The organism is Desulfobotulus mexicanus (genome assembly GCF_006175995.1).
GTDB classification, from domain to species: domain Bacteria; phylum Desulfobacterota; class Desulfobacteria; order Desulfobacterales; family ASO4-4; genus Desulfobotulus; species Desulfobotulus mexicanus.
Map to the genome: position 1 here is coordinate 173015 of NZ_VDMB01000002.1, position 55234 is coordinate 228248.

59 protein-coding genes and 6 tRNA genes (2 of these 65 cut by a window edge) are annotated in these 55234 nt (G+C 48.4%); 25 read left to right on the forward strand and 40 right to left on the reverse strand.

Annotated features, from left to right (window positions below; genetic code table 11):
• From FIM25_RS02815 to FIM25_RS16980, 7 genes are all read right to left on the reverse strand, one after another.
• Positions 1 to 957: the 5' portion of a TolC family protein gene (locus tag FIM25_RS02815; RefSeq protein ID WP_179953111.1), read on the reverse strand. Its footprint begins 474 nt before the window's first position; the window shows 957 of its 1431 coding nt (coding positions 1-957); it begins with the start codon at positions 955 to 957; its stop codon lies off the left edge, out of view.
• Positions 958 to 1051: 94 nt separating this feature from the next.
• Positions 1052 to 1408: a hypothetical protein gene (locus FIM25_RS02820; RefSeq protein WP_139446071.1), complete on the reverse strand. Its 357-nt coding sequence runs from the start codon at positions 1406 to 1408 to the stop codon at positions 1052 to 1054.
• 3 nt (positions 1409 to 1411) lie between these two features.
• Entirely contained in the window at positions 1412 to 2272 is an 861-nt protein-coding gene (locus tag FIM25_RS02825) for an STAS domain-containing protein (RefSeq protein ID WP_179953112.1), read from the reverse strand.
• 22 nt (positions 2273 to 2294) lie between these two features.
• Complete coding sequence (locus tag FIM25_RS02830; RefSeq protein ID WP_139446075.1) at positions 2295 to 3350, reverse strand: ATP-binding protein; 1056 nt, start codon at positions 3348 to 3350, stop codon at positions 2295 to 2297.
• 11 nt (positions 3351 to 3361) lie between these two features.
• Entirely contained in the window at positions 3362 to 4306 is a 945-nt protein-coding gene (locus FIM25_RS02835) for a GGDEF domain-containing protein (protein WP_139446077.1), read from the reverse strand.
• 142 nt (positions 4307 to 4448) lie between these two features.
• Complete coding sequence (locus FIM25_RS02840; RefSeq protein ID WP_139446079.1) at positions 4449 to 4982, reverse strand: cohesin domain-containing protein; 534 nt, start codon at positions 4980 to 4982, stop codon at positions 4449 to 4451.
• 199 nt (positions 4983 to 5181) lie between these two features.
• On the reverse strand, positions 5182 to 5475 hold the full coding sequence (locus FIM25_RS16980; protein ID WP_179953113.1) for a hypothetical protein: 294 nt from the start codon (positions 5473 to 5475) through the stop codon (positions 5182 to 5184).
• A gap of 198 nt (positions 5476 to 5673) precedes the next feature.
• Here FIM25_RS16980 and FIM25_RS02845 point away from each other — a divergent pair, with 198 nt between their 5' ends.
• The 5 genes from FIM25_RS02845 to FIM25_RS02865 all read left to right on the forward strand — a co-directional run bounded on the left by FIM25_RS02845 (position 5674) and on the right by FIM25_RS02865 (position 10442).
• Positions 5674 to 6960 carry a sensor domain-containing diguanylate cyclase gene (locus FIM25_RS02845; RefSeq protein ID WP_179953114.1) on the forward strand — a complete coding sequence of 429 codons (1287 nt, stop codon included), beginning with the start codon at positions 5674 to 5676 and terminating at the stop codon, positions 6958 to 6960.
• Between the two features lie 94 nt (positions 6961 to 7054).
• The gene (locus tag FIM25_RS02850; protein ID WP_139446083.1) at positions 7055 to 7603 is read left to right on the forward strand and encodes a nitroreductase family protein; all 549 of its coding nucleotides are present in this window, start codon (positions 7055 to 7057) and stop codon (positions 7601 to 7603) included.
• A 135-nt stretch (positions 7604 to 7738) separates the two neighbouring features.
• Positions 7739 to 9670 carry an AMP-dependent synthetase/ligase gene (locus FIM25_RS02855; protein ID WP_139446085.1) on the forward strand — a complete coding sequence of 644 codons (1932 nt, stop codon included), beginning with the start codon at positions 7739 to 7741 and terminating at the stop codon, positions 9668 to 9670.
• Positions 9671 to 9679: 9 nt separating this feature from the next.
• Positions 9680 to 10162, forward strand: a complete 483-nt coding sequence (tsaA, locus tag FIM25_RS02860) for a tRNA (N6-threonylcarbamoyladenosine(37)-N6)-methyltransferase TrmO (RefSeq protein ID WP_139446087.1) — start codon at positions 9680 to 9682, stop codon at positions 10160 to 10162.
• A gap of 13 nt (positions 10163 to 10175) precedes the next feature.
• A complete protein-coding gene (locus FIM25_RS02865; RefSeq protein ID WP_139446089.1) occupies positions 10176 to 10442 on the forward strand; it encodes a hypothetical protein in 267 nt (88 codons plus the stop codon).
• A 61-nt stretch (positions 10443 to 10503) separates the two neighbouring features.
• Here FIM25_RS02865 and FIM25_RS02870 read toward each other — a convergent pair whose 3' ends face one another.
• The 3 genes from FIM25_RS02870 to FIM25_RS02880 form a co-directional block, all read right to left on the reverse strand.
• Positions 10504 to 11061, reverse strand: a complete 558-nt coding sequence (locus FIM25_RS02870) for a chalcone isomerase family protein (protein ID WP_139446091.1) — start codon at positions 11059 to 11061, stop codon at positions 10504 to 10506.
• Positions 11062 to 11189: 128 nt separating this feature from the next.
• On the reverse strand, positions 11190 to 11669 hold the full coding sequence (locus FIM25_RS02875) for a DUF2147 domain-containing protein (protein WP_139446093.1): 480 nt from the start codon (positions 11667 to 11669) through the stop codon (positions 11190 to 11192).
• Between the two features lie 164 nt (positions 11670 to 11833).
• On the reverse strand, positions 11834 to 12751 hold the full coding sequence (locus tag FIM25_RS02880; protein WP_139446094.1) for a dihydroorotate dehydrogenase: 918 nt from the start codon (positions 12749 to 12751) through the stop codon (positions 11834 to 11836).
• Positions 12752 to 12903: 152 nt separating this feature from the next.
• Between FIM25_RS02880 and FIM25_RS02885 the strand changes: the two genes are divergently transcribed.
• The 8 genes from FIM25_RS02885 to thyX all read left to right on the forward strand — a co-directional run bounded on the left by FIM25_RS02885 (position 12904) and on the right by thyX (position 19407).
• Complete coding sequence (locus FIM25_RS02885) at positions 12904 to 14205, forward strand: 3-isopropylmalate dehydratase large subunit (protein ID WP_139446337.1); 1302 nt, start codon at positions 12904 to 12906, stop codon at positions 14203 to 14205.
• Positions 14202 to 14726, forward strand: a complete 525-nt coding sequence (locus FIM25_RS02890; protein ID WP_139446096.1) for a 3-isopropylmalate dehydratase small subunit — start codon at positions 14202 to 14204, stop codon at positions 14724 to 14726. Before FIM25_RS02885 ends, FIM25_RS02890 begins: the two co-directional genes overlap by 4 nt.
• Before the next feature lie 184 nt (positions 14727 to 14910).
• On the forward strand, positions 14911 to 15312 hold the full coding sequence (locus FIM25_RS02895; protein ID WP_139446098.1) for a hypothetical protein: 402 nt from the start codon (positions 14911 to 14913) through the stop codon (positions 15310 to 15312).
• A 57-nt stretch (positions 15313 to 15369) separates the two neighbouring features.
• Positions 15370 to 16002, forward strand: coding sequence for an HAD-IA family hydrolase (locus FIM25_RS02900; protein WP_179953116.1), 633 nt, complete (start codon positions 15370 to 15372; stop codon positions 16000 to 16002).
• A gap of 14 nt (positions 16003 to 16016) precedes the next feature.
• Complete coding sequence (locus FIM25_RS02905) at positions 16017 to 16841, forward strand: rhodanese-like domain-containing protein (protein ID WP_139446102.1); 825 nt, start codon at positions 16017 to 16019, stop codon at positions 16839 to 16841.
• 9 nt (positions 16842 to 16850) lie between these two features.
• Entirely contained in the window at positions 16851 to 17114 is a 264-nt protein-coding gene (locus FIM25_RS02910) for a phosphoribosyl-ATP diphosphatase (RefSeq protein WP_139446104.1), read from the forward strand.
• A 10-nt stretch (positions 17115 to 17124) separates the two neighbouring features.
• Positions 17125 to 17973 carry an ATP phosphoribosyltransferase gene (gene hisG / locus FIM25_RS02915; RefSeq protein ID WP_139446106.1) on the forward strand — a complete coding sequence of 283 codons (849 nt, stop codon included), beginning with the start codon at positions 17125 to 17127 and terminating at the stop codon, positions 17971 to 17973.
• 12 nt (positions 17974 to 17985) lie between these two features.
• Entirely contained in the window at positions 17986 to 19407 is a 1422-nt protein-coding gene (gene thyX, locus FIM25_RS02920) for an FAD-dependent thymidylate synthase (RefSeq protein WP_139446108.1), read from the forward strand.
• On the opposite strand, the gene FIM25_RS02925 is transcribed toward thyX, so the two are convergent.
• Positions 19381 to 19599, reverse strand: coding sequence for a uracil-DNA glycosylase (locus FIM25_RS02925; protein WP_139446110.1), 219 nt, complete (start codon positions 19597 to 19599; stop codon positions 19381 to 19383). The two genes, thyX and FIM25_RS02925, sit on opposite strands and share 27 nt — an antisense overlap.
• 180 nt (positions 19600 to 19779) lie before the next feature.
• Between FIM25_RS02925 and FIM25_RS02930 the strand changes: the two genes are divergently transcribed.
• Positions 19780 to 21660: a class I adenylate cyclase gene (locus FIM25_RS02930; protein ID WP_139446112.1), complete on the forward strand. Its 1881-nt coding sequence runs from the start codon at positions 19780 to 19782 to the stop codon at positions 21658 to 21660.
• A gap of 25 nt (positions 21661 to 21685) precedes the next feature.
• Positions 21686 to 22342: a GntR family transcriptional regulator gene (locus FIM25_RS02935; RefSeq protein ID WP_139446114.1), complete on the forward strand. Its 657-nt coding sequence runs from the start codon at positions 21686 to 21688 to the stop codon at positions 22340 to 22342.
• A gap of 4 nt (positions 22343 to 22346) precedes the next feature.
• Here FIM25_RS02935 and FIM25_RS02940 read toward each other — a convergent pair.
• From FIM25_RS02940 to kdsA, 20 genes are all read right to left on the reverse strand, one after another.
• A tRNA-Glu gene (locus FIM25_RS02940) sits at positions 22347 to 22424 on the reverse strand.
• Positions 22425 to 22429: 5 nt separating this feature from the next.
• Positions 22430 to 22514: transfer RNA gene (locus FIM25_RS02945), tRNA-Tyr, on the reverse strand.
• Between the two features lie 79 nt (positions 22515 to 22593).
• Positions 22594 to 22678, reverse strand: a tRNA-Leu gene (locus tag FIM25_RS02950).
• 10 nt (positions 22679 to 22688) lie between these two features.
• Positions 22689 to 22766 (reverse strand) — tRNA-Glu (locus FIM25_RS02955).
• Between the two features lie 5 nt (positions 22767 to 22771).
• Positions 22772 to 22856 (reverse strand) — tRNA-Tyr (locus FIM25_RS02960).
• A 46-nt stretch (positions 22857 to 22902) separates the two neighbouring features.
• Positions 22903 to 22987: transfer RNA gene (locus FIM25_RS02965), tRNA-Leu, on the reverse strand.
• 12 nt (positions 22988 to 22999) lie between these two features.
• On the reverse strand, positions 23000 to 23299 hold the full coding sequence (gene secG / locus FIM25_RS02970; RefSeq protein ID WP_139446116.1) for a preprotein translocase subunit SecG: 300 nt from the start codon (positions 23297 to 23299) through the stop codon (positions 23000 to 23002).
• Positions 23296 to 24063, reverse strand: a complete 768-nt coding sequence (gene tpiA, locus FIM25_RS02975; protein ID WP_139446118.1) for a triose-phosphate isomerase — start codon at positions 24061 to 24063, stop codon at positions 23296 to 23298. Before tpiA ends, secG begins: the two co-directional genes overlap by 4 nt.
• A gap of 24 nt (positions 24064 to 24087) precedes the next feature.
• The gene (gap, locus tag FIM25_RS02980) at positions 24088 to 25095 is read right to left on the reverse strand and encodes a type I glyceraldehyde-3-phosphate dehydrogenase (protein WP_139446120.1); all 1008 of its coding nucleotides are present in this window, start codon (positions 25093 to 25095) and stop codon (positions 24088 to 24090) included.
• 23 nt (positions 25096 to 25118) lie between these two features.
• The gene (locus FIM25_RS02985) at positions 25119 to 25568 is read right to left on the reverse strand and encodes a GNAT family N-acetyltransferase (RefSeq protein ID WP_179953117.1); all 450 of its coding nucleotides are present in this window, start codon (positions 25566 to 25568) and stop codon (positions 25119 to 25121) included.
• A complete protein-coding gene (locus FIM25_RS02990) occupies positions 25552 to 25977 on the reverse strand; it encodes a PTS sugar transporter subunit IIA (RefSeq protein ID WP_139446124.1) in 426 nt (141 codons plus the stop codon). Before FIM25_RS02990 ends, FIM25_RS02985 begins: the two co-directional genes overlap by 17 nt.
• 30 nt (positions 25978 to 26007) lie before the next feature.
• A complete protein-coding gene (rapZ, locus tag FIM25_RS02995; RefSeq protein WP_139446126.1) occupies positions 26008 to 26892 on the reverse strand; it encodes an RNase adapter RapZ in 885 nt (294 codons plus the stop codon).
• A 429-nt stretch (positions 26893 to 27321) separates the two neighbouring features.
• Positions 27322 to 27780, reverse strand: coding sequence for a PTS sugar transporter subunit IIA (locus tag FIM25_RS03000; protein ID WP_139446128.1), 459 nt, complete (start codon positions 27778 to 27780; stop codon positions 27322 to 27324).
• A gap of 87 nt (positions 27781 to 27867) precedes the next feature.
• Entirely contained in the window at positions 27868 to 28437 is a 570-nt protein-coding gene (gene hpf, locus FIM25_RS03005; protein WP_139446130.1) for a ribosome hibernation-promoting factor, HPF/YfiA family, read from the reverse strand.
• A gap of 88 nt (positions 28438 to 28525) precedes the next feature.
• Positions 28526 to 29956, reverse strand: coding sequence for an RNA polymerase factor sigma-54 (gene rpoN / locus FIM25_RS03010; protein WP_139446132.1), 1431 nt, complete (start codon positions 29954 to 29956; stop codon positions 28526 to 28528).
• A gap of 1 nt (position 29957) precedes the next feature.
• The gene (lptB, locus tag FIM25_RS03015) at positions 29958 to 30680 is read right to left on the reverse strand and encodes an LPS export ABC transporter ATP-binding protein (protein WP_139446134.1); all 723 of its coding nucleotides are present in this window, start codon (positions 30678 to 30680) and stop codon (positions 29958 to 29960) included.
• 16 nt (positions 30681 to 30696) lie between these two features.
• Positions 30697 to 31590 carry an LptA/OstA family protein gene (locus FIM25_RS03020; protein ID WP_179953118.1) on the reverse strand — a complete coding sequence of 298 codons (894 nt, stop codon included), beginning with the start codon at positions 31588 to 31590 and terminating at the stop codon, positions 30697 to 30699.
• Between the two features lie 139 nt (positions 31591 to 31729).
• Positions 31730 to 32293, reverse strand: a complete 564-nt coding sequence (lptC, locus tag FIM25_RS03025) for an LPS export ABC transporter periplasmic protein LptC (RefSeq protein ID WP_139446138.1) — start codon at positions 32291 to 32293, stop codon at positions 31730 to 31732.
• A complete protein-coding gene (locus tag FIM25_RS03030) occupies positions 32290 to 32805 on the reverse strand; it encodes a KdsC family phosphatase (RefSeq protein ID WP_139446140.1) in 516 nt (171 codons plus the stop codon). The genes lptC and FIM25_RS03030 overlap by 4 nt, the downstream gene beginning before the upstream one ends.
• The gene (kdsA, locus tag FIM25_RS03035; RefSeq protein WP_246051979.1) at positions 32802 to 33581 is read right to left on the reverse strand and encodes a 3-deoxy-8-phosphooctulonate synthase; all 780 of its coding nucleotides are present in this window, start codon (positions 33579 to 33581) and stop codon (positions 32802 to 32804) included. Before kdsA ends, FIM25_RS03030 begins: the two co-directional genes overlap by 4 nt.
• Here kdsA and FIM25_RS16985 point away from each other — a divergent pair.
• The 7 genes from FIM25_RS16985 to FIM25_RS03065 all read left to right on the forward strand — a co-directional run bounded on the left by FIM25_RS16985 (position 33571) and on the right by FIM25_RS03065 (position 41252).
• A complete protein-coding gene (locus FIM25_RS16985; protein WP_179953081.1) occupies positions 33571 to 33786 on the forward strand; it encodes a hypothetical protein in 216 nt (71 codons plus the stop codon). The genes kdsA and FIM25_RS16985 overlap by 11 nt on opposite strands.
• A gap of 65 nt (positions 33787 to 33851) precedes the next feature.
• On the forward strand, positions 33852 to 35222 hold the full coding sequence (locus FIM25_RS03040) for a M23 family metallopeptidase (RefSeq protein WP_139446144.1): 1371 nt from the start codon (positions 33852 to 33854) through the stop codon (positions 35220 to 35222).
• Between the two features lie 57 nt (positions 35223 to 35279).
• On the forward strand, positions 35280 to 36452 hold the full coding sequence (locus FIM25_RS03045) for a homocysteine biosynthesis protein (RefSeq protein ID WP_139446146.1): 1173 nt from the start codon (positions 35280 to 35282) through the stop codon (positions 36450 to 36452).
• A gap of 110 nt (positions 36453 to 36562) precedes the next feature.
• Positions 36563 to 37213, forward strand: a complete 651-nt coding sequence (gene lepB, locus FIM25_RS03050; RefSeq protein ID WP_342774316.1) for a signal peptidase I — start codon at positions 36563 to 36565, stop codon at positions 37211 to 37213.
• A gap of 35 nt (positions 37214 to 37248) precedes the next feature.
• The gene (locus FIM25_RS03055; RefSeq protein WP_139446148.1) at positions 37249 to 38187 is read left to right on the forward strand and encodes an aspartate carbamoyltransferase catalytic subunit; all 939 of its coding nucleotides are present in this window, start codon (positions 37249 to 37251) and stop codon (positions 38185 to 38187) included.
• On the forward strand, positions 38171 to 39442 hold the full coding sequence (locus FIM25_RS03060; protein WP_139446150.1) for a dihydroorotase: 1272 nt from the start codon (positions 38171 to 38173) through the stop codon (positions 39440 to 39442). The genes FIM25_RS03055 and FIM25_RS03060 overlap by 17 nt, the downstream gene beginning before the upstream one ends.
• A gap of 385 nt (positions 39443 to 39827) precedes the next feature.
• Positions 39828 to 41252: a sigma-54-dependent transcriptional regulator gene (locus FIM25_RS03065; RefSeq protein ID WP_246051981.1), complete on the forward strand. Its 1425-nt coding sequence runs from the start codon at positions 39828 to 39830 to the stop codon at positions 41250 to 41252.
• A gap of 62 nt (positions 41253 to 41314) precedes the next feature.
• Here FIM25_RS03065 and FIM25_RS03070 read toward each other — a convergent pair whose 3' ends face one another.
• The 5 genes from FIM25_RS03070 to FIM25_RS03090 form a co-directional block, all read right to left on the reverse strand.
• Positions 41315 to 42076 (reverse strand): SDR family oxidoreductase, encoded by a 762-nt coding sequence (locus tag FIM25_RS03070; protein ID WP_139446154.1) that lies wholly within the window; start codon positions 42074 to 42076, stop codon positions 41315 to 41317.
• Between the two features lie 28 nt (positions 42077 to 42104).
• Positions 42105 to 43169, reverse strand: a complete 1065-nt coding sequence (locus tag FIM25_RS03075; protein WP_139446156.1) for a phosphotransferase family protein — start codon at positions 43167 to 43169, stop codon at positions 42105 to 42107.
• 480 nt (positions 43170 to 43649) lie between these two features.
• The gene (locus FIM25_RS03080; protein WP_246051983.1) at positions 43650 to 44333 is read right to left on the reverse strand and encodes a TetR/AcrR family transcriptional regulator; all 684 of its coding nucleotides are present in this window, start codon (positions 44331 to 44333) and stop codon (positions 43650 to 43652) included.
• Positions 44333 to 45526, reverse strand: a complete 1194-nt coding sequence (locus FIM25_RS03085; protein WP_139446158.1) for an acyl-CoA dehydrogenase family protein — start codon at positions 45524 to 45526, stop codon at positions 44333 to 44335. Before FIM25_RS03085 ends, FIM25_RS03080 begins: the two co-directional genes overlap by 1 nt.
• 26 nt (positions 45527 to 45552) lie before the next feature.
• Positions 45553 to 46254, reverse strand: coding sequence for a histidine phosphatase family protein (locus FIM25_RS03090; RefSeq protein WP_139446161.1), 702 nt, complete (start codon positions 46252 to 46254; stop codon positions 45553 to 45555).
• Between the two features lie 253 nt (positions 46255 to 46507).
• Between FIM25_RS03090 and FIM25_RS03095 the strand changes: the two genes are divergently transcribed.
• The 3 genes from FIM25_RS03095 (at position 46508) to FIM25_RS03105 (ending at position 48671) form a co-directional block, all read left to right on the forward strand.
• Positions 46508 to 46852 carry a flagellar brake domain-containing protein gene (locus FIM25_RS03095; protein WP_179953119.1) on the forward strand — a complete coding sequence of 115 codons (345 nt, stop codon included), beginning with the start codon at positions 46508 to 46510 and terminating at the stop codon, positions 46850 to 46852.
• Positions 46853 to 46932: 80 nt separating this feature from the next.
• Positions 46933 to 47709: an electron transfer flavoprotein subunit beta/FixA family protein gene (locus FIM25_RS03100; RefSeq protein WP_139446167.1), complete on the forward strand. Its 777-nt coding sequence runs from the start codon at positions 46933 to 46935 to the stop codon at positions 47707 to 47709.
• Positions 47706 to 48671, forward strand: a complete 966-nt coding sequence (locus FIM25_RS03105; RefSeq protein WP_139446170.1) for an electron transfer flavoprotein subunit alpha/FixB family protein — start codon at positions 47706 to 47708, stop codon at positions 48669 to 48671. The genes FIM25_RS03100 and FIM25_RS03105 overlap by 4 nt, the downstream gene beginning before the upstream one ends.
• 177 nt (positions 48672 to 48848) lie before the next feature.
• On the opposite strand, the gene FIM25_RS03110 is transcribed toward FIM25_RS03105, so the two are convergent.
• From FIM25_RS03110 to FIM25_RS03125, 4 genes are all read right to left on the reverse strand, one after another.
• Positions 48849 to 49523 carry a protein phosphatase CheZ gene (locus tag FIM25_RS03110; protein ID WP_139446172.1) on the reverse strand — a complete coding sequence of 225 codons (675 nt, stop codon included), beginning with the start codon at positions 49521 to 49523 and terminating at the stop codon, positions 48849 to 48851.
• Positions 49524 to 49636: 113 nt separating this feature from the next.
• Entirely contained in the window at positions 49637 to 50497 is an 861-nt protein-coding gene (locus FIM25_RS03115) for a GGDEF domain-containing protein (RefSeq protein ID WP_139446174.1), read from the reverse strand.
• 164 nt (positions 50498 to 50661) lie between these two features.
• On the reverse strand, positions 50662 to 54402 hold the full coding sequence (locus FIM25_RS03120) for an SIS domain-containing protein (RefSeq protein WP_139446176.1): 3741 nt from the start codon (positions 54400 to 54402) through the stop codon (positions 50662 to 50664).
• A gap of 371 nt (positions 54403 to 54773) precedes the next feature.
• Positions 54774 to 55234, reverse strand: the final stretch of a protein-coding gene (locus FIM25_RS03125) for an iron-containing alcohol dehydrogenase family protein (protein WP_139446177.1). 619 nt of this gene lie beyond the right edge of the window; only the last 461 of its 1080 coding nucleotides appear in the window; its start codon lies beyond the right edge, outside the window — the gene reads right to left on this strand; its stop codon occupies positions 54774 to 54776.

Genomic DNA, 55234 nt, shown 5'->3' on the forward strand with positions numbered 1-55234 from the left:
TGTGCCAAAAAGGAAAACATCGGGTTTATAGGCACTTTTTTCCTTCTGCATACCCGCACTGGCAAGGGCTTCCTGTTGATGGAGCTGAAGAAGCAGGGGGTTGTTTTTACGGGCTTTTTCCATAAAAACAGCCATATCCGGGATGTTCCGGTAGAAAAAAAGCGGAGACCGGGGCTTTACATCATCCTCGCAGGCAATGAGGGATTTCAGGGCTGTACGGGCAATCTGTGCATCCCGGAGGGCTTTTTTGTATTCTCTGCGGGCTTCTTCCACAGCTACCTGGGCGTGCAGCCTTTCGGCAAGGGCAATCATCCCTGTCTCTTCCAGGCGGACGGCCTGATGAAGATGCTTTTCCATTCCCTGCACAACTTCCCTGCGTACCTGAACCACGGCATCCGCCAGTCGGACACCAAAATAGAGGCGAACCAGCTCGCTGAACATCTGATGGGAAAGGGCCTCCTTTGAACTTTGGGCCAGTTGAAGCTGAACATCTGCCGCCCTGTTGGCTGCGGTGATTTTTCCACCGGTATAAACAGGCCATGAGAGGGTGAGATCGCTTTTAAGGAAATTTTGTTCCTGCAACTCATAATGCTGGGGCAGGTTTCCTGTAATGGCTGAGATCTGCTGGGGTGGAAGACCCGGATGCAGGGTGTGGATCAGCTGACCTGTCATGGAGTTCAGTGCTGCGAGTTCCACCTCCAGGGGGGCATTCATGTGGGTCCAGGATGCGGAAATCTGCAGCTGCGGATAATATAGACCTCTTGCTGTTTTCTGCTCGGCTTCTTTTTGTTCGATGCCTGAGATGGCAGCAGCCAGTCTCTGGTTTTCCGCCATCATCTGTGAAAAGGCCTTGTCAAATTCGAGGGCTTTTGCACCAAAGGGCAGAAACATCAGAAAAAGGGCTAAAAGAATCGGACCCATTTTTTGTCGGTATGTATTGTGAAAAAAATCCAACATGATCTTGGGCCTCCTGGGTAGCATCGTGAGGATGTGTTCATTTTTTTGTGGTTAGACCATATCCCCTGCTACATTAAGGCTTGCCCGCTGGCTGTCAAGGTTTTTGTATAGCTAAGGGAGGGCTTTGTGTATCAAGGGCGCAGGCAAAGGGTGGGGGGTATTTCATGTGGGAGGCAAGGCTGCATGCGGCCGTGGGCTGCATGCGGATAACTGTCATGGCAATGGCTGCTGCACTGCAGGATTTTGCCAGCAGGCAGAGCCATTCATAATAGATGGTGTCGATCACAGGCGTGCGGCTGAGATCATAGAAGATAACCCGCGTATTTTTTTTCTGGAGTTCGCCAAGGATTTCCGTAATCAGCCTGTCCGGATCCGAAGGGTCTAGGGCTGTATCCGGTTCCAGAAGAAACCGGCCCTTTTCTATGGGTGTCATGTGAATGCCCGTTACCATGGTTTATTCCGCCTGAGTCCGGCTGACCTGAAAACCTAAGGATCTGAAAGCTTCCTTGAGGCCTTCGGACAGGGTGGATTTTGTCTGGATATCTCCCATATTGATGTTCAGGTTGGCAAGGGATCTTGCAATGCAGGGCCGTATACCCGTCAGAATGGCGCGGGCTCCCATCAGTCCTGAAGCACGGATGACCTGTATAAGGTGATGCATGACCTGAGTATCGATGGTGGAAACACCGGTAAGGTCCAGAATGATCACACGGGCCCTGACTTCCTCAATGCGCTGAAGCAGCTTTTCCATAAGATCCATGGCCCTGCTGGAGTCCAGGGTGCCGATGACAGGAAGGGAAAGTACGCCGTCCCATATTTCCGTGATGGGGGTTGCCACGGCCATGAGTTCGTTCTGCTGGGCCTCCACGGCCATTTTCCTTTCAAGCTGATAGAGCCTGAAGGTATCCATGACCAGCTTGTTAAAGAAACGGATGAGATACAGGAGCATCTGACGGATTTCTTCGGAGGGTTCTACCTGTGCGAGAAGGGATTCCAGAAAAAGGTTCTGGATAAACTGGATCAGACGGAAAAAAGCTTCCGCAGAGCCTCCCCGCATCTGGATTTTTCCATGGACCTCCATCATGAGGCGACCCAGGGTCTGGTAGGCGGGGTCGGAGCCTGAAATCTCGCCTTTTTTTAAAATAGATGAAAAAAGGTCAATGAGTTCAAAGGTGTAGTCCCTGATTTCATTTTCATTGAGGTAGCGTTGGCTGGCCAGGGTCTGATCCGCAAATTCTGCAATTTTATCGGCGATGGTGCTCATGTCGATGCGGTCCAGTATTTCAGGTCCTATGGCACTGTAATTGATATCCATGCTTTTATTCCTCATTTTTGGTTTAAAATTGGTAGTTTTTGGTTCTTGTCTGCTGGTCTGTACTGTAATTTATTATAAAAAGGCTTTTGTCGTCATGGTCCCGGCCATGGATATTACCGAGTAAAAATGCCGTAAGCTGTGGGTGGCACCTCTGAAGACCGGGCAGGTTTTCCAGTGCTTCCTTCCCGTTGATGCCATCGGAGCTGCTGGTGATGAGGGCGTCTTCTGGCAATTCAAAGGAGCCAGTCCCAGGAGTTCCGCCGCCTCTGCCCAGTACACCTCCGGGAAAGCGGGGCTGGTGGATTCCCAGAGGATGGTGGCAGCGTAGTATCAGATCGCCAAGACCTGCATAGTCCACGATTCTTTTGTTTGTATTCACTCGAACGGCAAGTCCCATGGCACCGCGGCTGCCATGGAGCCTCTGGTTGAGCATGGTGAGAAGTTCTGCCGGGTCTGCTCCGGGCTCAGGTAGATTATGGAGGGCTTGGGCGGTTTCGGCGGCATTGCGTCCGTGTCCCAGTCCATCCAGATGAATCCAGTTGAGATATCTCTTGTCAGAGGCTGAAACCAGACTGTCTCCGTTGAAAATATTATCCCTGAAAGCCCTTAAAAATTGACCGGTTCGAAGGACATTGTGTAGGGGGGGCTGTTTTTTTACCGGAGGATAAAAACGAGTCCACAGGGCTGTTCCGCACCAGGATTGTATCCCCGGTGGGATCTTCCGGGTGTAGATATCAAAAACATCGGCGGCCCTATGAATGGATCCAAGTCCTCTTCCAAGGGTCTGAGCCGTGGAGAATCCATCTTGGAGCGCCCGGTCAAGGTCTGCAATCCCCGGTCCATGGTCCAGGGCAAAAAGATCCAGTGCCGGTATGGGGTGGATGTGTTCCCATATCTGCAGAATGCCGGAGCCTGAGGCAAATTTTATCTGGTTGGACATGGCTTCACTGGCGGCAATCTGTATCCGTTCCCTCTGAACCTCATTAAAACCCATGCGCATGGATACGGCACGCAGCCTTGAACGCACCATGGGTGCGCTTTCTTTTTCCTTTATAAGCTGCTGTGCTATGAGATGCATATATCTTGCCTTCAGTTTGCATGTTTCAGGTGATGCTCTTCTGTAATACCTGCCACGGAAACCTGTCCCCTTCCATTATTTTTTGCATGGTAGAGGGCCTGATCTGCTTTGTGGGCAAGGCTTTCAGGCGTATCGTTTTTTTTAAAAGCAGCGATACCTATACTGACCTTGCTGTCCATATCCGAAAGGATGGTACGGGCGATGCGTCCTGCCTGCTCTGTGTCCGCAAAAAGAAGAATGGCAAATTCATCTCCGCCTATGCGGCAGGCCAGATCCTGTCCATCCCTGATGGCGGTTCGCATGGCAAAGGCCATGGAACGGAGGACCTCATCTCCATAGGCATGGCCGAAGGTATCATTGACCTCCTTGAAGTAATCCAGATCCAGAAATATGAGGGAAAAGGACCGGAATTCATATTGGAGCTGTCGGATGGTTTTGTGGAGAAGGCGGTCATAGGCTCCCCTGTTGAAAAGCCCCGTCAGGCTGTCTGTTTCTGCTTTTTTGATGTAAAGATCCAGTTCCTTTTTTCTGTGCAGGAGCTGATGTTCAATGGTGCGGATTTCCTTCTGGGCTTCTTCCCGGGCCAGCTGCAGTTTTTTCCGGATGGTTTCATTCTGTATACGCAGAAGATCAGGATTGCTGGTCTGGCTTTTATCCTTGAAGTCCTGCTGAAATTTTTCAATTTTTTTTGATCCGGGGTGCCGGATACCGGAAATCAGCAAAAAGGTATTTTCCTGCCATGAAGCCTGAAGACAGTTATTCTCAAGGGACAGGGAGACGGTGAGGGATGTCTGTTCATAGGACAGGGCTTTTCGCAGCTCTATATTCAGCAGGGGGATTTTGATGGCTGATGAAAAAACCGGTCCCTGAAGCTTGCCTGTGGCTTCCAGTATCAGAACGGAAAGCCTTTGAATATCCGGCTCCGTAAGTATGGGAAAGGAAAAAAGAAAGGCCATGAAAACTTCCGGTATCAGAGAAAAATCATCAATGCGGATGCCATCTTATTGGCCCTTGCCGCTATGTTTTTTATTATAAACAACTGTCTCATACGATAGCAGAGCCTGAAAGTCAAAGCCCAAAAAAAGGTGTCTGGCCGGATCAGTGGCTGCCAGTGGACAGAACATTCATAAAACAGCTGATATGTGCGGTATTATCTGAATCATTATCAGAGGAAATCTGGCTGGTATGGAAAAAACGGGAACCCGCAGTATGCCAGTTTCTTATGTCCCCTTCGGGTTCACTGATCTGTATGGTGCTGCTCTGATTCTTTTTTACGGAAAAACGTAGCATGGCAAGCAGATAATCCCGATCCTTTTCCAGCATTTGATCTCTGTTACCTGTCTTGAATGTAATACGGATGCGTTGATTGCTGCCACTGTCCGTAAGTTTTTCCGTTGTGATTTCCCATCCCGGCCCCGGTGATTCAATGAAGCGGTCGTAGGAAAGGATCAGCGGATCATAGGAGAGGACAAAGGAGAAATCTTCCAGATTATTGCGAGCATCTTTAATGATAATACGGGTATCTGCCATACCGCCGCTGATACCATGGAAGGGTGTTGTAAAGAGATCACTTCCATGGCTGTAAAGGGGTGTTCCCAGAGATATGAGAAAAATAAATATCAGGTATCGCATCGGTTTTTCCTTACTGGAGAAAGTGAAAAAGGCGTTTTTATTGTCAGTGTCTGCCATACTTTCTGATATAGCACATCGGGCAGGCGGAAGGAAAACACGGAAGGGCTGTTTTTTTTGATTTTTTTCAGATCATAAGGGATGCTTTTTGATTTCATGGAAAAAGGGTGATAAGAAGACAGGCGCTTTATGAAAGCATACTCTACTTTTCGGCATGATGAATATCCCATAGTGGCAGAAAACTTTTGTTTCCTGTGAAGTAAATTTTGCTTGCAGGGGCAAAAAAATGCTCTGAACATTTCTCTGGGAAGAAGCGATGAAAGATCAACTTCCAAACCGCTTTTCTTTTCGTATTTCCGTGGCTGTATCCCTTATTTTTCTCATTCTTTTTTTTACTCTGTCCGGTTTGGGAATACATCAGCTCCATAAAGCCACCGCTGAAGTAAAAACGATGGTTTTTTCCGGCAATGGTGTTTCTGAGTTTTTCCCTCTCCATGAAGATCAAGGAACTGCTTTTGATAAAGAAGAAGGCGTAGAAATACATAGTTCTGATATTATTCATAATATGCATATGGTCGTGTTCCGGATACTGTCCGGGTTCATCTGTTTAGGAATATCGGTTTTTTTTGCTGTTTTAGCTTTTTTTCTGGAAAGATACAGGTTGCGCATGTCTCTGTTGGAGGTAAGCAGGGGAATGCAGATCATACAGCAGGGAAATTTTTCATACAGAATCCATGGCACAGTTATTTATGGAGCAGAAGATCTGAGCAGGGCATTTGATGAGATGGCCGCAACTCTGGAGCGTTCGGATAAGGCACGAAAAACCCTTGTGGAAATACAGATCAGGCATAATACCCAATGGATTCGAGAGGTTCGTCGCCGTCAGAAAGCCCTTGCTCTTCATAAGCAGCGCCTGGAAGAGAAGGTAGCGGCGCGTACCCAGGTACTGGAGTCCATCAACACAGCCCTTCGCAGCAGTGTTCGTGCCCTGGAAAGACGAACCCTTGAGATCACACAGCTTAACCGGCTGGCCGAATCTCTTCAGAATGCAAAGGATACCCGGGATGCAGCTTCTCTTGTGGTCCGGACCTGTCAGCAGATTTTTCCTTCTGACGCAGGCATTCTTGCTTTATCCGATACTAAAGGTCACATGGATTTTATTGTGGGCTGGGGACGGGACCGGCCGGATATTAAAAACTGTATGGGAGAGGCATGTCCCCGTAAAAAATCCGCAGGAGACCGTGTTTCTGTATGTGGTGCCGGTGTGGATGGCTGTGAAGAGCTGTGTATCCCTGTGAATCCCAGAGAAGGAAAAGGGGCCATGATGCGTATAAGGCTTCGACAGATGGCAGATCTTTACGGTCGTAAACAGGCTGCCCGAAGGGCCCTTGCCGGAAGTGTGGCAGGACACCTGACGGCCTGTCTGACTTCACTGCATCTGGTGGACAGGCTGCGGCGGGAGGCCGTAACAGATCCCCTTACCGGACTCTATAATAGAAGGTACATGGAAGAGACCTTTGTAAGGGAGCTTTCCCGGATGAAAAGGGACAATCTTCCCCTTTCCGTTATTCTCATGGATGTGGATGATTTTAAAATTTTTAATGACACCCATGGCCATGATATAGGTGATCTTGTTCTGCAGAACCTTGCCGGTATTTTAAAAAAAGATGTGAGAACCGAAGATGTTGCCTGTCGTTACGGAGGGGAGGAATTTTTACTGCTGCTTCCTGGTCTTTTCGCAGAAGATGGTTTGATAAGGGCGGAAACACTCCGGAAAAGGGTGGCATCTTCTCCGCTGATTATCGAAGGAAAAGAACCCCTTGCCATTACGCTTTCCCTGGGAATTGCTTCATGGCCGGATGATGCTGCAACATCCCATGAACTCATCACTGCAGCGGATAAGGCCATGTATGCGGCCAAGCTGTCCGGCAGAAACAGGGTCTGCCGTGCCGCTTCCGTGGATTTGGATTCTGGTATTTGACAAAGATTAAAAGGTATGGCCTCATGAATCAGGTTTCTCGGGGGAGAGCTTTGAGGGGAGTATTCATACCTCAACAGATAAAAGGAGGAAGAAGATGGCTGAATTTCTGGATCTTTTAAAAAACCGTCGCAGCGTACGTAAATTTCAGGATCGTATGGTTTCCGATGCGGAGCTGGAAAAAATTCTGGAAGCGGTGCAATGGTCCCAGTCATGGGCAAATACTCAGTGCTGGGAAATTATTATTGTAAAAGATGCGGATACAAGGCTGCGTCTTCAGGAGACTCTGGCACCTAAGAATCCTGCGACAAAGGCTCTGGTGGCAGCACCTGTTCTTCTGGTTCTCTGCGGGAAAAAGGCCTCCAGTGGATATTATGATGGTAAGGCTTCCACGGTTTTTGGGGACTGGATGCTCTATGACCTTGGCATTGCCACCCAGAGTCTCTGCCTGACGGCCCATGATATGGGGCTGGGTACTGTGGTAGTGGGTCTTTTTGATCATGAAAAGGCGGGGGAAATTCTAGGAGTGCCGGATTCCGTTCAGGTGGTAAGTATGATTCCTCTGGGGTATCCGGATAAAACACCTAAGGCTCCTGAACGTAAGCTCATATCTGATTTTTCCTATAATGATAGGTACGGCGCGTAGAAAATTTATCAGTCACCACCGGAAAATTCCTGTGGTGACTGATTTTTTATGGATTCTGTTAGGAGACGGACAGGGTCTTGACCGCAAACCAAACCAAAGTCAAGCCATAGCAGGCGGGTATGGAGAGCGTTGCGTATGCATCAGCAGGCAAAGAAATGGTATCTTACCCGACAGACCTTTCCTGAGCTTTTTCAGAGAAATGTTCTGCGTTTTCCGGAACGTAAGGCACAGATGTGGAGAGGGGAAAACGGTAAGGATGAGGTGGTTTGTCTTTCTTATGCTGAGCTGGGGGTGATGGTTCAGGAAATCGCTACAGGACTGCTTGCAGAGGGAATTGAGAAGGGTGACCGGGTTGCCATTGTGGCGCCGACTAGCCCGCAGTGGATGTGGGCGGATTATGCCATTTTATCCGCAGGTGCCATCAGTGTTGCAATCCATCCGGTCCTTTCAGCCTATGAGATGACAGAGCAGATCAGAGATTCAGGGGCGCGTCTTGTTTTTGTCTATGGAAAAACCGTACTGGAACGTCTGCTGGTTTCTGGGATGAAGTCTTTAAAGTCCATTGTCTGGCTGGGACCTGGTGAAAAAATACCTGAGGCTGACTTTAATTCCGGACCTTCCTTTAATATTGTCAGCCTTGAAACCTTCCGAGAAAAGGGACGGGAGTTTTTTCAGAAGTCCCCCCTTGCCTATGGTCAGCGATGGCGCAGTGTGCAGCCCGATGACGCTATGACCCTGATTTATACCTCGGGCACAACGGGGCAGGCCAAGGGAGTTCTCCACACCCATGAGTCCATGACCTGTGCCTGTATCCGTGATCTCTGCGCCCTGCCTCTTCTCACGGAAAATGACTGTCTTTTATCCTTTCTCCCCTTATCCCACAGTTATGAGCGCCAGTGTGGCCATGGCACGGCCATGTTTGCTGCCGTACCCATTGCCTATGCTCTGATATCCAGCCTTGGGAATGATATCAGGCTTTTTCAGCCCACCTACATGATGGGGGTTCCCCATACCTATACAAAGATCTATACCCGTGTTGAAGAAACCCTTAAAGGTTCTTTTCAACGATTTCTCTTCCGGAAAGCCAAAGCTGCAGGGTTGTCCTTTGTCAATGGTATTATGGATGCAAATGGCTGTGTGGATATGACAGAGGGAAAGACCCGTTCGGGGGCCGTTTTTTTTGTTTCTCTGAATCACAGAATCATGGATTTTCTGGTTTACCGGAAGCTGCGCAGGCGTTTTGGTGGGCGGCTTCGTTTTGTTTTTTCCGCTGCTGGCGCTCTTCCGGAAAGAATCTGTCGTCTTTATATGGCTATGGGCATACCTATACTGGAAGGCTACGGAGCTACGGAAACATGTAATACAGTGGCTATAAATCCCATAGAAGCAGTAAAACCCGGTTCCGCAGGAAGGTTCTGTAAGGGAGTTGAGTACCGTCTTGCCGAAGACGGAGAGCTTCTTGTGAAAGGAAAAAGTCTTTTCAAAGAATACTGGAACAATCCCATGGCCACAGAGGCGGCTTTTACTCCGGATGGTTTTTATCGTACAGGGGATGTGGTGGAAGTGCAGGAGGATGGATACCTGCGGGTAATCGACAGGACAAAAGGGTTGCTGATGCTGGCAACGGGCCACAGGGTTGCCTCTGCCAAAATTGAAACCCTTTTTTCCTTAAGTGCCTATATTGAAAAAACAGTGACCGTAGGGGATGACAGGCCCTTTCCCGTGGTGCTGGTGGTACCGGATTTCGGGGCCTTTATCCGCATGTTCCGGACTTCGGGCCTTTTGTTTGATGAGAATCTCGTCAGGCAGTTTGATGGAGGCTATGTGGTATCTCCGGAGTTTATCCAGATACCTGAAGTAGTCGCTATGGTGGAAATTGAGATTGCTTTGGTGAATGAGAAGTTGCAGGGATTCGAAAAAATCAGAAATTATCTGATTTTACATGAAAACTTCACGATGGAGGGAGGAGAGCTGACTCCTACTCTGAAGGTTCGCAGGGATGTGGTGCTTGCCCGTTATCGTGATGATATTGAAAAACTCTATGAAAAAGGCCCTGTGCTTGGCTGAGGAGTTTAGATGGAAAGTTATGCCATACCCGTTATGGGGGTGATTCATTCTTCGTTTCACAGTCTTGAGGATATGCCCATTCAGCCTGTGGGTGCTCTGGAAGTCAAGGGACATGTGACGGTGAAGCCTGATTTTCATGAAGGGTTGAAAGACCTTGAAGGGTTCAGCCATATTTATCTTATTTATGTTTTCCATGGGGCAAAACGTGAGCAGATGCGTGTTATCCCTTTTATGGATACGGAGGAAAGGGGAGTTTTTGCCACAAGATCGCCCTTAAGACCTTCACATCTGGGGCTTTCTGTGGTGGAACTTCTTTCTGTGGATGGGGGCAGGCTTGAAATTTCAGGTGTGGACGTGCTGGATGGTACTCCGCTTCTGGATATCAAACCTTATATTCCTGCCTTTGACCATCGTGAAAATGTTCGTTCCGGATGGATGCAGCATGACAGGGAAGAGGTTATTTCAATGCGTTCCGATGAACGGTTTATATGAAGGTGTGTGGAAAATGAGGTATGCTGATTCTGCTGCAGATCTGCAGATGCTGATCCATGGTTATCCGGACCTTATTCCTTCTGTCTTTCTTCGGGATGATGGGCTGGCGGCTTATTATTATGATGGTTTTTCTTTGCGGGAGTTGCGCTCCTTTTTTAATTCAGATCCGGATCAGGAACTCTGCGGACGTTTCGGGCTGGGGGCTGGGGAATGGCGGGAAGCCGTTGAAATGGCCCTTGTGGCCCGTGCAGTCCTGGAAAGGCGCAGATCTTTAAAATAAAGTTTAAAAAAGGTCTGCAGAAAATATGATCTGCAGACCTTTTATGGCTTTGGTCCTGAGATTAATTCAGCATATCCCGTTTCAGTCGGTTGTCCGCAGGTTTATCACCCAGCCAGATGGCAAAAAGCGCTTTTTTAAAGTCAAGGCCTTCAATGCTGCCTCTGGTTTCTCCATTTTTACTCATAATGACTCCGCTGGCGGGTGTGTAGGCCAGCTCAATGAGATCCCCGTCCTTGATTTCATCGTTGAAGAAACCATTGAGAGTGTCAATTTGTGGTTTGATGGGTGTAATATTCCCACCTGTGGCAGCATCAAAGCCTTCATTGATGGCATCAAGCATTCTTTCTCTTGTAATCATGCCTGATGTGATGTGAAGGCGTATGGCCATGGGAGCATCAGCATTTATGAGGGTAGTTGCATTGCTGCTTTTTTCCTTTACGTACAGAGCACCGACGTAAAGATTCATGAAAGCTCTTTTACGGATGCCTGCGCCATTCAGTATGAGGTTTTCTCCCTCCAGGATCATCGTTCCTGAAAGATCCACACCACCGACTTTCTGATTGGCCATAGCCGGGATGGCCATCAGGCATACGGCCAGAAAAACAAGAATTTTTTTCATGGAAAACTCCTTTGCTTGAACAGGTTTTTGGGTTTTGAAAACTTTGAAAATAAACATATATCATAATAATATATGCTTGTTATTCTGTAATTGTATTAAGGTGGAGCAGCCTTGGGTTGCCGCATGGATTAAGAGGATTCCGGTAAATGACTTACCCGTTCCCAATGGGTGCTCCTGCCAAAGGTAGGAATACCGATGTATCCCCGCAGCTCCAGTTTATCACCTTTCATTCTGGCCTGACCCTTGTAAATTTTACCATTTTCAGGATCATAGACCTGACCGTCTTTCCATCCGTCTCTTTCAGCAGATCTGAAACCCCAGGCAATGGTCAGTCCAAGAATGGGATTGTTTCTTTTTTTAGGATCAGGATTCAGATTATCCACAAGCTCTTCACCTTCATCATCCGTGGATTCCCTGAGCCATACAATCTGGGCAGCCCAGCTTTTATTTTCAGGCAGGGGGATGATTTCCACTATGGATTTTCCTCCTTCGGTCTTCCACAGGCCAGTGGGAGGTTCTAGGGATTGTGAAAATACGGGGGTGGATAAAAGGGTGATTAAGAAAAAGATAAAGGGGATACTGCTTCTTTGCATAAAAAACCTCCTCATCCTATTGTTGGACTGTGAATCCGTATCTGCAGGATCTGATTGAGAAACATTGTTTACAACAGGAATGGACAAATGGCAAGCAGGTATTTTGTATGAAAAGTATGAAAAATACCCACAGGCCTCTATGCATGAAAAGTTGTTTTTTGCCTAAGGGGAAGATTTTTCTATGGAAGAATCAGGCCTTTTTTCAGATCTGCAATGGAGCTGAAATTATTTTTTATCATATAAACCTTAAGGCCCCCAACAATCTCTGAGGTGACCTTCGGATTGATGAAGTTGCCCGTTCCCACGGCTACGGCACTGGCACCGGCCAGAAAAAATTCCACGGCATCCTCTGCATTCATGATCCCCCCAAGGCCGATCACCGGAATTGATACGCAGGCACTGGTTTCCCATACCATGCGGAGGGCAACGGGTTTGATGGCAGGTCCTGAAAGTCCGCCTGTTATATTGGCAAGCTTGGGTTTTCTCGTTTTTATGTCGATACCCATGCCCGTGAGGGTATTAATGAGGCTTAAGGCGTCGGCACCTGCCCCTTCAACACTGCGGGCAATCACTTTTATATCCGTTACATTGGGAGAAAGTTTTACAATGAGGGGTTTGCTGCTGACTTTGCGTACGCTTTCCGTCAGGCGGGCTGCAGCATCCGGGTCTGTGCCAAAGGCCAGACCTCCTGCTTTGACGTTGGGGCAGGAGATGTTCAGCTCCAGTGCTGCGATGTCCGGCTCCCTTTCAAGGCGCAGGGCAAGTTTTCTGTAATCCTCTTCGCTTTTTCCGTAAAGGTTGGCAATGACGGGCGTTCCATGGGTTTTAAGAAGGGGCAGCTTGTTCTTCAGAAAGGCTTCTGCGCCTATATTTTCAAGACCCACGGCATTGAGGAGGCCAGATGCGGTTTCCACCACTCTGGGTTCCGGATTTCCTGCCGAGGGTTCCAGGGAAAGACCTTTGACAATGATGGCACCGATGCGGGAAAGGTTTGTAGCTTCTGCGTATTCAAGGCCGTAACCGAAGGTTCCTGAAGCAGTGAGTACTGGGTTTTTCAGTTTCAGTCCTGCGATGTTTACACAAAGATCAGGCAGCATCTTTTTTCCTTGTTTTTGGAATGTCTGAGGATAGGGCCTTTGGAGGATAGGGCCTTGCCTTAGGCCAGCGCCTCGTTTATAGACGGAAGGGCATCTTTGTGGCAAGAGAAGATGTTTTTTTTAAAAATCAATATTATTATCAGGGAGAGGACATGGGCAAAACCATTACAGAAAAGATATTTGATGCCCACCGGGTGGATAATCCGGCAGGAGATATTCAGGTGATCCGCCTGGATGCGGTTTTCTGCCATGAGATTACAACCCCTGTGGCCATCAATGATCTCGTGGCCCGGGGCAAGGATCGGGTGTTTGATCCTTCTAAAATCAAGGCCGTGATTGATCATGTGACACCGGCCAAAGATTCCAAAACCGCAGAACAGGGCAAGATTATCCGGGACTGGGCCAGACGGCACGGCATAATGGATTTTTTTGATATTGGCCGCAACGGTGTCTGCCATGCTCTGTTTCCGGAAAAGGGGTTTGTCCGGCCGGGGTATACGGTTATTATGGGCGATTCCCATACCTGTACCCACGGAGCCTTTGGAGCCTTTGCAGCCGGTGTTGGTACCACAGACCTTGAGGTGGGGATTTTAAAGGGAGTTTGTGCCTTCAAGGCCCCACGTACTCTTAAAGTGGAGGTTACGGGCAGTCTGCCTGCCGGTGTATATGCCAAGGATGTGATCCTTGCCCTCATCGGAGAGCTGGGTGTGAATGGTGCCACCAACAAGGTCATTGAATTTACAGGTCCTGTGGTGGATGCCATGAGCATGGAGTCCCGCATGACCCTCTGCAATATGGCCATTGAAGCTGGAGGTACCTGCGGGGTCTGTTATCCCGATGCCGTGACCGTGGATTATCTCTGGCCCTTCATAGAAAAGGATTATCCTTCAAAGGAAGCTGCCCTTGCGGACTATTCTCAGTGGATTTCCGATTCGGATGCGGAATATGACGGGACCATGACCCTTGATGTTTCAGGTCTTTCTCCCATGATGACCTTCGGGTATAAGCCGGATCAGGTAAAGCCCGTTTCCGAGATGGAGGGATCGCCTGTGGATCAGGTCTATATCGGTTCCTGCACCAATGGGCGCATCGAAGATCTTCGGGTGGCGGCTGCCGTGTTGAAAGGCAGACGCATTGCGGATACGGTTCGCGGTGTTGTTTCTCCTGCCACGCCGGAAGTTTATCGCATGGCTCTGGCGGAAGGTATTATTGGAATTTTCATGGATGCGGGTTTTTGTGTGACTAATCCTACCTGCGGTGCCTGTCTTGGAATGAGCAACGGGGTGCTTGCCGAAGGTGAGGTCTGTGCTGCCACCACAAACCGGAATTTCAATGGCCGCATGGGCAAGGGGGGCATGGTGCATCTCATGAGTCCTGCAACGGCCGCAGCCACGGCTCTGACCGGGAAAATTTCTAACTCACTGCTGTACACGGGAAAGGAGGCCTGCGCATGAAATCCTTTGACGGTAAGGTGGCCTTTCTGGACCGTTCGGATATCAATACCGATGAAATTATTCCTGCCCGCTATCTTACGGAAATTACCAAAGAAGCCCTGAAGCCCTTTCTTATGGAAGATCTGAGTATGGAAGGCTTTAATCCTGCCTCAGGTTTTGCCGGGGTTTCCGTTGTTGTGAGCCGGGCAAATTTCGGGTGCGGATCTTCCCGGGAACATGCGCCATGGGCCTTTGAGGTGAACGGCATTTATCTGGTTATAGCCGAAAGCTTTGCAAGGATTTTCCGGCAGAATATGTTTAACTGCGGCATGATGGCTGTGGAGTTGCCAAAGGAAGATATTGATACGCTCTTTACCCGTTTTTCAGGAAAGGAAACCTTTGTTTCCGTGGATCTGGAAAAAGGGCTTTTTGTTTTTAAGGCTGGTGGGGATACCCTTGAGATTTCATTCAGTGTTTCGGAATTTGACAAAAGTCTGGTCAAGGCCGGAGGCTGGGTGGATTTTGCAGATAAAAACTACTGATGCTTTCCCGTCCGTCTGATGAACAGACCGGCATGAAAAATTGAGCGGAGATTCCTTTGAAGCAGGGGACGGCATTGCGCCGTTTCCTGCTTTCTGGTACATGGATAGTATTGTAAGGTTTTACTCTATGGAAGAGTTTTTAAGCCTCCGCAGAGGCAGCATTCTATTATCCGGAGAATCATGAATGGCAGAGACAGGCAGGCTAGAAGTTCCACACACATTTCCATCCCTTGTCATTGATTCTTTCTTTGCTCTGGGTCTGTTTTCTGCACTGATGTTCCGCATTATGATTGTTTTTACCCAGTGGCAGGTTCACTGGTTCCGGCCTGCCTGGTATGCGGGGGTGGTGGGGTATCTGTTTTTCTTTGCATTCCGGTATTATGTTTCCCGCAAAAGACGCAAAGTTATTGCAGATTACAGACTGGCGGAAAAACTTAAAGACGAGGCCGTTTTAAGCAGGGAAGACAGAGAAGCTCTTTTGTATATTGTGGATTCCATCCGCAAATCCCGTGAAAATATCAACTACCTTTTTATCTTCGTCCTTTCATGTCTTGCTATCCTTCTGGACCTGTGGATGCACTGGTAGGAATTGAAAATGGCTGCATGGCTTGTATCGAACCATGACATACCAAGGGAGATTAAAATGAATAATATCCGGATGCCGGAACTGGTGCTTCTGGATTTTGGCGGTGTCATTGCAGAGGAGGGTTTTAAAGCGGCCATGGTGGATCTTGCCCTGGAACAGAAAAAAGATCCCGAAGCCTTGAAACGCATGGCCTTTGATCTGGTCTATGCCACGGGTTTTACCACAGGAAAGATTCGGGATAAGGATTTCTGGAAGGCCTTAAGGGAAAAATCCGGTATAATCGGCAGCGATAAAGATCTGACAGCCTTTGTACATGACCGTTTTATTGTACGCCCATCCATGCTTTATCTTTCTGCCCGACTTCGCTTGAAGGGTATCCGCACAGCCATTCTCAGTGACCAGACCCACTGGCTGGATGAACTGGATGAGCGGGACGGTTTTTTTCCCTGTTTTGACAGGATATTTAATTCCTATTATTCGGGTATAACCAAAAAGGATACAGAGTTTTTCCTGCAGGTTCTGGATGCCATGGAGGTGAGACCGGAAAAGGCTCTTTTTGTAGATGATCACAGGCCCCATGTGGAGAGGGCTTTAAGTCTTGGCATGGATGCCATCTGGTATCAGGAGGAGAAGGCTTTCAGGGAAGAAGTGCAGAAACGTTTTCCCTTTGTACTCTTTGATTCGCCATAAAAGGAGGCTGAAACATGGGAGAAAAATCCTTTGAAAAATTGTGGCCGGAGGAGGTTTCATCCTATATCCGGAGTCACAGGGAAAAAAATTATCTCCTTGTGGATGTAAGGGAAGATCATGAGTATCAGGAAGAGCATATTCCGGGAGCTCTGCATCTGCCCCTGAAGGATGTGGCATCAAGGATAGGAGGCCTGGTAAAGGATAAGGCCCGTGAGGTGATTTTCTATTGCGCCCGGGGTGTACGGTCGGAAGCAGCTGCCCTTATGGGCAGGGATGCCCTTGGGGAAAGTATCCGCCTTTTCAGTATGACTGGGGGAATTGCAGCCTGGGAGGGACAGATTCTTGATAATCCACCTGACCTTTCGCTCTTTTTTGGTTCGAGAATGCAGGGAACGCCACTGGAACGGGCCATGGCTTTGGAAAAGGGGGCTGAGCTTTTTTATGGTTTTTTGGCCAGTCGTTGGGGAAAGGGACCTTTGGGTATCTTTCTTGCCAGATTGGGAACTGAAGAGGTGGCCCATGCAAAAATACTGTGGCGTTTTATGAAAAAAGAAGGCTCCTTTGAAACCGCCTATGGGCAGCTCAGCACGGAATTTTCCGAGGGTGGTGAATCTTTGGAAAGCCTTCGGGCAGGAATTCTTGCCCTTAGCGAAGGAGATTGTATCAAGGTACTTGAAACGGCTATGGGTGTTGAACTGATGGCCTATGATCTGTACAGAAACTTAGGAGAAACTGCGCAAGGAGAGGAAAGGGATGCCTTTATGACTCTGGCCCAGGCGGAAAAAGCCCATATGGTGCGTCTTGGAGAAGCCTTTGCCCTTTGCGGAGCATCTGATTAAAGGAATATTATGAAACGTTTTGAAGAGCTTTTTGCAGAACTGCAGGAAAAGGCCAGAACGGGGAATCCGGATTCCGGAACTGTTGCAGCACTGGGGCAGGGTAAACATTTTATTGGAAAAAAAATTCTTGAAGAGGCCGGAGAAGTCTGGATGGCTTCGGAATACGAAGGCCGGGAGAAAACTGCTGAGGAGATTTCCCAGCTCCTTTATCATGTGCAGGTCATGATGCTGGCCTGTGACTTAAGCCTTGAGGACGTGTACAAATATTTATAAAGGAAAAAACATGCTGCAGATTGCATTGCCTAATAAGGGAAGCCTTTCCGAAGACAGTGTGCGTCTTGTCCGGGAGGCGGGTTATAACTGCCGTCGTCTGGGTAAGGAGCTGATCATTTCCGATGTTGAGAACGGAATTGATTTTTTCTTTTTAAGACCTAAGGATATTGCCGTTTATGTCCGTAAGGGTATTCTTGCTCTGGGTATTACCGGCAGGGATCTGGCTCTGGATTCCGGGGCGGATGTTGTGGAGATACTGCCCCTTCATTATGGAAAATCAAAATTCTGTTATGCGGTTCCCGAAGAAAGTCCCATTACTCCGGATACTCTGGAAGGAAAGCGTATTGCCACAAGTTATGCCACACTGGTGGCAAGGGATCTTGAAATGCGGGGTGTGAAAGCTGAAATTGTTCCCCTTGATGGTGCTGTGGAAATTTCCATCCGTCTTGGTGTTGCAGACCTCATTGCCGATGTGGTGCAGACTGGAAAAACTTTAAAGGATGCAGGCCTGAAGGTTGTGGGGGATGTTATTTTGAGCAGTGAGGCAGTGCTTGTGGGGCAGGATGAAGCTGTGCTGCAAAATCCTCTGGTGAAAACCTTTGTGGACCGGCTGCAGGGAATTGTTGTGGCCAGAGATTATGTGATTGTGGAATATGACGTGCCTGAAAATTTACTGGAGCAGGCCTGCCGGATTACACCGGGTATAGAATCCCCTACGGTTTCTCCCTTAAGCAAAAAGGGCTGGATGGCGGTAAAGGCCATGGCAAAAAAGAAAGAGATCAATGGCATCATGGATGCCCTGACGGATCTTGGAGCCAGAGGTATTATGGTTCTGGATATCCGGACCTGCAGGATTTAAAGGAGAGATATTTTGGAAAAGGCAAAGGCCCTGATTCTGACCCACACGCCTGAGCCGGAACGCATATGTGCGGCTTCGGCACGGATTTCCACCAAAGAGGGATCCGCAACCACTATTTATGAAGAAACCAGTCGGGAAAATATCGGCGGACTGATCCGCAATGTCATGGGGCTTGGTCATCGCTCTATTGCGGAACATGCGGTGTTTACCCTTGCCTTTGAAGATGTCTCTGTTTTTTTTGAGCAGTATCTCATTGAGTTTCGTTTGGCTGCATATACGGTAAAATCCAGACGATATGTGGATTATGCGGGAATGGGCTGGATGCGTCCGGATTTCAGGTTTGAAAGTGCAGGGACTGATAAAGGGGCCTTTATTGCTTCCTATGACAGGCAGATGAAAAAGCTCTTTGATGCCTATGCCCGTCTGACCTCTCTGGATATTGCCAAAGAAGATGCCCGCTTTCTTCTTCCCTGCAGTTTCCGCAGTCATATTTATTGCACCATGAATGCAAGGGAGCTTTTGTATTTTATCCGAACCAGTATCCATGGCCGGGGAAGAATCTATCCTGAGATTTTAAATCTTGGTAAAAAAATTCTGGTTCAGGCTGAAGAAATTTTTCCGGATGTTTTTCAGGGTCTGGATAAAGATGGTTTTACGCCTGAGCTTCCTGAAAAAGCTTTTGTGATGGCAGGGTCGGGCAAGACTGTAAAGGCTGTATTACCGGAAGTTCGTCTTCTGTGGGGTTCCGAAGATGGTGAAAAAAAGGTGGCCATTTCTGCATTGATGTCCGAGGGATGGGGGCCGGAGGAAGCCTCGGAAATGCTTGATGGGGAAGTTTCTTTGCAAAAAAAACTAATTGAGGCTGTTATGGCCGACCCGAGACCCCGTGAGCTGGAGCAGGTGAACTATACCTTCCATATTCCGGGTATCAGCCTTGCCGGTCTTACCCATATGACCCGACACCGTATTCAGGGGCTTGTGGTTCCGGATTTTTCCCGTTTTGGAAGGCAGGGCATGATTCTGCCCGAATCCGTTTCTTTAAATTCTGAGGCTCTGGCTGTTTACAGGGATGCCGTGGAAAGCAGTGATGCCCTCTGGAATATGGCCCTTGGGATGGGGCTTGTACCCGAAGACAGGGTGTACCTGCTGCTGGCGGGAAACACCATAGATATTTTTTCCACCATGAATGCACGGCAGCTCTATCATTTTCTGCGCCTTAGGACCTGTTTCCGTGCCCAGTGGGAAATACGGGATATTGCATGGAAGATGCGGGATCTTCTGGTAAAAAAGGCTCCGGGTCTGTTCAGGGCTTCCGGGCCGGGATGCCTGAGGGATGGAAAATGTCCCGAGGGCCGCATGTCCTGCGGCCGTATGCCCGAAGTTAAGGCCAGGATAGCACCTTATAACTCAGATGATGATGTCTCCGGGTTTTGATTTTTTTTCTGTGTTCATTTTTTTAGGTGAATAAAAATGACAGGGCTGGCCGGAATTTCTGAACACCACAAGGGAAGGAATCTCCCGGCTTTTAAAGTTTAAGCCCCGGCAGCCATGGGGAAAACGGGGTTCCCATGTGACGTAGTAGTGGCGGCAGCGGTGACAGTTGATTCTTCTGATCTTGTTTTTCATTGTTTTTACAATTGGATAAATGTGATAAATATATCAGGGCCGTGGCTCTTGCAATCGGGATGGGTCGGGTAAAAGCCCCGTCCTTTTTTTGCTTGCGGGATCAGCGGCCATCCTGTAGCAATTTTCAATTGTACCTTATTTCTTTGTTTTTCATATGGCAAGATTGCCGGGGTTTTTTTCATGATTGAAAAAAAAATTATCTGGAATTTGAAAAAATTTCAGACCTATAATCAGGAGCGACAGCGGATGTTTGCCGAAGCAAGTCCAAAGGAGGCGAATCAGATTCTTTATCTGCTTCCCTGGATGCTCAGCGTTAATCATCCCAGGGTTCCGGGATATATGAAAGATGCAGAAAAAAATTTCAGGGTTTATGGCATTGATCGCAGTAAGAATATCCTGGAAAAAGCTCCTTTGTTCTGCCGTATGTTCGGTGTGGGTACGAATCTTCTGTTTCAGAAAAAAGACAGTTTACTGATTGAAGGCCTCTATTCCATCGGGAGTGCAGGTACTCTGGCACAGACTCAGGATTCTGATTGCGATATATGGGTCTGCTGTGACAGCAGGCTCATTGGCAGGGAAGGTTGGAAAGCCCTGCAGAAGAAAATCAATATTATAAAAGACTGGCTGGATACGAACTGTCGTATGCCGGTTTATTTTTTTCTTTCAGACCTTGAAGCTATCCGTCGGGGAGATTTTGGTCAGGCTCTGGATGAAAGTTCAGGTTCTGCCCAGAAAAATGTTTTAAAGGAAGAATTTTACCGCACTTCCATTGTTATTATGGGCAAGGTACCTTTTTGGTGGGTTTGCTGGGATACGGATGGAGATATGCCCTATGGGAACACCTGGAAACAGCTTGAGGAGAACAGGCGGATCAGTGATGAGCTTGTAAATCTTGGAGATATTGAGAAGGTTTCTTCCCGTGAGTTTCTTGGGGCAGCCCTGTGGCAGTTACATAAGTCCCTTACCAGTCCACTGAAGTCTGTTATTAAAATGACGCTTCTGCGTATGCATCTTGATCGTCCTGATGAGGCTTTGCCATGTCAGCGTTTCCGGGATCAGGTACTTCGGGGTGAAATGGATTTTCAGGATCCCATGGGTTTTTCCATGGAACTTATTCTTCAGGAATACGGCAGGGATCTTCCCCGGACAGAACATCAGCTGATGGTACGATGCTTTTATCTGCGCTGCGGCCTGACATCCTTTGAGCAGAAAAAACCCATCCGGAAAAAGCAGACCCAAAGATTTGTTACTATTGCAGGGCTTTCCAGGGAGGCCTGCTTTGAACTGGATTCCTTTGAAGAGTGGGATGCAGCCCGCCAGATGCGGTTTGGTAAAGCAATGCTGCTGCGTCTCTTTCGTTTCTATGAAGATATTGTTCGCAGGGCAACGGGCGTTGCCAGTATGATGGACACCCGGGATCTTACGGTACTGGGACGAAGAATCACGGCTATTTATCAGAAAAAAGAGGATAAGGTGGTTCATCTGCCAAGACCGGGTTATGCCTTTAATCTTAAATCCCTTGAATTTGTGTGGATGGAGGATTACTGGAATCTCTACCCAGGATCGGACCGGCAGCTTCCTTTCCTTGCGGGAGCAGATATCCTTGAAGCTGTGACCTTTGCTGTCTGGAATGGCCTTTATAACCGGACAAGTATGCGTATGGAACCCAATCCTTCCAGTGTGAGTCTTCAGGAGATAATTAATCTTTCTGAAAAAATAAAGGATATTTTCGGGGTATGCGATGTGGCTGAAAGGGATGCAGAGGTTTTTTTAAGGGCGGAACGCTTTACCAAGGTTCTTGTGGTTATCAGTTTTGAAAAAAGTCCCTATGAGAAGGATATCAATGATCTTGGGGTCATTTTTTCCAATGCCTGGGGTGAAATATATGTGCGCCGTTTTCAGTCCCCCTTTGCCCTTGCATCTTTTATGCGGCAGTACAGAAAAGGTAACCCAAGCCTTGAAGTTTACTATTATTTGCAGCGTAATGCTTCATATTATGAAAAGATTATTGAAAGAACCAAACGGCTCACGGCGCTTACCCTGGGTTCTGGCTCTTTATAAACATGCTATTCCGGAGAAAAAATACATGCATAAGACCCTTGCGGAACAGGCCCGGGCAGGCCTTGAAAATATGATTGTTTTCAATGTGCTTGAAACCCGAAAGTTGTATTCTGAAAAGCAACTGGCCATGCGTCTGGGTCTTGGGCGCACACCGGTACGGGAGGCCCTGCAGCGTCTTTCTCATGATCGCATGGTAATGATTCATCCCCGTCGGGGTATTCAGATTGCCAAATTAAGCGTGGATGAGCAGCTGAAGCTTCTGGAGGTGAGAAGGGCCATAGAAGGGGCCTGTGTGCATCATGCAAGCTTGAGGGCTACGGAAGAACAGAAAAAACGGATGCAGTTGCTGGGAAGTGCCATTATGGAAGCTGCCCTGGATGATAATGATGCAGAAGTGCTTGTATGTCTTCGGGAAATACATGATGTTCTTGTGGAGGCCACACAGAATTATTTTTTTGCCCAGACCATGAGTCCGCTTCTGAGCCCTTCCCGCCGCTTCTGGTTTATGAATAAAGGAGCTTCGGATTCACGCAGAGGAGCAGAGCTGTATCGGATAATTCTTGAGGCGGTATCATGTGGAGATTCCGACAGGGCTGTTAAGGCCTCTATGGAGCTGATGGATTATTTAAAGGCATTTGCTGAAAGAAGGCAGGAGAGTAGTGTTTCGTCAGAGCAGGAATAAAATTTGGCGTCCCCAAGGGGATTCGAACCCCTGTCGCCGGCGTGAAAGGCCGGTGTCCTGGACCGGGCTAGACGATGGGGACGCATGTGGTGGTGGGGGGAGGATTTGAACCTCCGAAGGCTTGGCCGACAGATTTACAGTCTGTTCCCTTTGACCACTCGGGAACCCCACCGGATTTATGATCTTACTTTGTTTTTTACTCCGGTTATTCCCTGGATTTTTTTATATTGTTTTGAATTTTTGAAAAAAAATGGTACCGAAGGCCGGACTTGAACCGGCACGGGTCTCCCCACTGCGCCCTCAACACAGCGTGTCTACCTATTCCACCACTTCGGCATATCATTTATGGCGTCCCCAAGGGGATTCGAACCCCTGTCGCCGGCGTGAAAGGCCGGTGTCCTGGACCGGGCTAGACGATGGGGACGCATGTGGTGGTGGGGGGAGGATTTGAACCTCCGAAGGCTTGGCCGACAGATTTACAGTCTGTTCCCTTTGACCGCTCGGGAACCCCACCAATGCTACATATTTTGATCCTGCTTCAAATGAGGCAGGATCCTGTTTGGTACCGAAGGCCGGACTTGAACCGGCACGGGTCTCCCCACTGCGCCCTCAACACAGCGTGTCTACCTATTCCACCACTTCGGCATGTTTTAAGCTTTATTCAGCAGGTGTTTCCTGTGCTGCAGGCTGACTGACAACTGTTGCCGGCATCACTGAACTTTCCTGTTTGTTGCCGGATATGTAAGCCAGACTTAAAGAGGTCAGCATGAACATGACTGCAATACCTGTTGTGATTTTTCCCATCATGCTCTGACCACCGGAAGGGCCTAGAAGTGCCTGGCTGGATCCGCTTCCGAAGGCTGCGCCCATTTCTGCACCTTTACCGGCCTGGAGCAGAACTACGACAATCAGGCTGAGGCAGATAATAATATGAAGCGTAACAAGCAGTGTGGTCATAAATCAAATCCATTTCTGATCAGGGATACGAAGGTTTTAGGGTCCAGGCTCGCACCGCCCACAAGGGCGCCATCAACATCTTCCATGGACATTAAGTCCTTGATATTGGATGGTTTAACGCTGCCACCATACAGAATCTCCGTCTGCTTGGCAAGGTCTTTTTCAAGACATTCTGCCAAGATTTTCCGTAAGAAGGCATGGACCTCCTGAACCTGATCCGCACTGGCCGTTTTTCCGGTTCCAATGGCCCATACGGGCTCATAGGCAAGGACAAGAGAATTAACGCCCGTTACGGAGAGGCCTTTTACCGCTTCCCGAACCTGTTTGTCAAGCACTTTGAATGTCAGCCCTTCATTTCTCTGGGATTCGCTTTCTCCTATACAGAGTATTACTCCCATTTCATGACTGAATGCAGCTTTTATTTTAGCCTGTACCATGGCATCGCTTTCTTTAGCCAAGGCACGTCTTTCCGAATGGCCAACGATGACAAGGGAGCAGCCACAGGCCTTGAGCATGGGAGCAGAGACTTCTCCGGTAAAGGCCCCTTCGGCTTCGCTGTGGACGTTCTGGGCGGCCAGAAGCAGCTGGGTATGGTTCAGCCTTTCCCTTACGGGAACAAGGGCAGGAAAGGGTGGTGCCAGAGCCACACAGGAATGATCCGGGAGTCTGCCCAGTGCCGTGGCGATGGCTTCCGCATCCTCAGCCGCTTTCGCTGGTGTCTTGTGCATTTTCCAGTTGGCTACAATGAGTTGTTTCCGGTCCATTGCCTTGCCTTTCCTAAAAAAGATTTATGAATGTTTACCCATGAAGGCTGCCAGATCCACCATACGTTGGGAATAGCCAGTTTCGTTATCGTACCAGGCAAGTACCTTGACCATATCCTCGCCTATGGTTTCCGTTGTGGGTGCATCGACCACGGATGAAAGGGGACAGCCGTTGAAATCCATGGAAACCAGAGGTTTTTCCTCAAAGCCCAGGATGCCTTTGAGGGGGCCTTCACTGGCAGCCTGAAGGGCGGCATTCACTTCTTCCTTACTAAGGCCTTTTCGTTCTGTATTGACCACCAGATCAATCATGGAGACGTTGGGGGTTGGTACACGGATGGAAAGACCGTTAAGCCTGCCCTGCAGCTGAGGAAGGACCAGACCCACGGCCTTGGCAGCACCTGTGGTGGTGGGTACCATGGATAATCCTGCAGCCCTTGCCCTCCGAAGATCCTTGTGGGGAAAGTCCAGTATGCGCTGGTCTCCTGTGTAGGAATGGATAGTGGTCATCAGACCCTGACGGATGCCGAAGCTGTCCATGAGAACCTTTGCAACGGGAGCAAGGCAGTTGGTAGTGCAGGAAGCGTTGGAAACTATGAAGTGTTTTTCTGGATCAAAGGTGTTTTCATTGACGCCCATGACAAAGGTGGCATCGGGGTTCTGTCCCGGTGCGGAAATGATGACGCGTCTGGCACCGGCCTTAAGGTGGGCAGCGGCTTTTTCCCTGTCACGGAAAACACCCGTGCATTCGGCCACTATATCTACGCCCAGCTCTTTCCAGGGCAGTTCCGCAGGATCCTTTGCCGCAAAAAAGGGAATGCTGCGACCGTTGACAATAATGGAATTGTCCGTTGCCTCAATTCGGGCATCAAGTCTGCCGTGTACGGAATCAAAGGCCAGAAGGTGGGCCATGGTTTCCGGTGTGGTGAGGTCATTTATGGCAACGATCTCCACATCCGGATGCTGCATGGCGCAGCGGAAGATCACACGGCCGATTCGTCCCAGGCCATTTATAGCGACTTTTACAGGCATGATTACTCCTTAATTTTAAGTCTTTAAAGATGTTTCATCATATTCATGGCATCCGTGCCATCGGGGTAATATCCTTTGCGGATACCGCTGGGAATAAAGCCCTGGCTCCGGTAGAAGCTCAGAGCCTCTGTATTTTTGCAGGCAACTTCAAGGAAAAGTACAGGCCATTGGGATTCTCCAGCCTTTTGGTATGTTTTTCCCATGAGAAGGGTGGCGACTCCCTTTTTTCTGTATGCAGGATGGCTTGCTATCTTAAGTATTTCCATACCGTCAGCCATCTGTCTTGCGCAGAGATAACCCATTATTATTCTGCTGTTTTCGGCAATGCAGGAAAAACCGTCGGGAATACTGATTTCCGACATGAAATCCTGTTTATTCCATGGGTATGGAAAAATGCGTCTTTCAAGGTCAACAACTGCGGCAAGATCCCCGGAAAGCATGGGCCGGATATGAATCTTATCCCTTTTGAGCACTGCGTGGCATTCCTTTAAGTACACCACTGGCAAGGGTGATGCTGCGTTTGCCGTGGGCTTCCAGCTGGGTTCCGATTTCATGGATGGGAACACGTTTTCTCAGGCTGATGGCGCGGATGAGAAGGGGAAGGTTGACACCGCTTATGACCTCTATTCTTCCTTCTTCCAGAAAGGAGTAGCTGAGGTTGGAGGGGCTGCCACCGAACATGTCCGTGAGAATGAGAAGCCCTTCTCCCTGATCCATTTTTTTTAAGGTTTCAGCAATTGTTTTTCTTATGGTATCAGCATCTTCCTTTATATTGACAGATACGGCAGTGACATTCTGGGTATTTTCTCCGAGAATGAATTCGGCAGCTTCAATCAGGGCCTGGCCGAGCTGACAGTGGGTGACTACGATGATTCCTATCATGTAAATTATTTTCCCGGTTAAGGGTTTGTATCAGGTGGGGGCGGACTGGCGGAGGATATCTCTGTGGCTTATGCCAATCTGGCCGACCCGTCCCTGCAGGTACTCAAAGATTCGGCGTGCAATGGCCACGGATCTGTGGCGGCCGCCTGTGCAGCCAATCCCCAGGGTGAGGTAGGCTTTGCCTTCTCTTTTATACAATGGGATCAAATAGTCAAGGAGGTCGAGGTACTTTTGTAAAAAGATCCGGGTTTCTTCCTGTGAGATGATGAAGTGCTGAATGGCAGGATCTTCTCCCGTAAGATCCCGTAAATCCGGATTGAAATAGGGGTTTGCCAGGAAACGGACATCCATGAGAAGATCCATATTACGTGGGAGGCCGTATTTGAATCCGAAACTTAAGAGATCCACCCTGAGTGTGTCTGTGGAAATGCAGTGTTGCGCAATGCCCATGATAAGGGCTTTAAGGGCATGGACCGTGGTTTCCGATGTGTCGATGACATGGTCGGCCCTTTCCTTTAGTGGGACCATGCGTCGGATTTCTTCCCGTATGCTGTCCATGAGGGAAATGGTCTGGGACAGGGGATGCTGACGGCGGGTCTGGCTGAAACGATCGAGCAGAACATCTTCCCTGGCATCGAGAAAAATAAGCTGAAAGCTCCAGCCCTGTTGCCGGACCTCTTCAAAAATTCTTGAATGGTTTTCAATAAAACCCTTTTCCCGGATATCCATGATAAAGGCAAGGCCGTTGAAATCTGCCGTATCACTGTGGATGCGGAGCTCCAGAAACTTAGGAAGAAGGGCTACGGGAAGATTGTCCACACAGTAAAAGCCTGCATCTTCAAGGGCTGCGGCAGCGGTACTTTTTCCAGAGCCGGAAAGTCCCGTTACAACAATGATTTTTCCGTTGGCGTCCATGGAGATCCACTTTATATGTCAGGTTATGATGGGTCAGATGATATGGCTGTATCCTGCCTCACCGTTAAAAAGAATTAAAAATCGTAATTATTCAGAATGGTTTTCCAATTACCATAGTTGCAAGACAGACGCACAGGCCCCAGGCTATTTGCCCGTGACGCAATCTTATTCGGGAGCTTCTTGCCCTGTGCGGAAGCGTCAAAAACTCCCCGCCACAGGCAGGATAAGCTTTTTGATTGTCATAGCAGGCTTAAGCACGCTGCCTTTGTGGCGGCTCAGACAGTTTGCCGCTTCTTTCGCACAGGCCTGCAAAGCTCTGATCCGAAACGATTGCAATGTCACTTGCAAATAGCCATGGAGCCTTGCAACAGTACGAAGCTGTTGTAATTACAGCATTGACAGTTCAAAATAAACTGTGCTGAACAGTTACTAAAAATCTTCATCCATGGGGGCAATGGCTTCTAAAACCATTTCTGGACTTGAAGCCTGACGGAGTCTGTTTTTTACGGATGGTTCCCGCAGGAGTCTGGAAATTCTTGCCAGAATTTTCAGATGCAGACCCGTTGCTGCACCGGGTGTCAGGATGACAAAAAAAAGGTGCACCGGCCGGTTGTCCATGGCGTCAAAGGAAACGCCCCTGCGGCTTTTACCAAAGATAAGAAGGATATCTTCAAGGCTGTCCAGCTTCCCGTGGGGAATGGCAATACCATCACCGATGCCCGTACTCCCCAGCATTTCCCTTTCCAGAAGTACCTGCATGAGAACTTCCTTTGGGGGTGCGGAAGTCTGGCTGAGGGAAGCAAGCAGTTCCTCTAAAACAGCAGGCTTATCCTTTGCCTGCAGGTCGGTGAGGATGGTGTCTCTTGTCATAATATCCAGAAGTTTCATTTGTTTACCTTTTGGTTACACTGCAAGCCTGAGTGAATGCAGGTTAAAGGCCTGCTCTTTTACCGACTCAGGCAGGCCTTTAATCCATCAGGCCGTGGGCTGAATCAGTCCCAGATCTCCGTCTTTTCTTCTGTAAACGACATTGACCTTCTCTGTGCGTGCATCGGTATAAACGATAAAATTCTTTTCAGAAATTTCAAGCTGCATGGCAGCTTCTTCGGCATCCATGGGTTTGAAGGGCATGGATTCAATGATAAAGCCTGCCTTTGGAGCCGTTTCCGGATTCAAAGCATCTTCATCTGCTTCCCGGATGGTTTCAGCAACAGCCATGGCTGCCTCGGCGCCTTTGATACCGCCTTTGGAAACAGGACGCTTTTCACGGATTTTTTCTTTGGTTCTGCGGATCTGGGTTTTGAGTTTATCCACCACCAGATCCAGGGCTGCATACATATTCTCTGTTTCTTCCGTGGCCTGAAGATTCAGGCGGTCACAGGTGATGCGCACATCCACAATATGGCGGATTTTTTCCACAGACATAACCACCTGGGCTTCGGCTGGGCCGTCAAAATGCTTGTCCAGTTTGGAAAGCTTACTGGTGGCGTAATTTTTCAGTGCTTCGGAGGGTTCGATGTTCTTGAAGGTTACGGATGTCTTCATGGGTGTTCCTCCTTCATGGTGTGATGGATGAAAGCCATTTCATTTTCATAGAGCGGACGGAAAGTGAAGGCTCCCGGACTGGAATAGATCAGTACTGTCTGCGTTTGCTGGACGGAAGAATTTTTAATATTTCCCTGTATTTGGCAATGGTTCTTCTGGCTATGTCTATGTTATGTTCTTTTTCCAGGATTTCTGCAAGTTTAAGATCGCTGTAAGGTTTTTGCGGGTCTTCGCTTTCCACCAGCTGCTTGATTTTATCAAGGACACTGGCGGATGCCATGGCCTCGCCTTCCACCCGGTTGATGGAGCTGTTGAAAAAATATTTGAGTTCAAAAAGTCCCTGGGGTGTATAGGCGTACTTATTGGTGGTGACCCGGCTGATGGTGGATTCATGCATCTGTATGTCCTGAGCCACATCCCGTAAAACCATGGGTTTGAGGTGGGCTATACCCTTTTCAAAAAAATCCTTCTGGAAGCGGACAATACTTTCCATCACATTGTAAATGGTTTTTTGTCTCTGCTGTATGCTTTTGATCAGCCAGGAGGCGGAACGCATTTTTTCCTGAAGATATTCTTTTGTTTCTCCTGTAACCTTTTCCCCTGTTCTCATGGCTTTTTTATAATAGGGGTTAATGTGCAGCCTTGGCAAGCCGTCATCATTCAGGCTGATGAGAAAGTCATTGCCATGTTTGTAAACATAGATGTCCGGCGTGATATAAACGGGTGCCTCATTGTGGTATTCCCTGCCGGGTTTGGGTTCTAAGGACCGGATAACGGAAACGGCAGCGATAACGGTTTCAATGGTCAGCTTCAGGCTTTTGGCGATGGCCTTGAAATTTTTATTTTCAAGGTGTTTTAAATGCTGGGATATGATTTTTTCCACCACATCCGATGCAATGCCAAGACGTTTGATCTGCAGCAGCAGGCATTCCTGAAGGTTTCTGGCAGCTATCCCCGGAGGGTCAAAGGACTGCACAAGCCTGAGGGCCTCAGTCACTTTTTTTTCAGAACAGTCGCTGACCTTCATGATATCTTCAATGCCCGTGTCCAGATAACCATCGGTATTGATATTGCCGATGATAAGACCTGCAAGCTGCTGAATCCGGATGTCTGCTCCTGTCATGGAAAGCTGCCAGAAGAGATGCTCATGCAGGGTTTCTTTTCCAGATATGAAGTTTTCATAACGGGGGGCCTCCCTCTCCTCGGATTCAAAATGCACCCGGCCCGTACTGCTGTATTCATCAAGGTAGCTGTCCCAGTCAGTTTCTGCACTCACCTTTTCGCTGATTTCAATTTCCTGGAGTGACTCTTCCGAGGCAGGTGTTTCGTTGACTTCCGGTGTCTCTGTATCCGGAGCCTCCATGCGTTCTTCCAGGGCAGGGTTCTGTTCCAGTTCCTGCTGAATCGCATCCACCAGCTCAAGGCGGGAGAGCTGAAGCAGCTTGATGGCCTGTTGTAGCTGGGGCGTCATGACAAGCTGCTGGGTCAATTTGAGTTGTTGTCGGAGTTCTATGGCCATTTTATAACCGGAATCCGTCTCCTAAGTAGGTTTTTCGGGCTACGGGACTTGCGGCGATGGCAGCAGGCGATCCTGATTCCACCACCTTGCCTGAATGCAGGATGTAGGCATGATCGCAGACACCCAGAGTTTCCCGTACGTTATGGTCAGAAATCAGAACACCTATACCCCGGTGGGTCAGATAGTTAATGATGTTCTGTATATCACTGACAGCCATGGGATCAACCCCTGCAAAGGGTTCATCCAGAAGAACAAAGGATGGATCTGTACACAAAACCCTTGCAATTTCAAGCCGTCTTCTTTCTCCCCCGGAGAGAACCGTGGCCATCTGAGGGGCTAGATGACGTATACCCAGTTCATCCAGAAGGGATTCTGCCTTCTGCCTGCGTTCCCAACGACCCATATCCAGATTTTCAAGGATGATCAGTATATTCTCCAGAACGGAAAGTTTTCTGAATATGGAAGCTTCCTGGGGCAGATACCCTATGCCATGGCGTGCTCGCATATACATGGGATAATCCGTCAGGTCTTTATCGTCAAGGAAAACCCTGCCTCCATCGGGCCGGATCAATCCCACGGCCATGTAAAATGTGGTTGTTTTTCCGGCTCCGTTGGGACCGAGGAGACCGATGACCTGTCTGCTTTCCACATGAAGGGATACCCCGTCCACCACTTTCCGGTCGCCGTATTTTTTTTCAAGCTGCTGGAGTTGTAATAAGGCCATGGAAGATCTCCTGATTTCAGAAAGGGGCGGCATCGGATCCCGGGAAAAGGGACCCTGAAGCTCCACCTGAAATTTCGATCTCACCGGTTCTGCGGTTGAAACGGATCTCAGGACCCTGAAGTATATTCCCATCGCGTTCCATTCGTGCCGGGTTTCCCGTGAGTATGATTATTTCATCTGTGCTTGTGTATACAGCCTTTTCTCCAAGGGCATGTCCATCGGCATGGGTCAGTCTTACATGGCCTTTGGCAATGGCCTTTTCAATTCCAGGGGGGGTATGGTCTGTTTCATGCTCCTTTTTTTCTTCACTTCTGTAGTAAAGGGTCATGGTGTCAGCCATGATATTCATTTCAGCCTGGCTCATGTGGACCTTGTCATGCAGAATAAGAATCTTTGCGTTCAAATCCCAGTGCTGCATCATGGCCCTTGCAGCCATGGGGGAGGTTTCCACGCTTTCAGTGGCTGTTTCTCTGAGGGTTGTGGGTGTTTCCTGGCTGCCTTCCACTTCCATCTGATTTTGAATACGGTCAAAACGGATTATGTTGCCACGGATATGCAGATCCGTGTGCAGAATTTCTGCAGGGAAACCTTCAAGCAGAAGCTTTTGGGTCTGGCTTTCATAAAGGGCCGTATCTGCCGTGGCATGGATATCTTCGCTGCTAAGACGGACCTTCCCTTCGGCTTTAAGGCTTTTCAGGCTTTCTGCGGACAGCTGTTTTCCCGTATCCATGGGGTAAAAAAAGATATGGATCTTTTCTGCCTCTAAGCTTTCGTGGTTTCCTGAAATTTTAGCTTCTCCTTCCATCAGAATTTTTCTGGATTTCGTATCCCAGGTCTGTTGTCTGCTTTCAAAATGAATGGAGGGTGATGAATCCGCTGAAAGGTTGAAAGGATAAAAAAAACAGAACATGACGAAAAAGACTCTTAGAAAAAAAGCTGTGTCATACTTTGGTTTTTGGAGGACTGATTTAGCGGTGGGTCCGGTCCTTTGACCACAGTGGTAACTCAGCATTTTCATCGATTGTGGCCAGAAGAGGGCAGGAGCTGTCTTATGGGGATGGCATGGAGCCATGGAGCTTTCCTTTCACATTGCCTATGAAGTGTATCAAGCCGTCTGAGATACTATAGGACAGGGTGTCTGAGATGATCAGGAGTCCTTCGCTTTCCACGGTTACGGGTTTTGGTGACAGGATGAGGTTTTCTTTGGCTATGTATTCCATTTTTTCGCTTTTAGCTGTATATTCAGGGTGTTCTATTTTTACTGATCCTTCGAGTAGCATATCCTTGGTATGGATATTTACGAAACCTGAAAGTGCATAGGCCAGGATAGGGATATTATCTTTTGTCATATAGGTGGCCTTAACCACTTCCAGAGCTGCAGCATCTGCCTTTCGGTCATAATCTGCCCTTTCTGCGGAGAGGGTCCAGACAACTTTGCCCTCTTCCGTTGCTGTATGGCGGAATCGGGTCAGGGTAATATCGGAGCGCTGCAGAAGAGAATCCGGTGGCAGTGGAGTACGAAACCGTTCTACCATAAACAGGATGGCGGTTGTGAGGATCAGGCCGCTTACAAAAAAAAGCAGAAAACGTCTTTTCCGGTAGCCGGGCTTCATTTCTGAAAGGGTTCCAGGATGGCGGTCCAGAGTCCTTTTTCCTTAAGAATGGCCTCGCAGACTTCCCGTACGGCACCACAGCCGCCGCAGGCTTTTGTGGTAAAGTCTGCCATCTCACGTACTTCTGAAGCTGCATCCCAAACGCTGATGGAGACGCCAACCCGTTTCATCAATCCCATATCCGGGAGATCATCCCCCATGAATGCCATGGCTTCCGGCAGAATGGCTGTTTTTTTTGTTATTTCAGGAAGAATGGCTGCCTTGTCCTTTACGCCGTCCCATATCAGCTCAATGTTTAAGTTTTTCAGTCTGTGACGCAGGGCGGGTGCTGCCCTGCCTGTAACAATGCCCACCTTGATTCCGGCATCCATAAGCATTCGAAGCCCAAGGCCGTCTTTCACATTAAAGACCTTTGTTTCTTCGCCGCTGTCGCTATAAATGACGGAGCCTGTGGTGAGGATGCCATCAACGTCCAGCAGCAGCAGGGAGATGTCGGCAAGGGAAGAGTTCATGCGGGGGATTCTCCAAGTATGGCTTTAATGGCACATAGCTGATCCAGAAGGCCGGGAAGGGTTGAAAGATGCAGGGAGTTTGCACCATCGCAGAGGGCTTTTTCCGGCTCAGGATGTACTTCAATGAAAAGTCCGTCGGCTCCTGCTGCCATGGCACTGCGGGCCAGTACAGGAGCAAATTCTCTCTGGCCTGAGGAATGGGTGCCGGAGCCTCCGGGAAGCTGTACGCTGTGGGTGGCATCGAAAATAACAGGATAACCAAAGCTTTTCAGGATGGGGATGCTGCGGAAATCCACCACAAGATTGTTGTAGCCAAAGCTTGCTCCCCGTTCCGTAAGCATAATTTTGCTGGCACCGGATTCCTTTAATTTTGTGACCACATTTTTCATATCCCAAGGAGCAAGGAACTGACCTTTTTTCACGTTTACGGGTTTTCCGGTACGGGCTGCAGCCGCAAGAAGGTCTGTCTGGCGGCAGAGAAAGGCTGGGATCTGTATTATATCAAGAACTTCTGCGGCTGCATCTGCCTGCTCAGGGAGATGAATATCTGAAATAACGGGAACCTCGAATCTCTTGCGTACGGTTTCCAGTATACGAAGGCCTTCATCCATGCCCGGTCCGCGGAAGGAGTTGATGCTGCTGCGGTTGGCTTTGTCAAAGGAAGCTTTGAAAATGAAGGGGAGCTGTCTTTTTTCTGCTTCATTTTTAAGGAATTCTGCAATATAGAGGCAGAGATCCAGGCTTTCAATGGCGCAGGGGCCTGCAATGAGCAGCATGGAAATTTCTGTTTTTGAAGAAAAATATGGTAATTCTTGCAATTTGGTTGTCATGGTGTCTCTTTCTATTTTTTCTGGCTGCAGCAGAGATTGTTTTTTTCTTGAAGGTATTCCTAACGCCCCCATATGCAAAAGTCAAGCCGATGCCTTCGTCCATCGTCAGGTCTTCTTTGTTTTTCCTTCTTATGCCCTTGATTCCCCATAAGTGAGCTGTTATGAATGCGACCGGAATAAAGCATTGGAAATTTATTGAGGGAGGGGTAAGGGAAAATGAAAAGCAAAGAAAAAAAAAGCAGGGGGTGGCTGTTTCTGCCCCTTATGGGGCTTCTTATAGGCGGTATCGGCTGGCTGGTTTTTACCTGTTTTGAAGGAAGTACGCCAGTGATATCCATGGATCTTGTGTCCGACAGCATAGGAGAAAAAGAGGCTCTTTCCCTTGAAGTGAAGGACAAAGGCCGGGGGGTTAAGGAAGTTCAGGTTTCCTTTTATAAAGATGGCAGAGATCATGTTCTTGAGCAAAAATCTTTCCCGGCCAGTTCTTTTCTGGGTGCCACAGGTGTGGATCATGTCCGTATGGATTTCGCCTTCAAGCCTTCTGAGCTGGGTATTTCCGATGGTGTGGGTACTTTAAGAGTCCGTGTTCGGGATGCATCACTGCGGGGGGGATTCAAAGGTAATGTGGCTTATCTGGAAAGGGAGATCCGGGTGGATACCCGGCCACCGGAGATTCGTGTGGTGACAAGGCGTCATTACCTTGCCCAGGGGGGGGCAGGGCTTGTGGGCTATCGCCTTTCCGAACCTGTGGTACGCAGCGGTGTCAAGGTGGATGGTAATTTTTTCCCCGGTTATGGCGGGTTTGGTCCGAATAAGGATGTTTACCTGGCTTTTTTTGGATTGCACCATGAGCCGGGATCCGGTTCGGAGATATTTATCGTGGCCGAAGATTTTGCCGGTAACAAAGGACGGGCTGGTTTTCCCCACCACGTGAATGCAAGACGTTTCCCCGAAGATAAAATCAATATCAGTGATCGTTTTCTCAACTGGAAAATGCCCGAGTTTCAGATTCCGGGAGGAGATCCGGATTCTCCGCTGGAAAAATTTCTTAAGGTGAATAACCTTTTGAGGGATAAAAATGAAAAGGTTATTTTTGCCGCTACCGAGAAATCAGAATCAGCCGTTTTATGGGACAGGCATTTTCTTCCCCTGCCTGCGGCTGCCAACAGGGGTGGTTTTGCGGACAGGCGAATCTACTACCATAATGGTCGGGAGATAGACCGGCAGTTCCATATGGGTCTGGATCTTGCCTCCATTGCCCAGTCTCCCGTTCCTGCAGCGGCTTCGGGCAAGGTGGTGATGACAGAAACCGTTGGCATTTATGGCAGAAATGTTATTCTGGATCATGGATGCGGCCTTTTTACCCACTATGCCCATATGAGTCAGATTGATGTTGCTGTGGGGGATCGCGTAAAGCGGGGAGATACGCTGGGCCTGACGGGTCTTACGGGTATGGCAGGAGGGGATCATCTGCATTTTGGTGTTATTGTTCATAACACCTTTGTGAACCCCATTGAGTGGCTGGATGCCAATTGGGTGGAGAACAATATTTTATCAAAACTTCGTGATATTGAAGCCGGTATTTAGGGCTGCGTATATAATTTTGGGTCTGATGGCGAACAGCTTTATGAGGAAAGGATCGGCATGGGAACTTTTGAGGTGAATAAGACATACCGCGAGATCAATGATAAAATTGCCGCAGGCAGGGCCGTGGTTGTTACCGCAGAGGAAATGATTGATATTGTAGAAAATGATGGGCCTGTCAAGGCTGCCCAGAGGGTTGATGTAGTCACTACCGGAACCTTTGCTCCCATGTGCTCTTCCGGTGCCTTTATCAATTTTGGCCATGCCCAGCCGACCATAAAGGCTTCTAAAACCTGGTTCAATGGTGTGCCAGCCTATGGGGGACTGGCCGCTGTGGACTGCTACATCGGTGCTACGGAACCTACAGAGGAAGATCCCCTGAATAAGGTTTATCCCGGTAACTTCAATTATGGGGGAGGCCATGTTATTGAGGATCTTGTTGCGGGAAAAACAGTGCATATGCGTTCGGAAGGATATGGAACAACCTGCTATCCCAATCGTTTCTTTGAAAAGGATCTGACCCTTGCAGATCTTCCCCAGGCCCTTCTCTGCAATCCGAGAAACGGGTATCAGAATTACAACTGTGCCATCAATACTACCAAAAAAACCATTTATACCTATATGGGTACCTTGAAACCCAGAATGGGAAATGCCAATTACTGCAGTGCCGGTGCCTTAAGTCCCCTTATGAACGATCCCTGTTACCGGACCATCGGCCTTGGAACCCGGATTTTTCTCGGCGGGGGGGTGGGGTATGTCACCTGGTGGGGAACCCAGCATAAGCCCCAGGCACCACGAACGGAACAGGGCGTTCCCACAACGCCTGCGGGTACCCTTTTTGTGATGGGTGATATGAAACAGATGAAGTCCGAGTGGTTACGGGGAGCCAGCATGCGGGGGTATGGCTGTACCCTTTCCCTTGGTCTGGGTATTCCCATTCCCATTCTTAATGAGGAGATGGCCCGGTTTACTGGAGTAAAGGATTCGGATATTTTTACCCAGGTGGTTGATTATGCCATGGATTATCCCAATGGTGTTTCCCGCAGCTATGGACAGGTGAGTTATGAAGAACTGAAAAGCGGTAGCATTACGGTGGATGGCAAGGTGATTCCCACTGTTCCCCTTTCCAGCATGGTCAAGGCCAGAGAGGTTGCTTTCATTTTAAAAGAATGGATAGAAAGGGGTAAGTTTTTTCTGGGAGAACCCCAGTTCCTTCTTCCCGGACCTTCTTAATTATTTTTACCCTCTTTAGCGTATATAAAGAGGGTTTTTTATGCAGGAAAAAACAGAGAGCCTTGAATCCTGCTTCCTTTTATACTTGACCATTGACGAAGGTGTTTTGTGTGAAAACTCAGACAAACGCAGAAAATATGCAGGTAAAGCCACCAAAGGCTTCCGTCTGGCGTGAGAATGTTGAAGCCATTGTCATTGCTGTGGTTCTGGCCCTTCTGATCCGGACTTTTGCGGTTCAGGCCTTTAAAATTCCTTCGGGTTCCATGCTGGAGACCCTTCAGATTGGGGATCATATCCTTGTCAATAAGCTGGCCTATGGCCTGAATGTTCCCTTTTTCGGAGAAGCGGTTTTAGGCGGAAAGATGCCTTCCCATGGAGATGTGATTGTTTTTGCCTATCCCGAAGACAGTAGCAAGGATTTTATCAAGCGTGTTGTGGGTGTTGAAGGAGATGTGATTGAAATCCGGAATAAACAGCTTTACAGAAATGGTGAAGTGGTGCCGGATGAACCATATGCTTGGCATGTGGATACAACTGTGTATCGCAGAGAAATCACCCCAAGGGATAATATGGGACCCGTCCGGGTTCCCGAAGGCAAGCTGTTTACCATGGGGGACAACAGGGACAGCAGCAGCGACAGCCGTTTCTGGGGGTATGTAGATATCCGGGAGCTGAAGGGGCGGGCCTTTATGATATACTGGTCCTGGGATGGAGAGAGTATGCGGCCCCGCTGGGATCGGCTGGGGAATTTTATTTCCTGAAGTAAGCCCCTGTTTTTCAGGGGCATTGGAGGGGTATGTATTTCAGCAGAAAAGACATTCTGGATATTGCCTCCCTTTCTGTGGAGGAAATTACCCATATTCTGGATACGGCTCAGGGCATGAAGGAGATTTCCTTAAGACCTGTGAAAAAGGTTCCCACCTTGCGGGGTAAGACCCTGATCCTTTTTTTCCATGAAGCCAGTACAAGGACAAAGACTTCCTTTGATATTGCAGGTAAGCGTCTGAGTGCTGATGTTATTGCTCTTGCCAAAAGCGGTTCAAGCATGGCTAAGGGTGAAAGTCTTCTGGATACGGTAAAAACCCTTGAGGCCATGCAGCCCGATGTGGTGGTCATGCGCCATGGTACTTCCGGCGCAGCCCGTTTTATTGCAGGACATCTGAAATGCGGGGTGATAAATGCCGGTGATGGCAGGCATGCTCACCCGACCCAGGCACTCTTGGACATGATGACCATCCGTGAGAAAAAAGGCCGTATTGCCGGACTGAAGGTGGCCATTATCGGAGATATTGCCCACAGCCGTGTGGCAAGGTCCAATATGGAAGGTCTTGTGAAGATGGGGGCTGAGGTGCGGGTGGCGGGACCGCCGACCATGATACCCAAGGGTATTGAAAGTTATGGGGTAAAGGCTTTTTTTTCCGTGGATAGGGCGCTGGAGGATGCCGATGTGGTCATGATGCTCCGTATGCAGAAGGAACGTATGAATAATGTTCTTTTTTCTACGGAAAGGGAGTATGCTAGGGAATTCGGGCTTAATGAAAAGAGATTGTCCATGGCCCATTCCGATGCAGTGGTTCTCCATCCCGGTCCCATGAACCGGGGAGTGGAAATTTCCGATGCAGTGGCGGACGGCCCCCGTTCAGCCATTCTGGATCAGGTGGAAAACGGTGTGGCCCTTAGAATGGCCCTTTTTTATCTCCTGGCAGGAGGAGTACGCAATGCGGATGAAGATTGAAAACGGCCACGTTCTGGATCCTGGCCACATTGACGGGTTGCGGGATATCTGGATTCTTGATGGTCGGATTGAGGCTGTAACGGAACCCGGCGCATACATGGAAAAGGCGGACGAGATTCTGGATGCTGAGGGGCTTTTTGTGACACCGGGTTTGATTGATATGCATGTTCACCTCAGGGAACCGGGGCAGGAATATAAGGAAACCATAGAAAGTGGTTGCCGCGCTGCCGTAAGGGGCGGATTTACGGCGGTATGCTGTATGCCCAATACCCGACCTGTGAATGATAATGCTGGAATCACATCCTGGATTGTGCAGCAGGCAGAGAAAGCCGGTCTTGCAAGGGTCTACCCCGTGGCCGCCATTACCGGAGGGCTTGGGGGGCAGCAGTTGAATGAATATGCCGATCTCAAGGGTGCCGGTGCTATTGCCCTGAGTGATGACGGAATGCCCGTTCTGGATGGACAGACCATGCGCAGGGCCATGGAGTATGCCCAGGCTTTTGATCTTTTTATAATATCTCATTGTGAAGATCTGAGTCTTGTGGCTGGCGGTGTGATGAATGAGGGAACGGTGGCGACGAGGCTGGGCCTTGGAGGTATTCCCAATATTTCCGAGTACCTTATGGTGGAAAGGGAAATAGGTCTTGCTGAACTGACCGGCAGCCGGGTCCACATTGCCCATGTCAGCACCCGGGAGTCGGTACGGGCCATTCGTCATGCCAAGGCAAGGGGTGTTCAGGTGACGGCAGAAACGGCACCCCATTATTTTACCCTTACGGAAGAAGCTGTGGGCGATTATGATACCCTGGCTAAAATGAATCCGCCTCTGCGCAGTGAAGCGGACCGCCAGGCCATTATTGAAGGTTTGCAGGATGGAACCCTGGACTGTATTGCCACGGACCATGCGCCCCATGCATCTATGGAAAAGGAGGTTCCCTTTGATGAGGCTCCCAATGGTATCATAGGCCTTGAAACCTCCCTTGGACTTTCCCTTAAGCTGGTGCATGATGGTTTTTTATCCCTTGCAGATCTTATCCGCCTGATGAGTAAAAATCCGGCCCGCATCCTTGGTATGAATAATGATTTGCTTCCCGGAGCTCCTGCGGATCTGACACTGATGGATATTAAGGCTTCCTGGGAAGTGGCACCTGCATCCTTTGCCTCTTTAAGCAGGAATACACCCTTCGGGGGATGGCAGCTTACGGGGCAGGCCGTGGCAACTATTGTGGGCGGACGGTTAGTTTATAAGGTTTGATTGGTAGTGAGCTGCTATTCCGCACAATTTTCCTTTGGCAAATCGAATACCTTCAATCAGATGCACAGACAACCGGGCCATTTGTTCGTGACGCAATCTTATTCGGGAGCTTCTTGCCCTGTGCGGAAGCGGCAAAAACTCCCCGCCACAGGCAGGATAAGCTTTTTTATTACCATAGCAGGTTTATGCACGCTGCCTTTGTGGCGGCTCAGACAGTTTGCCGCTTCTTTCGCACAGGCCTTCTAAGCTCTGATCCGAAACGATTGCAATCTCACTTACAAACAGCCCGATTGTCTTTTGCTGAAATCAAGATCTTAAAATTAATGAACAATTCTTCAGGATAAAATGTACTGAATAATTAAGATGGGTAAAGATATGAAGTGGTATGGGAGATAATTTTATGGGTGAAGAAAAGCATGGGCATAAACATATTCTGGTGGTGGATGATGAACTCAGCATGCGGGAATTCCTTGAGGTGATGCTGACAAGGGAAGGCTATGACGTCACCGTAGCGGAAAATGGTGCGGCTGCCCTGAAATGTCTGGATACAACGCCCTATGATCTTCTCTTGAGTGATATCCGCCTTGGGGATATGACAGGGCTGGATGTGCTGCGGGCAGCTAAGGCGAAAAAGTCCGATGCCCCTGTGATTCTTATTTCTGCCTATGCAACAACGGAAACAGCCGTGCAGGCCATGAATGCCGGAGCCTATGATTATCTGCCCAAGCCCTTTGCCAACAAGGAACTGCTGCTGACAATCCGCAATGCCTTAAGTATGCGTACCCTTGAAGAAGAACGCAGGGCCATGGCCTATACCATGGAAAAGAAGCTTCGTTTTGGCCGGATTATTGGTGAAAGTCCGGAGATGCAGCGTATTTTTGAGCGCATCACCCAGGTGGCAGCCACCCGAACCAGCGTATTGATTTCAGGAGAATCCGGTACAGGTAAAGAATTGATAGCCAGAGCCATCCATGACTCATCCCCCAGAGCTTCCAAGTCCTTTGTGGTGGTCAATTGCGGAAGCATACCGGAAAATCTCATGGAAAGTGCTTTTTTTGGCCATAAACGAGGCTCCTTTACCGGTGCAAATACAGACCAGAAGGGTTTTTTTGAGGCCGCTGATGGTGGTACTGTTTTTCTGGATGAGATTTCGGAACTGCCTCTGGCCCTGCAGGTCAAGCTGCTCCGTTCACTTCAGGAACGTAAAATCCTCCCCGTGGGCGGAACCCAGGAAGTTCCCGTTGATTTCAGGATTATATCCGCAACAAACCGTAGTCTTGAAGAAGCTGTTATTGTTGGTAAATTTCGCGAAGATCTTTTTTACCGTCTGAATGTGGTGGAAATCCGTTTGCCGCCCTTGCGGGAGCGTAAGGAAGATCTTCGTATGCTGGCCCAGCATTTTCTCGATAAATATGCAAAGGAGATGGGAAAGGGCATTACCAAGCTTTCCTCCTATGCCATTGATCTTCTCCAACGCTATGATTTTCCGGGAAATGTTAGGGAGCTTGAAAATCTCATTGAGCGTTCCGTCGCCCTTTCATCCACCAATATTATTCTTCCCGAAAGTCTCTCGCTCTCCTTTCATAAAAGACGTAAAATTCAGAAAGAAGATGGCGCTGTTATGGATACGGAAGCCATGGAGGATGTGGCTTCAGGAGTCCAGCTGGATGAAATCCTTGAAGGTATTGAAAGACGGTATTTGGAAAAGGCCCTGGACCTGACCAGAGGTAACAAGCAGAAATCAGCGGATTTGTTGGGTATTACATTTCGGTCCATTCGCTACCGCCTAAGTAAATACAATATCGAGTGATGAGGATTTTTTCTTTTCACCTTATCCCCGCAAAGAAGATAAGGTGAAAAGAAATCGGTTTTTCAGGCCAGCTGACCGCCATCGCAGATCAGGGTGGTGCCCGTGGTGAAACTTGAGGCATCACTGACCAGATACAGCACAGCCCCGGCCATTTCTCCCGGCTGGGCGTAACGGCCCATGGGAATCTGCTTGACGGCGTATTCCCTGATATCATCATTGTTGATAAGGGCCCCGGCAAACTTGGTGTCCGTGAGTCCGGGAAGCAGGGAGTTCACCCGGATATTTCGGGGTGCCAGCTCCTTGGCAAAGGCCTTGGTCATGGAAATTACAGCCGCTTTGGATATGGAGTAGGCTCCCTGAAAGAGGGCAGGGCTGACACCATTCACTGAAGCTACTGTGACAACGGCACCGCCTCCGTTTTTATCCATGATTTTAGCCGCAGCCTGGATGAGAAAGAAGGGGCCCTTCACATTCACATCCATGATTTTGTCCCATGCTCCCTCATCCACTCCGAAAAGATCACCGAAGTAGGGATTGGTGGCCGCATTGGCCACAAGAATGTCGAGGCGTCCCAGTTCCTGCTCAATTCTGTCCACAAGTTCCCGTACAGCAGGAATCTGACCCATATGGCAGGCCATGACCGTGGCTTTGCCGCCATTTTTCCGTATTTCTCCGGCAACTTCTTCCAGTGCTTCGGCTTTTCTGCTGGACAGGACAACGTGGGCACCCTGGGCAGCCAGGGTGTTTGCAATGGCAGCACCAATGCCACGGCTGGCACCTGTGATCAGGGCAACTTTGTTTTCAAGGGAGAAAAGATTCTGCATGTGAACTCCTTTCATAGGGATTGGTTGTTCAGTATTTTTTATCCATGACATCCTTGCATGCCTTTTCAAAAAAACCAACGGCATGAACAAGAAAGGCAAAACGCTGATCTTTAGTCTGCCCATGGTAAAAACGATAGTAGATCTGCTGGGCAATCACGGACAGACGGAAAAGCCCGAAGACATAGTAAAAATCGAAATTATGGATTTTTCTGCCTGTTTTTTCGGCATAGGCAGCCACAACCTCTTCCCGTGTCATCATACCCTCAAGGGTGGTGGGCATCAGTCGGGTATGCTGCAGGTAGTCCGGGTCTGTTTTATTGATCCAGTAGGCCATGGATGCGCCAAGGTCCATTAGGGGATCGCCGAGGGTGGCCATTTCCCAGTCCAGAATGCCGATGATCTCCGTGGGATCATTGGGATTCAGAACAACATTGTCAAACTTGAAGTCATTATGGATGATTGAGGGTCTGTCCGTATCTCCGGGCTGTTTTTCCTCCAGCCATGCCATAACTTCCTCAAAGGCCGGAACATCAGGTGTACGGGCATCACGGAATCTGCGGGACCAGCCCTCCAGCTGTCTTTTTACATAGCCTTCCGGTTTTCCGAAATTTTCAAGTCCTGCATCCCGGATGTCAAGGTTATGGAGGTCGGCATGGACGGATACGAGATTCTCACAGAGCTTTGAGGCCTGGGATGGCGGGAGGCTGAAACCTCGAGGAAGTTCCTTTCGTAAAATGATACCGGGAATTCTCTGCATCACATAAAAGTCACATCCCATGATGTCCGGATCTTCACAAAAGCAGAGGGGTTCCGGGCAATAGGGAAAAACCGGTCGCAGGGCTTTTAGAATTCTGTATTCCCTGCCCATATCATGGGCCGTTTTCGCCTTTTTACCAAAGGGCGGACGGCGCAGGACCATTTCTTTGTCTCCGGAATGGAGAAGGTAGGTCAGGTTTGAAAATCCGCTGGGAAACTGCTGAATTTCCAAATTTTCTGAAAGGTGAGGAATCTGATCTTTCAGGTAAACGGAAAGTTTTTTCAGATCAAGCTCCTCGCCGGAACGCACCTGCGTGGCTTCATCCTGAATGGACATATTCATTCTTCCTGTAATGGATGTTTGGTCACAGTTCAGCACAATTTCTAATTTCTATTTTTGTCAGGCAGATGCACAGGCCCCCAAGCTATTTGTCTGTGACGCAATCCGGCACTCAAGCTGAAAAACGCAAGCCCCTTTACGGGATCAAAAGTGCTTAGGGATCTTGAGTGCCGGATTCGGGAGCTTCTTGCCCTGTGCGGAAGCGGCAAAAACTCTCCGCTACAGGCAGGATACGCTTTTTTATTACCATGGCAGGCTTAAGCACACTGCCTTTGTGGCGGGTCAGACAGTTTGCCGCTTCTTTCGCACAGGCCTTCAAAGCTCTGATCCGAAACGATTGCAATGTCACTGGCAAATAGCCAGGGTGCCTTGCAACAGTAAGAAGCTGCTGCAATTATAGCATTGGAATTTCAGAATAAATTGTGCTGAACATTTTCGTTTTTTCTTTGTGTTATATGACAAGAGATGATCACCTGATCAGGGCTGCACCAGGGCTTTTCTGATAAAACGGATGAGAAAGTTTGCATACTCATCCACATGGATCTGTCTATTTTTATATTTCCAGCGCTTGAGATACCAGTCCTGGAGCATGGCCTTGATCATGGCAGCGGTCAGGTTGGCATCCTCAAAGGAAAAGACCCCTGCTTTTTCTCCTTCTTCCAGAATATCTCTAAAAATGGATTCCGTAAGAAGTTCGCTCTCAATGGCTTTTTTGGCTTCATCCCGTCCCATATTTTTGGTTTCCATATATGAAAAATAAAACCATTTCTGCATGTTTTCGCTCAGGTAAATGTGGGTGCGGATGGCCATTTCCAGTTTTTCTTCAGGAGGGGCTGGCTCTTCCAGTGCTTCGGCCATAATCCCCATTACAAATTTCCGCCCCTGATCCTGCATGATGTGGAGCAGGGCCTCCTTGCCGGGGAAATAGGAGTAGAGGCAGCCCATGCTCAGACCGGATTCTGCCTGAAGATCCCGCAGACTCATGGCATCAAAACCTTTTTTTACTGAAAGATTCAATGCTGCTTCCAGAATAGCCATGAGATTTTTAACGGCGGTTTCTTCTTTTTTGATCCGTATGGAATCACTTCCGGACCGGAAGAGCTCCCGACACACCCTCTCCATGGATGTGTCGTGTTTAGTTTTAAAGGATTCGAAATTCATCAGAGGTACCGTTTCAGAATTCTTCTGGCCATGGCTGTTTTATGAACCTCATCCGCACCATCATAAATACGGGCTGCCCGTTCATGGCGGAAGAAGTAGGCAAGGATGGTGTCATCGGTCATCCCCAGTCCCCCATGAACCTGCAGGGCACGGTCAATAACCTTCTGCATGATACCGGCCACGTAAAATTTGATGGCGGATATTTCATCCCTTGCTTTGGCTGCCCCCACCTGATCAATACACCATGCCGCATGGAGGGTCATGAGGCGGGCCGACTGAATTTCCGCTGCGGATTCCGCCACCCACTGCTGGACAATATGACGGGAGGCAAGGGTCTGGTCATCTCTGGTGATTTTTCTGAAGTTTGCCCTCTGGCACATCAGATCAAAGGATCTGTGGCAGATGCCCAGCCAGCGCATGCAATGGTGGATCCGGCCCGGTCCCAGCCTGTCCTGGGCCATGATAAAACCATGTCCTTCCTCCCCCAGAAGATTTTCTGCAGGAACCCTGCAGTTTTGCAGCAGGATTTCTCCGTGGCTGGCGTAATCCGTCCCCTCATGGCCCATGACGGGAATGTTGCGTACCAGATTGAAGCCGGGGGTGTCCGTGGGCACGATAATCATACTGGCCTGGGCATAGGTGGGGGCTTCGGGGTTGGTTACGGCCATGACAATGCAGAACTGGGAACCGTCTGCGGCCGTTGTGTACCATTTGTGGCCGTTGATTATGTAATCACTGCCATCCCTGACAGCCGTTGTTCCCAGCATGACGGGGTTGGAGCCTGGCATATCCGGTTCGGTCATGCCGAAGCAGCTCCGGATGTCTCCCTTTACCAGAGGAGCCAGCCAGCGTTCATTCTGCTCTTTAGTGCCATACATGTGAAGGATTTCCGCATTACCCGCATCCGGGGCCTGGCACCAGAAAACAAAGTGACCGAGGGGGGAGCGGCCAAGGGCTTCGGAAACCATGGCATGGTCCACCATGGAAAGTCCCATACCACCCAGTTCCGGTGGATAGATGGGAGCCCAGAGTTCCATTTCCTTGACCATTTTCTGCTTTTCACGGATAAGCGGGAGCAGTTCATGGAAATCTTTTTTTACAAATTCCTTTTCCAGAGGGAAAAGCTCTTTCTCCACAAATTCATTGATCATTTTTAAAATAGTCTGCATTTTGTCGGAAACTGTAAAATCCATGATTTTCTCCTTTGCTGTTGTTTATATTAACGGTAGGTGATCCAATCTTGCCTGCCGCATATTTCTAGATGGGGAGCATGGTTCCAGGCGTGGAGACGGAAATCCTTTTCCTTTGCAATCCATATGGACATGGAGGAATTCATACATTGCCAGGAAAGGTCCATGGCTTTTTTGGGAGGGATTTCAAGAAAAAGATGCATACAGGTGGCAATGACGCCTCCGGATGTGACAATGAGAATTTTCTTTTTTCCCTGAAGATCCAGATCCAGAATACCCCTTCGGACTCTTTCCCTGAATTCGTGCCAGCTTTCCAGTGGATACTCGCCTTCCTCCATGTGCATCCACCTGTCCAGAAGCCCGCTTAAAATTCTCTGAAATGCCCCTTTATCCTGAATGATATTTTGAAAATCCGAGGCTGCTTTCTCATTTTCCGAAAGTATTTCCGGAAGAATTTCCCGGAAAACGCCTTCGGAATCGTACTCATCAAATGCGGGTGTTTGTATGAGCTGTGTTGCATGGATATTGTCTGGCATTTCTTGCATGAGTATCTGCGCAGTTTTTTTCTGACGGGAGAGATTTCCTGAAAAGATTTCATCAAAAATTGAGTTCGTTTTTTTGAAGTAGTCAGCCAGAAGGGCTGCTTGAATTTCTCCTGTGGGAGAAAGTCTGTCATAGCAAGCTTCTCCAAAGGAGGCCTGTCCGTGGCGGATAAGGTAGAGCATGCCCATTTTTGTTTTCCCAGGGTTGGCGTGACAGTTGTTGAATACTTGTTGAACAGGATAGTATGCTCTGGAAATCCAGCGGTCAAGAAAAAAAAAGAACGAGCGTTCGATTTTTTTATTTGACAGGGATGGTTTTCTGGTTTTTTATGTATCGAGACAGATGCTTTCTTTATCATTTGGGTATTGTCTTGGATGATGTGTAAGGGTAAATAGGTCTTTGGATATATTCTGAAATGAAATTTCTGACAGGGATATGATAATGACAGCCTATAAAGCCCTAAGCACTGAAAAAATGGGATTAAATATTACACCGGGAACAATATTCAAAATGAAAATAGAGGGTATTGATATTCCAATCAAAATTCAGGCCAGTTTGGTGGGGATGGTAAAAAACGAGTATATTCTCATTACCCACCCAACCCCCTTTGCAACGACAAAACCCAAGCTGTATGCGGGTAACGGAATCATCGCCCAGTATCAGGATGGCAGTGATATCTGTGTTTTTGGCGTAAAGATAATGGATGCCATCATGAAGCCCATACGTGTTGTTGTCCTTGAATATCCGGATAAAATCATACGGCGGAAAATACGGCCGGAGACTTGAACTGTATTTCCGGTTTTCCATGGTCCGAGTTATGGATGGGAAGGGTTTATATCTGAAAAAAGATCCGAGGGGGTAAGAAAATGCATATAGTTGTATGTGTAAAGGCAATTTCTGATCATCTGCCGGATCTGGGGTCGTTTCAAAAAGACGATGCCTCTGGCTCCGTGCATATGGGTGACTGGGACAGTGCGGCTGTGGAGACGGCTCTGAATCTTCGGGAGAGTTCCGGTGAGGGAAGGGTTACGGTTTTGACTGCGGGGCCGGTTTCATGGGAGCCTGTTCTGCGGCGATCCCTTGGCATGGGTGCGGATGCTGCTTTTCGTGTGGAACACAAGCCGGACCCGGTAAATCTCCAGAAAACTGCCAGGGCATTGCATGAGGCTTTATTTGTACTGAAGCCGGATCTGGTTCTTTGCGGAGCCATGGGAGAAGATTGCATGTATGCAGCCATTGGTCCTATGCTGGCAACTGCGGGGAATCTTCCATTTCTCACCATGGCCATGGGTATAGAGATTAATGGAGAAGGTTTTTCAGTTTTATGTGAAGGCGAAGGCGGAAAGCGTTTGCGATATGCCTTGCCCCTTGGATGCCTGATTACTGTGCAGACTGGAATTTACAGTCCGAGATATCCAAAACTTTCTTTGATGCTCAAGGCGGACAAGGCAGAGATTCCACTTCTGGACTTTGCTGAAAAAGATGTGGCATTTCCTGTCTCGGCAGAAAAGTTCACAGTGCCGCCACCAAGCAGGAAAGTTTCTTTCCTTGAGGGAAATATTGAAGAAAAAGCCGGGACTTTTATTCATATACTGATTCAAAGGGGCTGGCTTCAGGCTTGTATTGCAAAGGAGGGCGCATGACCCGGCTTGATATTGTTCTGGGAAGGGGAGATATCTTTTCACTAGGGGCAGAGCTTATGGGTCTGGCAGGTCTCCTTGTCGGAGAGGATGAGGGTAAAAGGATTCGTTTTCTCCTGCCCTTTGGTGGAGAAGCTCATCAGATAAGAGATCTTGCTCTCCTTGGTGTTGAAGTGCAGATTTTTCAATATTCAGGGGAAAAGCATTTTTCAGCAGAATACGGGCAAAAGGTTTTAAATTCTTTTTGGAAAGCAGAAAAACCTGATTTTATTCTGATGCCCGATGCAGGTATCTGGCGCAGTGTGGCACCTGCCCTGGCATTTCAGAGCGATGCTGCTTATATTCCGGCCCTGCGGGCCCTTGAAAAGGATGCCCATGGGATGCTCCTTGGCCGTCAGACATGGAGTGGAAGGCGTATGCTATGGATGCGGCTTCATAAAAAAAGTGCCGTTCTGACTGTCAGCCCCGGTTCCTTTACTCCCGCAGAAAAAAAAGACATTCCCGGTAAAACAGAAGTTTTTCAAGCGGCACAGGTCGGCGCATCCATACCTTTTCTGGGAGAGGAGCCTGGAGCTGTTGCTGCTGGGCTTCGGGAGGCCCGCATTGTACTGGCTGCGGGCAGAGGTGTTGAAGGCTCTTCTCAGATGGATCTGATAGGGAGATTTGGCAGATATCTTCCCGGAAGTATCCTTGCCGGAAGCCGTCCTGTCTGTGATGGAGGGATGCTGCCCTATGACCGTCAGATTGGTGAAACCGGGGCTGATGTGGCACCTGAGCTTTATGTGGCCTTTGGTATTTCCGGTGCTTCCCAGCACCTTGCGGGGATGGGCCGGTCTGGTTTTGTGGTTGCTGTGAACAAAGAAAAGACAGCCCCTTTTTTTCAGCATGCGGATCTGGGAATTGTGGAAGATCTGGAGGTTTTTCTTGAGGCAATTTTAAAAATCATGGATACAGAAAAAGCCTAATTATTCAGCACAGTTTATTCTAAACTGCCAATGCTGTAGTTGCAGCAGGTGGCTATTTGCAAGTGACATTGCAATCGTTTCGGATTGCGTCACGGGCAAATAGCCTGGGGTCTGTGCATCTGTCTTGCAGGTATGGTGCTTGAAAACTGTGCTGAACAGTTACGTTCCGGCCAGTTCTCAGTCGATCCCGTACTCGGAGAGGAGAGCATCAATGTTTTCCTGGGAGATTTTGTTAAGAACCTCTTCCCGGATTTCTTTTGTGTTTTTGTCCGGGTTGGCTTCTTTGTTCTGAAGCATCAGGTTGTGGGAAAGGTAAAGACGATTGATGATTTCTTCAACTTTTCTGATGAAGATAATCACCTTGTTCATTTTCTGGCCGATGAGATCCTGAAAACTTAAAGCCGTTAGGATTTCAAAAAAATTATCCTGAAGTGTATCCATGAAGGATGCCAGCTCTTCCCCTGAGATTTTACCTTCCATGCAGATGCTGCGTTGTTTCTCAAGGATTTCCATTTGCTTTTCCACAATATCCATGATGGAAAAAGTGGCATTTTCGGTGCGGGCATGGATATCTTCCAGCTGCATGGCCGTCTGGTTGAAGGCTTCGCCCGGAGCCTCTTCCTCCGAGGTTTCTCCAGTTTCTCTGCGCAATTTACGCATTTCCCTCACCAGATCTTCAAGGCCTTCCTTGATATCCGTGGAAATCCCCTGATAGAATTCACCATCATTGATGGCTTGGGAAAGGGCCTTCTGCACTTCAATGGCAACGGATTTTTCTAAGGTTTCCCTGATGGTTCTGGAAACATCCATGTTAAGCCGTTCAGCCAGCCTCGATAGAATTTCTTCTTCCATACCTGCCTGTTCCGGATAAAGGGTTTCACAACCGATTACAGCATATACTTTTGAGTTGAGTGGTTGTTTCGATATTTATTCTGGTTACCCATCGTTTTTAAGAAACATCTGATTCATACGGATTCTTTTTCACCGGAGGTTTTGTGGGGGGTGGAAAAGAAAGCATATCCAAGCCCTCTGGTTTTAGCCTGATACATGGCTTCATCCGCATAGCGTATCAGGGTTTTGAGATCATTGTTATCATCCGGATAAACAGAAATACCGAAACTTCCGGAAACAGAAACCATCTGAGCTCCTATATCAATGGGCTCATTAACGGCCTTCATCAGCCTTCTTACGCCAAGGGATGCATGGATACCTGCCTTGAGATCCGACAGCCCAAGGATGAACTCATCCCCGCCGAAACGTGCCAGTGTGTCGGTTTTTCGGATGGTGGCCAGCAGGCGTTCGGAGATAACCTTCAAAACTATGTCTCCGGCCTTGTGGCCATAGGTGTCGTTGACTGGTTTAAAGCCGTTTAGATCCATGAAAATAATTGCCAGGCATGTCTTATGACGTTTTGCATGGTGAATGAGTTGGCCTCCCCTTTCCATGAATATTTCCCGGGTGGCAAGACCGGTCAGGGCATCCTTGTTTTCTTTTCTGGGCTGGCAGGAATCTAAGACAAGGACAGCATAAAAAGTCTGGCTTGCGTGGTGATATTTTAAAATAACCTCCCTGTCTTCTCCTCCGATCAGGCCTTCGGCCCTGTATCGGATTTCCCTGTTTTCCCTTTTCGATTTTTCCATAAGAACCTGAAGGGTGCCCAGCCGGGCCTCCGGAATCAGGCTTTTCATGTTTCTTCCGGAAAAATCATGGATGCCTGTACTTTTTGTCAGTGCCTCATTGGCGTAGATCAGATTGAGCCCTGAATCAAGAATGCACATTTCAAGGGGTATCATATCATGGAAGTAGGCAAGAAGATCAGGATCCATGGAATAACCTTCATATTTGAGGTTTATTCAATCAGGCATTCCGGAGACCGGCTCCGGTATGCCTGATAATTGGTCCAGCGGTCAAAACACTATGCTTGAAAGATTAATGAAAAACTTTATAAGAAATTTAACAGAAGCCTCTACCTAAATCTATTCTTTTATGGTTAGTCCTTTAATTCCCGCCGTTTCAGTATCTCTTCCACAATCCTGTCTGCGGTTAAACCGAAAAGCTCTTCCGTTGCAAAGAGATCCAGATATTCATCCTTCCATGGAACGGAGTATTCGTTGACATTGTTTCGGATACGGTCCAGTTTGCCTCCCAGAGCTTTCATCCGGGCAAAGAGGGGGACCTCGCTGTGGAAATCCACATCCAGTGATAAAAGGTATTCAAGGAGTCTCGGACCTTCTGTATTTCCTGAAAAGGCAGGTATTATAAGAATTCTGCGTCCGTCTTTTTTTCCCTGACCGATAAAAACGTTGCCTTCCTGCACTATAATGCGCTTGCTTCCCCGCAGGACAGGATCTTTTTCTGTCCGTGAAGACATCCCGGAGAGGGAGCCTGTTTTCTGAATCAGGGAGATGCTGGTGTGACTGTTGACGTCTCCCAGAAGATTCAGGCCTTCCACTTTGTACAGAAATGCACCGTTGACCGCAGAAATAACTCCCTGAAGATTCCTCAGAACAAGAATATTTCGGCTGCTTAGCTGGGATACGTGGATTTCATGTTTTTCCAGTGCTTCAAAGAGGATACCCTCAGCTTTTTCCTTAATGCGACTGGTGCCTACTGTCACGGTTTTTGCCTGATGCTTAATGGCATCCACAGGCCGGGAAAGAAGATTGATGGCTTTTCCCATTTTTTCAAAAAAACGGTTTAAAATACCCTGTATGCTTTCACCCTTCCCGAAGTCCATTTCAATATCGCTGACTGGAAGACGACCGGAGAGGTATTTGGTCAGAAGCAGCAGATCCGTGGCATCCTTTGCATCCATCAGCGAGTGCAGTGGACCTTCGGAAAGACTTTTTCTGAAAAGGACTCCGAAAAGTGCCATTTCTTCACGGAAGCGTTTTTCCAGAACAATTTCATGGATGTCCATACCCTTTTTCGAAAAGCCCTGAACGGTTTCCATTATTGTACGGCGCTCTTCATAGAAAAAACGGGAGCCCTCATGGATGGCAAGGGCTGCATGATATCCCCATATATGACCGGCAAGGGTGGTGAGCAGGGGAGCCAGATGTTCTGGCAGATCCGGTACGGGAATGATCTGGGAGGCATAGGGATCAAAACGGTGATCTCCTTCGGATACCACCACCACTGGAAGGGCCTTGTGGGCATGGAAAATGGCTGTATCCTTGATTATGTCTCCGATGACGGAAGGCCTTGTTCCGGCTGCACAGACAAAGATCAGTGGTTCTGCGGAAAGGTCAATATGTTTTTTGTCTTCCACATAGTCCGATGAAATTGTTCGGTAACAGAGTTCACTGAGCTTGATGCGGATCTCATCTGCAGCATTCTTGTTGGGACCAGAGCCTACCGTGGCCCAGTAAAGCCTTGTAACGGCAAGTTCCTTTGCACCCTTTCCTATACTTTCTTTAATGGAAAGAACCTTTTCCATTTTTTCCGGTACAGCAAGTAGTTCTCTGATTTCTGTGCTGATGAAATCCGGACGTCTTTTTCCCGTAATCTGAGTGATCTGGAGACCCAGCAGTGCCCCTGCCACCACTTGAGAATAAAAGGCTTTTGTGGAAGCCACGGACATTTCAATATCCCGGCCTGAGCTTGTGTAAAGCACGCCTTCAACCTTGAAGGTGAGATCTGAATCCCTGCGGTTGACGATACCGATGGTTCTGGCACCACGGCTGCGGACCATGTCCACGCTGCGGTTGGTATCCGTGGTGGTTCCGGACTGGCTGATGGCCACCACAAGGGCGTCTGCCATGGTTTCCGGTCCGTCTGAATCTTCCAGAAAAAAGCCGCTGAGTTCTGATGCCTTGAGGGCCTGTACCTGTATGGCAGGATCATTTAGATAATGGCGCAGCAGGTCAGCAGAAGTCTGGGCAGCAATGGATGCCGTGCCCTGTCCGATAAAGAATATTCTCCGGATCTGATCTTCCTTAAGTGCCTGCTGCAGTGGCAGGGGGATGGCATTTTCCTCAAGGTTTACCGTATAGCCCCCCGTTTCTGCATCTTCCAGATGAAAGCGTCCCTGCAAAGTTCTTGCAACGGATCTGGGAGATTCACTGATTTCCTTTATAAAATAATGGGGAAAATGCTGGCGGTCGATATCCCTTGATGTAATGGCCGTTTCCCTGAGATCTTCTTCACTGATTTTTACGGGTGTGCCATCGTAATAAAAGGCATGGATATCCTGCAAAGGATCTTTCGGGTTTTCATCAAGAATAAAAACCTGTCCCTGAACAGGGCCATGGATACCTTCTGCAATTTTTTCCCCTTCAATTTTTATATACCGGGGAGTGCTTTCCACAAAACCGTAAACCTCAGAGGCTGCAATATAGCCGTCCTTTCCTATGCCAACAAAAATGGCCTGGCCGGAGCCTTTCTGTGCGAGAAAAAGTTTGTCAGGGGCCAGATCCGTCTGCATCCAGATGGCATGGGAACCCTCAAAATCCGATACGGCACAGCGGAAGGCTTCTTCAATGCTTTTTCCTTCCCTGAGATAATGTTCTATCTGCAAAGGAATGATTTTTGTATCCGTGGATATTTCACCGGGAATAAAATCCCAACGGTTTTCATATTGTTTTTTAAGCTCAAGGTAATTATCGATATCACCGTTCAGCGCCACCTGGATGATTCCGGTGCGGATATTTCCCGGATCTCCTGTCTGGTTGTCTACGGGGTGGCAGTTGGGTACGGATATTTCACCCACCGAAGCCCATCGGGTATGGGCAGCTACGGAAAAGTGGAGACGGGGAAGACAGCTGATCAGGTGAAGGAGAGGGTCGTTTTTGATCTGGCTCCTCAGGAAATTACCGTTATCTCCCAAAGATCCGATTTCAGCAGCAATTTTGTAGGTGAAGGAGAGGCTGACATTGTGCTGTTTTTTAAGGATCTGATGCTGCACGGCAATTGACTGATTGACAAGCACCCTCGGATTGCTGCGTTCTGCAAGCTGTTCAGTAAGTCCCTCTTCTTCCACCATCTTCTGATATTTTTTAAAAGCACTGGGTGACAGGGTAAAAAAAATGGAAATTCCGGCAGAATCCCTGCCCCGTACTTCAAGGATTTCAATACTGTTTAAAACCGTATTGGTTCTGTGGAAGACGGAAATGGCAGATTCCGATGGCTGCATGGAATAATTGCCGCAAAGAAGTTTTATCTTGTCCATGTTGTTTAGAAAATCCCTGGAAAGATGCCAGTGGATATCCTGTATTTTTTCAAGGCGGTCTGTGAGTTCCGCCAGAAGCTCTCTGGAAAGCATGGCCTGTTTTTCCATAAGGGCAGCTTTCTGATCCATAATCCGTTCAGATATTTTTTTTGCCAGATCTGAAAATTTGTTCCGGATTTCATGATTATTAAAAAGGGCAGTCATGGCAGCTTCACTTCGAAGATCTTCGATCTTTGAAGATAGTATTTCCATATTCTTTTTTCCGCCCAGAAAGGAGGCTTCCATGTCTTCAGCCTTCAGGCTGCGGATGTCGCTCTGGATGATTTCTTTGAACGCATCGTTTAATTCAGGTGAGATATGATCAAAGGTGAGATCCTCTTTGTTTTTTTTGAAGGCCATCAGCCCGGCAAGGCCACAGGCAAGGGAGCTTGGATATAAGGGGAAAAATACCAGGGAACCTTCCGGGACGGAAGAAAGGCTGCGGCCGAAGAATATTTTTTTTAAAGGGGGCAGAAGGCGGTTTTCGGAAGACTGTCCGGAGAAAAAACTGGAAAGAAGCATATATTATACCTTAATGAAAGGGTGATAGATGTAAGGGATTTGTTTTTTTGTTAGCATGAGAAAATGGTAGTAAAACATTATGTCAGTTATACAAAATAATAAAAATTACACAGAAACAGCACAGATGTCAAAAAGCCCCGTAATTATTCAGCACAATTTATTTCGAATTACCAATGCTGTCATTGCAGCAGCTTCGTACTGTTGCAAGGCTCCGAGGCTATTTGAAAGTGACATTGCAATCGTTTCGGATCAGAGCTTTGAAGGCCTGTGCATCTGTCTTGCAGGTATGATATGGAAAACTGTGCTGAACAGTTACAAAGCCCCTGCAATTTTGCTGGGGCTTTGGAAAAAATCAAAATTTATTTTGGGGCTTACATTTTTTCAAAAAGCTGTCGCATACGTTCCTTTGGCATTTTTTCCTGCCACTCTTTTCCCAGACAGTTTTCCCAGAGAGGTACCATACCCATGGAGACATCAATCATTTTTTGCATCTGTTCTTCACTGAGGTCTGCTGTGAGGTTTCTTGGGATCTTAATTTTGTTTTTTTCCGCCATTGCACGGAATTCTTTGACGCCTTCAGGATAAAAATCGTCCAGATAGTCAAAGACAATGGAGTTGGCAATGCCATGGTGGAGGCCGAGTACATAACTTAAGCCATAGGAAAGGGCATGACAGGCTCCCACCTGGGAGTAGGCGATGCTCATTCCACCAAAATAGGAGGCCATCATGAGTTTTTCATCGGATTCAGGGTGGTGATCCAGAAATACCTCCCTGCAGAGTACCTGAGACTGTTCACCAAAGGCTCTGGCATATTCATTCACAAAGGTGCCGC

Excerpts from the sequence above, each read along its gene's own strand:
- kdsA (WP_246051979.1), bottom strand. The coding sequence starts at position 33,581 with ATGCTGCTCATTGCAGGCCCCTGCGCCATTGAAAGCCTGGATCTCTGC.
- FIM25_RS02885 (WP_139446337.1), top strand. The coding sequence starts at position 12,904 with ATGGGCAAAACCATTACAGAAAAGATATTTGATGCCCACCGGGTGGAT.
- FIM25_RS02835 (WP_139446077.1), bottom strand. The coding sequence starts at position 4,306 with ATGGCCTTTCTTTTTTCCTTTCCCATACTTACGGAGCCGGATATTCAA.
- FIM25_RS02855 (WP_139446085.1), top strand. The coding sequence starts at position 7,739 with ATGCATCAGCAGGCAAAGAAATGGTATCTTACCCGACAGACCTTTCCT.
- FIM25_RS02990 (WP_139446124.1), bottom strand. The coding sequence starts at position 25,977 with ATGATAGGAATCATCGTAGTCACCCACTGTCAGCTCGGCCAGGCCCTG.
- FIM25_RS03045 (WP_139446146.1), top strand. The coding sequence starts at position 35,280 with ATGGGAACTTTTGAGGTGAATAAGACATACCGCGAGATCAATGATAAA.
- FIM25_RS02880 (WP_139446094.1), bottom strand. The coding sequence starts at position 12,751 with ATGCTGCCTGATCTTTGTGTAAACATCGCAGGACTGAAACTGAAAAAC.
- rapZ (WP_139446126.1), bottom strand. The coding sequence starts at position 26,892 with ATGGACGCCAACGGAAAAATCATTGTTGTAACGGGACTTTCCGGCTCT.
- FIM25_RS03105 (WP_139446170.1), top strand. The coding sequence starts at position 47,706 with ATGACCCGGCTTGATATTGTTCTGGGAAGGGGAGATATCTTTTCACTA.
- FIM25_RS02850 (WP_139446083.1), top strand. The coding sequence starts at position 7,055 with ATGGCTGAATTTCTGGATCTTTTAAAAAACCGTCGCAGCGTACGTAAA.
- FIM25_RS02900 (WP_179953116.1), top strand. The coding sequence starts at position 15,370 with ATGAATAATATCCGGATGCCGGAACTGGTGCTTCTGGATTTTGGCGGT.
- FIM25_RS02925 (WP_139446110.1), bottom strand. The coding sequence starts at position 19,599 with ATGAAAAACAAGATCAGAAGAATCAACTGTCACCGCTGCCGCCACTAC.
- FIM25_RS03055 (WP_139446148.1), top strand. The coding sequence starts at position 37,249 with ATGTATTTCAGCAGAAAAGACATTCTGGATATTGCCTCCCTTTCTGTG.
- FIM25_RS02870 (WP_139446091.1), bottom strand. The coding sequence starts at position 11,061 with ATGAAAAAAATTCTTGTTTTTCTGGCCGTATGCCTGATGGCCATCCCG.
- FIM25_RS03115 (WP_139446174.1), bottom strand. The coding sequence starts at position 50,497 with ATGGATCCTGATCTTCTTGCCTACTTCCATGATATGATACCCCTTGAA.
- secG (WP_139446116.1), bottom strand. The coding sequence starts at position 23,299 with ATGACCACACTGCTTGTTACGCTTCATATTATTATCTGCCTCAGCCTG.
- FIM25_RS03120 (WP_139446176.1), bottom strand. The coding sequence starts at position 54,402 with ATGCTTCTTTCCAGTTTTTTCTCCGGACAGTCTTCCGAAAACCGCCTT.
- hisG (WP_139446106.1), top strand. The coding sequence starts at position 17,125 with ATGCTGCAGATTGCATTGCCTAATAAGGGAAGCCTTTCCGAAGACAGT.
- rpoN (WP_139446132.1), bottom strand. The coding sequence starts at position 29,956 with ATGGCCATAGAACTCCGACAACAACTCAAATTGACCCAGCAGCTTGTC.
- FIM25_RS03040 (WP_139446144.1), top strand. The coding sequence starts at position 33,852 with ATGAAAAGCAAAGAAAAAAAAAGCAGGGGGTGGCTGTTTCTGCCCCTT.
- hpf (WP_139446130.1), bottom strand. The coding sequence starts at position 28,437 with ATGAAGACATCCGTAACCTTCAAGAACATCGAACCCTCCGAAGCACTG.
- FIM25_RS02895 (WP_139446098.1), top strand. The coding sequence starts at position 14,911 with ATGGCAGAGACAGGCAGGCTAGAAGTTCCACACACATTTCCATCCCTT.
- gap (WP_139446120.1), bottom strand. The coding sequence starts at position 25,095 with ATGCCTGTAAAAGTCGCTATAAATGGCCTGGGACGAATCGGCCGTGTG.
- FIM25_RS02910 (WP_139446104.1), top strand. The coding sequence starts at position 16,851 with ATGAAACGTTTTGAAGAGCTTTTTGCAGAACTGCAGGAAAAGGCCAGA.
- lptC (WP_139446138.1), bottom strand. The coding sequence starts at position 32,293 with ATGAAGCCCGGCTACCGGAAAAGACGTTTTCTGCTTTTTTTTGTAAGC.
- FIM25_RS02875 (WP_139446093.1), bottom strand. The coding sequence starts at position 11,669 with ATGAGGAGGTTTTTTATGCAAAGAAGCAGTATCCCCTTTATCTTTTTC.
- FIM25_RS02865 (WP_139446089.1), top strand. The coding sequence starts at position 10,176 with ATGAGGTATGCTGATTCTGCTGCAGATCTGCAGATGCTGATCCATGGT.
- FIM25_RS02905 (WP_139446102.1), top strand. The coding sequence starts at position 16,017 with ATGGGAGAAAAATCCTTTGAAAAATTGTGGCCGGAGGAGGTTTCATCC.
- tsaA (WP_139446087.1), top strand. The coding sequence starts at position 9,680 with ATGGAAAGTTATGCCATACCCGTTATGGGGGTGATTCATTCTTCGTTT.
- FIM25_RS02890 (WP_139446096.1), top strand. The coding sequence starts at position 14,202 with ATGAAATCCTTTGACGGTAAGGTGGCCTTTCTGGACCGTTCGGATATC.
- lptB (WP_139446134.1), bottom strand. The coding sequence starts at position 30,680 with ATGGCCTTATTACAACTCCAGCAGCTTGAAAAAAAATACGGCGACCGG.
- FIM25_RS03085 (WP_139446158.1), bottom strand. The coding sequence starts at position 45,526 with ATGGATTTTACAGTTTCCGACAAAATGCAGACTATTTTAAAAATGATC.
- FIM25_RS02930 (WP_139446112.1), top strand. The coding sequence starts at position 19,780 with ATGATTGAAAAAAAAATTATCTGGAATTTGAAAAAATTTCAGACCTAT.
- FIM25_RS02840 (WP_139446079.1), bottom strand. The coding sequence starts at position 4,982 with ATGCGATACCTGATATTTATTTTTCTCATATCTCTGGGAACACCCCTT.
- FIM25_RS03000 (WP_139446128.1), bottom strand. The coding sequence starts at position 27,780 with ATGAAACTTCTGGATATTATGACAAGAGACACCATCCTCACCGACCTG.
- FIM25_RS16980 (WP_179953113.1), bottom strand. The coding sequence starts at position 5,475 with ATGGAGAGGGAAAAACTCAGAAACACCATTGCCGGAAAAAACCATCGT.
- FIM25_RS16985 (WP_179953081.1), top strand. The coding sequence starts at position 33,571 with ATGAGCAGCATGGAAATTTCTGTTTTTGAAGAAAAATATGGTAATTCT.
- FIM25_RS03020 (WP_179953118.1), bottom strand. The coding sequence starts at position 31,590 with ATGTTCTGTTTTTTTTATCCTTTCAACCTTTCAGCGGATTCATCACCC.
- FIM25_RS03065 (WP_246051981.1), top strand. The coding sequence starts at position 39,828 with ATGGGAGATAATTTTATGGGTGAAGAAAAGCATGGGCATAAACATATT.
- tpiA (WP_139446118.1), bottom strand. The coding sequence starts at position 24,063 with ATGGACCGGAAACAACTCATTGTAGCCAACTGGAAAATGCACAAGACA.
- FIM25_RS03095 (WP_179953119.1), top strand. The coding sequence starts at position 46,508 with ATGACAGCCTATAAAGCCCTAAGCACTGAAAAAATGGGATTAAATATT.
- FIM25_RS02845 (WP_179953114.1), top strand. The coding sequence starts at position 5,674 with ATGCAGATCATACAGCAGGGAAATTTTTCATACAGAATCCATGGCACA.
- FIM25_RS03090 (WP_139446161.1), bottom strand. The coding sequence starts at position 46,254 with ATGGGCATGCTCTACCTTATCCGCCACGGACAGGCCTCCTTTGGAGAA.
- FIM25_RS03110 (WP_139446172.1), bottom strand. The coding sequence starts at position 49,523 with ATGGAAGAAGAAATTCTATCGAGGCTGGCTGAACGGCTTAACATGGAT.
- FIM25_RS03070 (WP_139446154.1), bottom strand. The coding sequence starts at position 42,076 with ATGCAGAATCTTTTCTCCCTTGAAAACAAAGTTGCCCTGATCACAGGT.
- FIM25_RS02935 (WP_139446114.1), top strand. The coding sequence starts at position 21,686 with ATGCATAAGACCCTTGCGGAACAGGCCCGGGCAGGCCTTGAAAATATG.
- FIM25_RS02825 (WP_179953112.1), bottom strand. The coding sequence starts at position 2,272 with ATGGATATCAATTACAGTGCCATAGGACCTGAAATACTGGACCGCATC.
- FIM25_RS02820 (WP_139446071.1), bottom strand. The coding sequence starts at position 1,408 with ATGGTAACGGGCATTCACATGACACCCATAGAAAAGGGCCGGTTTCTT.
- FIM25_RS03060 (WP_139446150.1), top strand. The coding sequence starts at position 38,171 with ATGCGGATGAAGATTGAAAACGGCCACGTTCTGGATCCTGGCCACATT.
- FIM25_RS03100 (WP_139446167.1), top strand. The coding sequence starts at position 46,933 with ATGCATATAGTTGTATGTGTAAAGGCAATTTCTGATCATCTGCCGGAT.
- FIM25_RS03030 (WP_139446140.1), bottom strand. The coding sequence starts at position 32,805 with ATGAACTCTTCCCTTGCCGACATCTCCCTGCTGCTGCTGGACGTTGAT.
- FIM25_RS03080 (WP_246051983.1), bottom strand. The coding sequence starts at position 44,333 with ATGAATTTCGAATCCTTTAAAACTAAACACGACACATCCATGGAGAGG.
- FIM25_RS02830 (WP_139446075.1), bottom strand. The coding sequence starts at position 3,350 with ATGCATCTCATAGCACAGCAGCTTATAAAGGAAAAAGAAAGCGCACCC.
- FIM25_RS03075 (WP_139446156.1), bottom strand. The coding sequence starts at position 43,169 with ATGTCCATTCAGGATGAAGCCACGCAGGTGCGTTCCGGCGAGGAGCTT.